Below are 57,671 nucleotides of genomic sequence, written 5' to 3' on the forward strand. Positions count from 1 at the left end.
GGCCTTTAGTGGCATCAGTGTTCAAGCGCAAGTAGCTAGTATATTAGCTCAAACGGATATTCATTTTGCTCCGTTCTTCTTCGCTCGAATCATGCACGGCTGTTTTGCAAGTTTGATTACACTTCTCATTTGGAAACCTGTTTATGAAAGAATCAAAATAAATGAGCATCCATCTAACGCTCTCCCTGTATCTGTATTCGATGGAACGGATTGGTTCAGCCAAATCATTACAACTCTGAGTATATTAGGTCCTTTTATAACAATTCTTTCGCTATTTATCTACATATCCATTTACTTCAAAAGAACCTATAAATAAAAAAACAAAAGCACTTGTCGCTTTAATATAGGCTGTTGTCTACAAGATTGCTATTTTTAATTAGTGAATACAACTAGCATAAAAAGGTCGTTTAGAGCGTAAAAAAGCAAAACTCATGCAGAAAGTGAGCATCACTACTTATTCATAGGCAACAAAGTATGCAAAACAACTTTAATGTTCAGCAATATTGTAAACAATGGATCATTCAAAAGGAATACCATCACAGATACTAGCAATCATTTAAACGTAAAACTTTCAGTGTAAACATATATCCTTTAGACAATACAGTTACAAGCAAACATCAAAAAAAGAGTGTAATTGGAGCGGTCTCTTTGCTCTTATTACACTCTTTTTTATATTTAATTTTGGTTATATTTATCCTTTAAAGCTTGTGCAACAACTGCTGGAACAAGCTCTGATACATCCCCACCATATTTGGCCACTTCTTTGACAATACTTGAGCTTAAAAAAGAATATTGATTATTCGTCATCATAAAGAATGTTTCAATATGATCATCTAAAATGCGATTCATTGAGGTACCTTGCATCTCATATTCAAAATCAGACACAGCACGCAATCCACGAATAATGGCACACGCATTAATTCCTTTTGCATAATCAACTAATAGACCACTATACGAGTCTACAATAACATTAGGAATATGGCTTGTTGCATCTTTAATTAGTTGAACTCTTTCTTCTGTTGAAAATAAAGGACTCTTTGCAGAATTAATTAACACCATAATATGTAACTCATCAAAGATTTTTGCCGCTCTTTGAATAATATCAACATGTCCATTAGTAATTGGATCGAAACTACCTGGACAAACTGCAATCTTTACCATTTATGTTCCTCCTACAGCGTTACTGTTCTTTCAAGATTATCATCAAGTGAATATATGGAGATGGATATTATGCCGTAATTTTCATGTCTCCATCTTGTTAACGTACTTACCCTATCTGGTAACTCAACATCATTACTATGTTCACATACTATAATTCCATTAGTTGCAATTAAATGATTTTTTGCGATTATCTCTAGTAGTTCTTCTAATTTTTGTTTTTTATAAGGGGGATCTAATAATATTAAATCAAACGCTATCTCTCGTTTAATCAATGCCTTAATAGCTCTTTCACTATCATTTTTATACACTTCTGCTTGATCAGTAAAATGACAAGCTTGTAAATTCCCACGAATTGTTGAAATCGCTTTAAATTCTCTATCAACAAAAATGGCTCTGTCCATCCCTCTACTTAAAGCTTCAATGCCTAGTCCACCACTACCTGCAAATAAATCTAATGCGATTCCACCTTCAAAATAAGGTCCTATAATATTAAAAATAGACTCCTTCACTTTATCAGTTGTAGGTCGAGTTGAGGCACCTGGGACAGCCTTTAAAGGTCTCCCTTTACATTGTCCTGATACTACTCTCATTTACAATCACCACTATCTCAATTACATTTATTATCTATACTATCCTAACATATCCACTTTATCACGTATATATATATTGAATAGAGAAATATCCATCAACTTTGAATAACTAACAATAATTTGGTCATACTATTACCAACAGCACCTTTAATCAAGGATGTTGTTGCCAACCGCGGAGAAGACTTACGTTTCCCCATAAGTTCTTCCTCCGGTTTCTCCTCTCCCTTTCCCTTCTATCCTTACACGGAAATAGAAGGACCCTGCAGAAATCTGCAGGGATTTTTTTTAAGAAAATGTTGGAGGATAAATTGACATATCTAATTATTATGAGAAAAATAGAAAGCAAACCACTATACACATAAAAAAACCAGATAAGTGAGAGTACACCCACAATCTGGCTTTTTCTTTACATCCTAAAGGCACGTTGTTTTATATTTCTTCCGAGGTCTTTACAATAATTTCATTATCTTCTTCTAGTACTATTACTCCAAAAATATCCTCTAACCAATAGTTATAAATATACATTTCATTTCCAATATTCACAATCGGCGGTGAAGTAACAGAATAGTCTGTATCATTCAAAATAAATACATTCTTCCCAGGATACAAACGTAAGGAATCACCGTCTTTGGTTAATAGTATATGTCCTTGATTGATTTGGTTATACACAAATCCGTCTGCTGTTAAAATCGATTTTAAAGGTAATAGCTTACTATCGTCTTTATACACCATTTCGGCATGTATTGGCTTTTGATTAAACGTTACCTTTCTTAAATCAAAATATACGATTGGAATAAGAGGTTTATTTTCATTTTTGTTATCACTAAAAAATGTTGTACGCTTATTTTTAATCGTTGATAAAATTTGATCCACTTTTGCAGATGACAAAGGTTTTTCCGTTTTCATAATAGAATCGATAAATTTTTCCAACTTTTCTTCTGTTAAATCATCTCGTAAAACATTCTCCATTACTAGTACTTTTTTTGTTCCTGATTTTTTATTTGAATATAAATTATTTAATATTTTTTGTTGCCATTTCTCTTGTTGATTCTTAAAAGGAAAAATCGAATCAAGATAAATATTCGATAGCTTTACATTTAGATGTTGCAGATTATCAGCATTATTAAGAATAATAAATTGCTCGGTTACTTGCTCTTTTTCTTTTGTAGTAAAAACCACTACAAAGTTTTGCAAAGTCGGATACTCTGAAAAAATGGAAGCTATTTTTTTTACATTTGGCTTCATGCCCTCTTCATAATATATAATAGGACCTGCTTCATTATCGGACAATTTTAAATTACCCATTTGATAGTATATGGCAGGAACTGGACCCTCTTTTTCAAAAACATAGTAATCTATGAATTCTTTGTTAACATATCCTACTTGTGTAGAATCTGAAGCCCAACTTCCTTGATTGCTGTTCGATTCCACTACTTCAATGGTTGATTTAACGGTTTTACTTTGATCCAACTTTAGTACCCAATCCTTTAGTAAAATACTACCATCATTCAAACTTACTGGAATGGTATAATAAAAGGTGATGGTTTGCATATCATCTTTAACAGAAAGAATATTAGTAGCATTTTCCTGGCCATCAATTGTATACTTTACTTTTAACGGATTGGCAATATGGTAAGTTCCTTTTTGTAAATTTGATATTTTTTGAGTTACTTGTAGCAACTGGCTGTTATGTTGAACCTGAACATTTTGCTCAACTTGTGATATAGGCAAATGTGAGGATGATTCCTTTTCTTCAGAATAGACATGCCATTGCCAAAATAAGATTCCACTAGTTGCTAATAATATGATAAAAATGTTTGTTGTAAATATTTTACCCATTGCCTGTTTTCCCCTTATAGAAAGTATTTCCTATTTATAACTTACCAAAAATATAAAGGGGAAAACAGCCTATATTTCAACAACTTTTAGAAAATGTTCAATATTTCAGTATTATTTAGAGCATTTGTATTAACTGAAGAGGAGGAGACATTGTTTTGATACAACGTTTTATAGAACTTGGTGAAGGTTATTCGGACTTATACGAACTTATTGAAATTGGCAAAGCAAACAAAGAACGAATTACCTACTTACTAGCACTTGAAACTACTATTAATGAGAAAGAAGTAGTATCATTAGCTATTATTCTTAAGCCAACAGACCCAGGTAATTTTCAACCAATTTATATTTGCCGTGAAGGAATTCCAAACCCAAAAATAACACCCAATAAGCGATTTGCACTTTTTCAAGAACTTGTTAATCAACTTGATAAAACGATCATTCACTTAAATGTTAAACCATCACATTTTTATAATGAAAAAGAGCTTTATTATCAACATTTAGTTGGCATATTACGTATGAATCGATACCTACCTCCCTTATCATAAGAAATGATAAAAGATTGTGGCCGTTAAAGTTTGGTGAATACATTTAGTGTAAAAAGGTCTAATGGAGCGTAATTCAACTCAGACTATACTCAATACTTGTTCAAAGGCTACAAAGTATGCGAAAACAGCCTAAAAAATGCCCTATTTGTCCATTTAACTCATTTTTATACCCCTATTGTTGAATTTTCAAATCACAAAAAAAGTGTCCTAAAGCTTTACTTTAGGACACTTTTTTATATACCCATCTTATAATCATATTCTTTCGCTTTGTCTGGTTTTGAATTCTCATAATCCGTCTTTAAAAACGGTTTATAAGAAACATCCACTTTTTTTATGAATGAATACGAGTTAAGTTTCTCTACAGTTGCTTCTACATCGTCCATATTGGTATACAAGACAACGTATTTCAACTTCTTTGAAACATAGTGTATATTGCCGAATCTTCTAAGCATCTTTACTTGTTTCAGCGTATGCAAATAAGCAATAATTCCTTGTCTAGCACCCAACATACTGTACGCTCCTAAAAAATATTTACAGTTAGTGTAGCACAATATTCTAATTTTTTTCAATAAGGAATCTCTTAGAAAGAAAAAACATCGTATATAAATACAAAGATTTAGGAACAGCCACAACTACCTCCGCTGCCACATCCACCACTGCTACATCCACTTTCGAAAAAAGGATTTCCTCCAGGTGTTTTCACATGCTTAGACACTGAACCTGCAATAATAACACTTATTTGATCGAGAATATCTTGAAGTGCATTTTCTGCTTGCTTAAAAGCCACGATCGACGGATGCATGTCCATCTCTCTTTTTCTTGTTCTCGTTTCAAGATTTACATATTTATAATCAGGATGATATTTGCCAAAACGTTGTACTTCTTCATACCTGGTTTTCATTATCGTGAAGCTTTTAATTTTTTCTTGCGCTTCTCGATCATTTTGTAGCTTATATAAAGTTATCAAATAATTTTCTCCAATTTCAGATTGAAGAATCATTTGTGCTAATTCATCTGAACAATTTAATATTTCCATTCTTTCCATCGTAGCAAGCATTAAAAGCTCACCTCCTTACCACATATTATCATGATATCTCATATAAAGAAAATATGGGTGATTTTAAATCACTATTCCATATATCCTGTAAGGTCTGAAAACTATCCCCAATCATTAATTGATTGAAGCGTAAGATGCTAGACTCCAGCAGGAGCAGATGAATAACTTAAGCCTCCTGGAACAGCCTTTAGAAAAACGCCATTTTTTCACAGCAACTGAAACATAAATTTAACTAAATCAAAAGATCCTATTTAATTAGTTTTTTACTAACAAAAAAGAGTTGATAGCTAGATGATATAGCCATTAACTCTTCATACCCATTGTTTGTATCATATTTAACATCATTGAAGCAACCTGTACGCCATTTGTTAATTGACTTACCCGTTGTGGAATTGATTTTTCAAAATGATAAACAGACTCTGTTCCCAGCTTTTCAATTTCATGTGGATTTCTCATTAATCGCCTATACCAGATTGGCTGTAATCGCAAATATTTTAATTGGTCTTCATTCCCTTTAATCCATTCATATAAATCTTGCCTCAATCCTCTCCCCTACCTTTACTTAATCTCTCCTTAATGATAAAGGATTTTGTTGCTTAGGTTGCTCACTTTCCGACTGTGGAGTAGTTTTTTGAAATTGTGATATAACACCTGATATCGTTCCTAACGCCTGACTTAAATTAGAAACATGCTTTTGCATAGATTGCACATCAACATTTTTTAAAGAATCAAAAATGGATGATAGCATATCTTTTTCCACTTTTTCCTCTTTGTCTTTCTTTTCAGAATCCGACAAATTCACAGCATCTGAATCACGATATTCATCCCATAATCGGTCTTCCCCTCCTAATATATACCAATCCTCAAACACTTCTTGCCATGTATAAATACCTCTTCTTACATCTTTAACTAAAGCAGGGTGATTTTTCACAAAGTCTTTAAATTCTTCAATAGAATGATCCTCTTTATTTGACATTATTCCTCACCTCAATGAACACCTTTTTCATTTTATTTATCCACAATTCGCCTATTTCAGCTTATGCAAAAAAGAAAAAATGGTTCATATCACTTTTCATATGATACAAACCATTACAGAAAAAGAGTGCCTAAAAGCCCTGCTTACTAGACACTCCCTACATTACATTTCTTTTATAAAATTTTGTGTATAATACTTGTGATATACACCAACGCCTAAATGTGTAAATTCATCATTAAGCATTGTTTCTCGATGCCCCTTACTATTTAACCAACCTTCTACTGCTGCGATTCCATCTACATATTTAGCTGCTATATTTTCTCCAGCTACACTAAAGGGTACCTTCCCCTTTTTCAAGCGATCGCCTAAATCACCATTAGTAGGAGATACGTGTGAAAAATAATTCTTATCAAACATATCTTGACTATGCAATAATGCTACTTCTGCAGTTGCTTCATCCCATTGAACAGGAGATAAATTAAATTTCTTTCTTATTATGTTTGTAATATCAAAAATTTGCTGTTGATCACCAGATTCGACTAATTTCCATTCTTCATCCGTAAGCTCTTTTTCTAAAGGTAGCTCACCACGATATACCAGCTCAAATGGTCTTTGCTTAATTAGTTGTTCTTTCGTTAAAAATCTTACACTTGAAATCCTATTAGTAAATCTATCTATATAAACTTGTGCATAAGCATCGCCCACTTTTATCAGCGGTCTGACACCTAAATCCTCTTCAGATAATTCGAAACGATATGAATTTCCTTGCCAAGAAATATCTATAGTTGTATCAAGATTAAACTGTTTAAATAATTGGTCGACCCCTTGTCCAATTGAAAAAGGTGCGATATTTAAATCTGAACCTAATGCAAAAATAGATACTATTTTATTATTCTCAACGGCAACCTGCATATATTTTTCATCATTTTCATTATAGATCCACCATTCATATCCATATGATGACAAATCTTTTCTTGCAGGTTCTCCAAATTTACTTAGAACTTCTTTACTGCTTTTTCCAATCAACAAAGATAATCCGTCTTTTACCGGCTTACTCTTATTATTCTGTTGTGCTCCTTGATTAACGATTAAGTTTTGATCCGTAAGATTAGCTGATTTTTCTTGATTTAAATTCTCTTCTTCATCTTGATTGAAAAAATAAATGCTTCCTATAAATATAATGACAGCTAAAAATAGAACCTTACCAATTTTCCCCAGAGATTTTCTCTCCTCTCAGAATAAATATATATCTAATTATTCCTATTATATCACCAAGAATTAAAGAATAGATATAAGAAAATACATCATTCATTCTTTCTGAAAAAAACTATTTTCTCTAAAAATTGTCACTTTTGTGAAAAAATAAATACTTACTCTCTTCTCGTTGCATGTTAGATTATTTCATACTATCATAAAATAAAAGGAAACATTAGGAATATTTTCTATCATTTCCTTTTTACTCGCATCATACTAATGAAGGTGGATTTTTAAGGAGGATTACTAATGAGATTTGAAAGCACTGGTTTTGAAAAACTAAAAGCCGATTTGAATCGTTTAGATGAGGTTATGGATGCACATGGCTTAATTCGAGCTGAACAATGGGATTATGAGCGTGTGAGCTATGATCGCAAGTTCGAACTAAAAGAAGGGGTCTATTATTTGAGAGTTCAAGGCTTCGCTGTTGAAGGAGACGTAGGAGCTCATAGAGCAATAATTCAAATTCTAACTCCATGTCTAGGGAAGCATTACTACCCACACGGAATTGAATATGGTGAAAATGAAAACTTTCCACCTACTCTAGTAAAGAAATGTGAACAGATTCTAGTTTCTCTAAAAACGGAGCTTGACACATTTGCAACTGCAATTTAATAAGGCTTTAACGTCCAGATGGATAAATTGAAAATACATATCTAAATCAACACCTTCTGTGATTCCATCATTATTTAGTCTAATTACTGATAAATCTTTTGACCTTATGGACGATTCAGAAGAAATGGGTACTTTTCTGCCAAAATGAAATATGCCCCATTCTTTTAAAGTTACGCTATTTTTGCATACTTTATTGCCTATGAATAAGTATTGAATTTAGTCTGAATTGAATTCCTCTCCAAAATGCTCGCTCCATTCGACTATTTATACTCTATTTATTCAGCGAACTTATTTATCTTTTAGAAAACAGTCAAAATTAAAGAAGAGGCTACTAAACACTGTTTAATTTAGCATGTTTAGTGGTCTCTTCTTATTCGTTCATTTTTTGGATTTCAATCATAGAACTTTTTACAAACTACAAGTAAAACATGGGAAATACAGAGGATATATTGTTTTCATAGTAATTAAAATTTATAATCGAATGGACACTTTCTATAATGAAACTTTTATAACTTTTTTGTGAAAATATTTTGAATATCATTATAATATATTTTCATAGTTTAAAATAAAATCCTAGCCACAAGGAGAGAACATCTTGAAACGCTTTTTCACCAAACAAAGACTCATTCAATTATTGGTTCTTACTATTCTCATTGCTTTATGTTATTTTGTATTACCTGTTTCTTTACCATTAATTATCGCTTTAATAACCTCACTTTTATTAATGCCGTTAGTTAAAATGCTTCAAAGTAAATTCTCCTTATCACAAAAACTTTCCGTTATGATTGTTTTTATAATGTTTATTGCTTTTATTGGATTATCCGCCTATTTTTTAACTACAAAAGTAGTGACAGAAGCTGCTCAAATTATTCAAAACGCACCTGAATATGTTAATGAAATTAGTTCGGCATGGAATAAAATAGAAAAAGATATGATATCCGCTTCAGAACATTTACCAAAAGCTATTACTGATGTTATAAGTAACCAAGTACAAATATCATTGGAATATCTAAATACGAAAGTAGGTAGTTGGATCACCATTGAAAATATTACAAATTTCGTTAAAAGTATTCCTTCTTATTTAGTAAGCTTCATAGTATTTTTAATTGCGTTATTTTTATTTTTAATTGACTTACCTAATATTAAAAAAGGAATATTCAAGCATTTAACAGATACAACAGCTGAAAAAGTTCGATTTATGAGCTCTCGTCTATCTAGTGTAATATTCGGCTTCTTTAAAGCCCAATTTCTAGTAAGTATAATTATTTTCTTAGTATCACTTGTTGGCTTATTACTCATCAAACCTGAAATGGCAATCGTTATGTCCATTGTCATTTGGATTATTGATTTCATACCAATTATTGGATCAATTGTTATACTTGCCCCTTGGTCAGCTTTTGACTTCATAACCGGTGATATAAATTCAGGAACACAATTAGCTATTTTAGCTGCCATTCTATTGATTATTCGTCGAACTGTTGAGCCAAAAGTTATGGGCAATCACATTGGATTATCCCCATTAGCTACATTGATTGCTATGTATATTGGATTAAAATTATTTGGATTCCTAGGTTTTATTATTGGTCCATTGATTCTAATAGCCTTTACAGCAGCGCGAGAGGCTGGTCTAATCAAACTAAACTTCAAATTTTAGTTTTTTATATAGAGGATTCGATCTAACAGATAAAAAATTCAGTTAGATTGAATTCTCTATTTTACGTTTAAACTCCAAAGTAAGTAAGGATGATCTTGCTTTTTAAGTGTAAAGCCCAATTTTTTTAAAATATTCATCCTAAAATTATCAGAAAACATGATCTCCATATGTATTTGTTTAAATCTACCCTTAAAGAAGTCCATCACAAAATCAAGAAATAATATCATACTTTCTTTAAAATATTTCTTTTCGTAAAAAGATGTTAAAAATCTCATTTCTAAGAAAGCAATAGACATTTGATTATTTTTCTTATATAAAAGAATATCACCCATCATTTTCTTTTCTAGCAAATCTGCTAAAATCCACATATCGAATGATGATGATTTATTTTTTTCTAAATTTTCAATTAATAAAGGTAAAAAGGTCTTAAAACGATTTGATGGCCAATCTTTTGGAATTTCTATTGGTGAACGAATGGCTAATTCATCGCGAAATAAAATTATCGACTTTGCCATATCTAAAGAACAATTTAAGATTAATATATTTTCAGTTTTATAATCTTTCATATATTGCCTCCTACTTCACCTTGTAAAAAAAGATGATGCTATATTATATTAAGCATCATCCTTAGTTCATACCTTTTTTTAAATACCTAAAATTGCTTTTATTACGGAAGTTGTTTCTCCTCCATGATAAAACACATATAACAGTAAATATACAGCCAATCCAGTTATACCTGTAAAGAACCAAATAAAACAAGTTATAGGACCAAGTTTTCTATGCTTTCTAAAGTTTCTTTTATACCCTGTCCAAAGCATTGTAATACCCATAACTGCTCCTACGGTCGCAAGACAGATATGGAAGATTAAGAAAATCGTATAATAGATTTTAATATCATCAGGTCCTCCAAAAGCCGTATTGCCAATAAAAATCGTTCTGCTAGCATAAATCACAAAAAAGATTATGGCAAAAATAGCTGCTAGAATCATTGTTTTCTGATGAGCTTCTCTCTTTCCTTGCTTGATTAATCCCCAGCCTATGCCAACAGTTATGGCACTTAAAACAATAAAAGTAGTACTTATTGTAGGTAATATAGGTAAAGACATATTATTAGACGTCCTCTCATTTATGTAGTCGTAATCATTGTAATAGACATCTATCAATATTTCAATAATTGTAACATTAATGACAATTATTAGATAATTATTAAAAAACAGTCTATATCGAGAATTTATTCCATTTGGTATTTATCTGATACAGGATTCATATCAACATCTTCTGTATTCTCTTGACGGTACCAAGCAAAAAAGATTTTTGCTAAAACCACTCCAAAAACAATTTCTTGAATGATTTTCATGATAACTCCACCTGTTTTTTGATCATCTACAATAGGCATGAAGTTAAACAATTCTGGACCAGAAATATTCAAATTAGACAATGTACTTGTGGGTACACATAGTTCCATTGCTTGTAACCAAAACATTGAATTAGAATATGTTTCATAAATAGGATGATTTGCAAAAATAATCAAACCACATGCAGGAGTTAATAATATTCCATTTGCAAAAATATATCCGATTCTTTTTATACCATAAAACCCTTGATATTCTTCTAAACTATTAATAATTGGCCACCACATTAAAATAGCTGTTACAAAAAGAATAATCGTACAAATAGAATGCAGCATCATATTAGTTTTTACGACATCAAAAATGTACGGAATATGATAAAAAGAGAACAATGCGTTAAAAACAAGAAGAGCAATTAAAGGCTTTGTAAAAAAGTGAAAAAGCGGCCGAATCACTTTAATAGATAAAAATCTTCTCCATAACCAATTTGGTATAGCATTAATTAAAATAGGCGGTAATACTAAATATAAACAAGCCATTTGTGTCATATGTACACTAAACATAATATGCCCTAATAAATCAAGAGGAGAGCCTTTTATTGTATATAAAATAAGCAATGAGAGAACAAATAAAATAGCTTGTTTTGGCTTTAAAGGTTCACTATTTTTTGATATGATAGTGCGATATTTTACAGTTATTAAAAAGTAGACTAACCCTATCAAAAGTAATAAAACAAAAAACCACGGACTCCACAGAGCCTCAAATCCGAAAATACTTAATGACATTTCCTCAAACACCTCTCCCCTCTCTTTTTCCATTATTATACTGTAAAATTTTTCATACCAACAACTATCCTGCCTCCGTACAATAGGACAAAGTTAAACCGTATGCTAAGTCTCCGATACTTTATTTAGCTCAGGTAAGTATCATGTAACTAAATAAAGGCAGCACCTCACCTATTCCTCCAAAAATATGGTAGGTATTAGTAAGATCACTGCCTCTAATTTTCTAACTATTAATGATGATAGATTATACTACCGCTTAAAAATATTAAATCCATACAATAGTAACAAAAGCAATTACAGTTACAATCCCAACTGTTAAACCTGAATATAGAAATAAAGCAGGTACACCGTGGCCTTTATGACTCATATGCATGAAATAATATAATTGAAAAATCACTTGAACTACTGCAAGTAGTAAAATGACCGGTATTGTATACCACTCTGAGAAACCATCATATCCCACAGCAATAAAGGCAACGAGTGTTAAAAATATCATTAATGCAAATGAGATGATTTGATACTTCATATCCTCTGCATTTTTTTTACGGCGATATTTTATATCTACTTGCGGAGTAGTTAACTGATCATGATTATGCCCCATCAATTATCCCACCATTCCCATTAAGTAAACTACAGTAAAGATAAATACCCATACAACATCAATAAAATGCCAATACAAACTAGCTACATAAAATTTTGGTGCATTATATAGATTTAAACCACGCTTCGCATTTCTTAACATTAAAGTGGTAATCCATAATAATCCGAACGCCACGTGGGCTCCATGAAAACCAACTAACGTGTAAAATGCAGAACCGAATGCACTGCTCGTAAATGTATGATGATATTCATGAACATAATGTTGGAACTCATAAATCTCTAATAGCAAGAATCCTAATCCTAATAAAACTGTTACCAATAACCATGCTTGCATCGCCTTGAAATTATAATTTTTCATATGATACATCGCATATACGCTTGTTAACGAGCTTGTTAAAAGTAACATAGTTGCAACAAATACTAATTTCATGTCAAAGATGTCTTTCGCTAAAGCATGATCCCCACTAGGAACAGAATCTTTTAGCGCCAAATATGTGGCAAATAACGTAGCAAAAAGAACAGTTTCTCCACCTAGGAATAGCCAAAAACCAATAAATTTATTTTTTCCTTCTAAGGTTGCTTTCTCAGGAGAAGAAGGCCATGTCGCTTCAGTATATTTTTCTTCTGCGTGCATTATGCTTTCCCTCCTTTATCGACATCTTCATCATCCATTAATTCTTCTTTGTGAATATGATAACCTAAATCATCTTTAACTGAACGCACGAACATGGAAAGAAGTGTAATTAACAAACCAATAATAAGAACTGGCAACGCCCAAGGTTCACCATCTTTATGGAACATAGCTCCAAATGCTGCCACAAACAATCCGAATGATATCATGACTGGTGTGAATGATGAATTTGGCATATGTATATCACCAAGTGGCTCTGCAGGAGTCATTTCTTTTCTACCTTCCATTTTTTCTAACCAATAAGCATCCAGACCACGAACAAGTGGAAGCTGCTTAAAATTATAGTATGGTGGCGGTGATGCAACAGCCCATTCTAATGTACGACCGTCACCCCACGGATCATTTCCAACTTTTTCATTCTTAATTGATGTTATTACTATGTTAATTAATAGGATTATAGTAGCAATTGCCATCAAAAAGGCACCTATAGAGCTAATGAGGTTGGCAGTTTCCCATCCTTGACCTGGAAGGAACGTGAATACACGACGTGGCATTCCCCATAAACCCAAGAAATGTTGAATAAAGAATGTTAAATGGAAGCCAATAAGGAATAACCAAAACGTATATTTACCTAATTTTTCACTAAGCATTGTACCGAACATTTTCGGCCAATAAAAATGTGTACCAGCTAATAAAGCTAAAACGACTCCCCCCACTATTACATAATGGAAGTGAGCAACAACAAAGTAACTGTCGTGATATTGATAATCCGCAGCTGCAGCGGCATTCATAATTCCAGTGACACCACCCATAACAAAGGATGGGATAAATGAAACTGCATATAACATAGGTACAGTAAATTTAATACTGCCTCCCCACATTGTAAATAACCAGTTGAAAATTTTAATACCTGTTGGAACAGCAATCGCCATAGTTGCTACTGCGAAAATCGCATTAGCTACTGGACCTAAACCTGTTGTAAACATATGGTGAGCCCAAACCATGAAGCCTAAGAAACCGATTAATACTGTTGCAAATACCATTGAGGAATAACCGAAAAGACGTTTTCTTGAGAAGGTTGCAAATATTTCCGAGAAAATACCGAACGCTGGAAGGATTAAAATGTAAACTTCAGGGTGTCCAAAAATCCAGAAAAGATGCTCCCAGATGATCGTATTACCACCCATATCAATATTAAAAAATTGTGCTCCAAACATTCTATCGAATATCATTAAAAATAAACCAACAGTTAATGGAGGAAATGCGAATAAAATAAGTGCTGATACTACAAATGTAGACCATGTAAATAGAGGCATTCTCATGTATGTCATACCAGGTGCTCGCATATTTATAATGGTAGCTAAGAAGTTAATTCCTCCTATCAGTGTTCCCGCACCAGAGATTTGGAGACCTAGTGCATAAAAATCAATTCCATGTCCAGGTGAGGCTAATGATAGTGACGCATATGACGTCCATCCTGCATTTGGAACCTCTCCTATAAACCAAGATAAATTTAGAAACAATCCACCAAAGAAAAAGAGCCAAAATCCTAAAGAATTTAAAAATGGAAATGCTACGTCACGCGCACCAATTTGAAGTGGCATTACGGCATTCATAAAAGCAAAAACTAACGGCATAGCTGCTAAGAAAATCATCGTTGTTCCATGCATCGTCAATATTTCATTATATAAGCCAGCACTTAAAAAATCATTATCCGGTTTAATAAGCTGTATTCGAATGAACATAGCTTCTAGTCCACCAATAATAAAGAATATACCGCCGGCAATCAAATAAAGAATGGCGATTTTTTTATGGTCCACTGTTGTCAAGTAGTCCCAAATCGTAGCACCAATCCCTTTTTTTTGAGCTAACGTACTCACGTTTTTACCTCCCTTGTTCTACTCTCCCCAATTAATCTTCAACTTTTAACTGCATTAAATATGCCGCCAAAGCATCTAATTCTTGTTCTGACAATTTACCGTAGCTCGGCATTTTGTTAGATGGTTTGACTTTTTGGGTATCAGTTAACCACTCTTTAATGTTTTCTTCGTTATGATCTAAAATTCCAGCTACTTTCTCTCGATCTCCAAAGTTTGCTAAGTTTGGAGCAGTTCGACCTACAGCTGGACGCTTATCATTTCCAGAAATCGCATGACAGGCGATACAGTTATTTTCTTGGAAAACTTTTTCACCTTGTTTAGCTAAAGTGCCTTCAACAACAGGTTTTTCCTTTGTTTTCTGCATTTTACCAATCCATGATTCGAAATCATCCTTTGAAAGCGTTTTAACTTTAAAATCCATTAAAGCATGAGAGTCTCCACATAATTCAGCACATTTTCCATAAAAAAGGTTCGATGCCTCATCAGCTTTTTTACTATTAAACTCTAAATAAAAGCGGTTGTTACTCTCTACATTTGTGTCTAGTTTACCACCAACAGCAGGAACCCAGAATGAGTGCTTTACATCTGAAGCAGACAAATTAAAATACACTTTTTCGTCTGTCGGAACAACTAAATCTTGACTCGTAATAACACCATAGTCTGGATATTCAAACTCCCACCAATATAAATTGGCTCGAACATTTACAACTAAAGCATCTTTTGTTTTTCCATCTTTCGTTTTGTTTTCCATTGGAGAAACATCTGCTAACTTAAATGTTTGAGCTACTGTTGGTACAGCTAAAATTAATAGGAGAACAATAGGGATCGTCGTCCAAATAATTTCTAGCTTATGATTGCCTTCAATTTGCTTAGGAATTTTTTTGTCATTTCCCTTACGTCTAAATCGAAATACAACATATAAGAAAATAAAAGTTACAACTAGAATGACTAGTACCATAATAACAGTACTTAATATCATTAAGTCGTATTGAGTTTGTGCTACTTCACCAGCTGGCTTTAAAGTAGACAAATTTGCTTTTCCACATCCAGCTAATAGGAAGGTTAAAAGCAAAAAGATGCCTAAAAAGCGCCATTTTTGTAGCCTTTTTTTCATACCAATGAAACCCCTCTTTCGTAAAAAATTCTTACTATCCCTTTTGTGTTTCACTTGTTGAAAAATCTTTCTATGCTGAATTTGAAATTGTAGGTAAGGAATAAATTCCTTACCTTTATATCAAGGTTACAATAACCATTGAAACGAATAGAATTGTTAGGTAGTTTAACGAATAAATAAACATTCCTTTAGCCCACTTAATATCGTCTTTCATTTTAAAACCATATAAACCTAGCGCTAACCAACCGACATTTAAAACGACTGTTAAAATGACTAGTGGCATTCCAAGTGGAGTTAACAAGAATGGTATTACCATTAAAGCAGCAACCCAAAGATTAATCGAAATCTTAGTTCGCTTAAATCCTTTCACAACTGGTAACATTGGAATTCCTGCTGCTCTGTACTCTTCACATCTTCTCATGGCTAAAGCATAAAAATGAGGTGGTTGCCAAATGAACATGATGATATATAGTGTCCATGCCATTAGTCCAACATGGGAATCCACTGCTGCCCACCCGATTAACGGAGGCATTGCTCCTGAAAAACATCCAATAATTGTATTAGAAACTAATTTTCTTTTTGAATACGTGTACAAAATGACATATGCAAATACCCCTATTAATCCAAATACTGCAGCTACCCATGTTGTAAAGGCAAGTAAGATTGTTCCCACAGTAACGAGACCAAGACCCAAAAGTAGAACTCTAATTGAATTTACTTTTCCAGTTACTGTTGGTCTTGCTTTTGTACGTTCCATTAAATGATCTATATCTCGATCAATATAGTTATTTAATGTTCCCGCCCCCCCAATAATTAAAGCAGATCCAATTAAGGTTAAAAGCACAATGTCTAAATTATTCAAAAAACTTAACCCAGAAAAATGAAGTGCCAACCACAAACCTGTGAAAGTTGTAATTAAATTTGACTTGATAATTCCTATTTTAATAATGGCTAAAAAGTCATTCCAGGCAGTAGTCTCTGGTATATCATCTTTAAGGCTTGGTTTTTGATCTGTAAGTGCGTTTTGCTCCAAGACCTTTGAGTTTGACATAAAAATTTCCCCCTCTTAAAAAAATCACAAAATATAAAAAAGTCATTCTCTTTTACTATAAATCATTATTCCATACTTTTCTATATTTGTAATGATAGGCGCTCATCCAAAGTATACCAACTAGGGTAATTAACCATCATCCAGGTTTGTTTTATGACCTAAATTTATCTTTAAATGTAAAATATTACTATTCACATTCTATTAAAACATATTTTCTGTGTTTTTTGTGAATTTTTTTTGTATAATTTCTGAATAATTTGTGTCTGCTGGTATTTTTACAATCAATCGTCATTTTTCATTAGAATAACGCACATTCCTTTTTCTCTTTTCAACTTTCCTTTTTTCTGAGCGAGCATAAAAAACAGCTCACATTTCTACTATTTCTACAGTACTAAACCAAAATATCTATTTTTCTAATATCGAAATCTTTAACTCACCAACGATATTATATTAAATATTTTTCCAATAATTCCATAAAATATAAAATTGTATTTGAAACAGCTTCCTATTTTATTTATGATAGTAATGAAGGAATAAGATGGAATTTTTATACTAATAACATTTATTATTCCTTTTTTAGATCATTCATTAATATTTTCTAAAAATTAAGAAGGTGAAATTTCTGTGCATCAAGGATTAAAATGGTTTGCAGTCTTTACTACAATTGGAATGCTATTTATATTAATCGGTGGAGCTTTAGTTACTAAAACAGATTCTGGAATGGGTTGTGGAAACTCCTGGCCTCTTTGTGAAGGAGAAATTATCCCTTCTGAGATAACTCCCGAGTTGATCATCGAATTATCTCACAGAATCGTTTCAGCAACCGTAGGAATAATGGTCTTAGTTTTATCATATTGGAGTTGGAAAAGCATTGGACATATTCGAGAAACGAAATTTCTTTCCATACTCTCTTTTTCATTTTTAGTTATCCAAGGCTTAATAGGTGCTGCGGCTGTTAAATGGGGCCAATCTGATTTTGTTTTAGCCTTACATTTTGGTATCTCTCTAATTTCATTTGCAGCGGTGCTTCTTTTAACACTATTAATTTTCGAAGTTGATAAAAAATTCGAAGCAGAAAAGCTAGTGATTGATCAAAGAATGACCTTTCATACTGTCGGATTAATTTTATATGTATATTTTGTTGTTTACTCTGGGGCCCTTGTAAGGCATACAAAAGCAAGCTTGGTTTGTCCTGATTGGCCACTTTGTAGAAATAATGAATTCTTTTTACCTAATAACCTTTATGAATGGGTGCAAATGGGCCATAGAGCTTTAGCAGGACTCGCATTTATTTGGATTGCCTATACAACATACATAGCTGTAAAGCATTATAGCCATCAGAAAGTTGTTTATTATGGCTGGTTGGTAGCTTTTTTTCTTGTTACACTCCAAGTGATTTCCGGCGGTATGATCATAATAACGAGATTAAATCTTTTCGTAGCATTAGCTCATGCATTATTTGTGTCCTGCTTGTTCGGAGTATTAAGTTACTTATTACTATTAGCTAGTCGAAGTAAACGAAACGCCTTTTATGTTAATACGCCTCCTACAAATACCAAACAGCTTTAAATAAATCATATTGTTTCACGAAAATATTATAAAAAGCGGCCATAAATATGTAAAGATTACATATTTATAGCCGCTTTTCTATTACTCTATGAGCAGAGGATGTCTAAACAGAAAAAATGTGATTGACATCTTTGTTCATGTTTTGCGTTTTCATGCTCTTTCTTATCTCTGGTCAAATAGTAAAATAAAGTGATGCACAGGACAAAGAAGATAACATCAGCTTTTTTAGAAAGTAAGTATCTACTTATACAAAACAAATCCCTAAAAAACGTTGATACTATAAAGTTTAAGGGCCTCTGAAAAGTGATATTAACTCACTCTTCAGATAGCCCCTTAAATTAGTATTCTATTATTTTTCCATTTCAATTAGTAAATCACCAGTTAAGATAGATTCACCATTTGCTACAAAAATATCTTTAATAATTCCAGTATAAGGAGCTTGAACGGTTGTTTCCATTTTCATTGCTTCTGTAATGATCAAATGGTCACCTTTCTTTACTTTTTCCCCTTTTTCAACTAGAACTTTAATGACTGTACCTGGCATAGTCGCACCAATGTGATTAGTATTGGATGTATCTGCTTTTGCTTTTGTAGCAACTGTTGATGTAATGCTTTCATCCTTTATGTTTACTTCACGCTGTTGACCGTTTAGTTCAAAAACAACTGTTCTTGTACCATCAGGATGTGCATGTCCAATCGAAACAAGTTTAACAATTAATGTTTTTCCTCTTTCTATTTCTACTTCAATAGACTCTCCTCTACGCATTCCGTACAAGAAAGTAGGAGTATCAAGTGTACATACATTACCAAATCGTTCAACTGTTTTCACATATTCTAAGAATACTTTAGGATAGAGCGCATATGCAATGACATCTAAACGAGTAACAGGTTGTTTCACTTCATTTACTAATTCTTCTTCTAATTTTTCAAAATCAACAGCAGGTAATAATTCACCTGGTCTAACTGTGATTGCTTCTTTTCCTTTAAGAATAACTTGTTGTAGCTCTTTAGGGAAACCTCCAGGAGTCTGACCAAGCATACCTTCAAATAGCTCTACAACTGAGTCAGGGAAATCTAATGTTTCTCCTTTTGTTAACACTAATTCTTCGTCTAAATTATTTTGAACCATGAATAGAGCCATGTCACCGACAACTTTTGATGATGGTGTTACCTTAACAATATCACCAAACATCAAGTTAACTCTTCTGTACATATCTTTTACTTCATCCCAGCGTTCGCCAAGACCAACAGCTTTTGCTTGTTGTTGAAGATTACTATATTGGCCACCAGGCATCTCATGTTTGTACACTTCTGTATGTGGAGATTTCATCCCAGCTTCAAACTCTTGATAATACTTACGAACATCCTCCCAATAGTAAGAAAGCTGTTCTAAAGCATTTATGTCAAGCTTAGGTTTACGATCTTCACCTTCAAGTGCATAGTATAGAGAGTTCATACTTGGCTGTGAAGTCATTCCAGCTACAGCACTTAAAGCTGTATCAACAATATCAACACCCGCTTCAATTGCTTTACTATACATTAAGATACCATTTCCACTTGTATCATGTGAATGCAAATGAATAGGTATATCAACCGTACTTTTCAGTTCTGAAATTAGTCTATAGGCTGCATTAGGTTTTAGTAATCCCGCCATATCTTTAATAGCTAGAATATGTGCACCTTGATTTTCTAATTCTCTTGCTAAATCTTTATAATAATCCAAAGTAAACTTCGTTCTTGTCGGATCATCAATATCGCCTGTATAACAAATAGCTGCTTCAGCGATTTTACCTGTTTGTCTTACAGCGTCAATTGTTACTTCCATACCTTTAATCCAGTTCAAGCTATCGAAAATTCGGAAGACATCTATTCCCTCTTGAGCAGATAACTCAACAAATTCTCTTAATACGTTATCAGGGTAGTTTTTATATCCTACTGCATTTGAACCACGAATTAACATTTGTAATAAAATATTCGGCATTTTTTCACGTAATTCTTTCAATCTAGCCCAAGGATCTTCTTTTAAGAATCGATACGCAACATCAAATGTAGCTCCGCCCCACATTTCAGAAGAAAATAGGTTTGGAAGCAACTTAGCTGTTGGTTCCGCAATATGAGCCAAATCTGCTGTTCTAACACGAGTAGCCAATAAAGATTGGTGAGCATCTCGGAACGTTGTATCGGTAATTAATACTTCTTTTTGCTCTTTAATCCATTTAACTAGTCCATCAGCACCTTGATTCTCTAATATTTGCTTTGTACCAGATGGGAACTCACTATCTGATGGAAGAATAATGCTACGTGGTTTATCAAATACTGGTTTTTTCATTTTCTCGATTCCAGGGAAGCCATTAACTGTTACATTCCCAATGTAAGACAGCATTTTTGTTCCTCTGTCCTTTTGAGTTGGAAAAATAAACAATTCTGGACTTTGATCAATAAATGAAGTATCTACTTTCCCTGTAACAAATTTCTCATGTTTAATAACATTTTCTAAAAAAGGAATATTTGTCTTAATTCCACGAATACGAAACTCTTTTAAGTTTCGGCTCATTTTATGACAAGCTTGTTCAAAAGTTAGCGCCCAAGTAGATACCTTTACTAATAAAGAATCATAATAAGGAGTAATGACAGAACCTTGGAATGCATTCCCCGCATCAAGTCGAACACCAAAGCCACTCGCAGAGCGATAAGCCATGATTCTACCTGTATCAGGCATAAAATTATTCAAAGGATCTTCTGTTGTAATACGTGATTGAATAGCAAAACCAAATAGAGGTATGTCTTGTTGTTGAGGAATACCAACCTTTTGACTATGTAAGCTATACTCTTCAGCGATTAAAATTTGAGACTGTACAATATCTATTCCTGTAATCATTTCTGTTACAGTGTGTTCAACCTGTACTCGAGGATTTACTTCTATAAAATAAAAACGATCTCCTGCTACAAGAAATTCAACTGTACCTGCATTGACATAGCTCACGTTTTTCATTAATTTAACTGCAGCGTTACAAATTTCATGTCTTAACTCTTCAGTTAAAGAAACAGAAGGTGCAATTTCTACAACTTTTTGATGACGTCTTTGTACTGAGCAATCTCTTTCATATAAATGGACGATATTACCTTGTTTATCTCCAAGAATTTGAACTTCTATATGTTTAGGATTTTGGACGAATTTCTCTACATACACTTCATCATTTCCAAATGCCGCTTTTGCTTCAGACTTCGCACGATCATAAGATTCTTTTACTTCTTCTTTATTATGAACGATACGCATACCACGTCCACCGCCGCCTAAAGAAGCTTTAATAATGATTGGATAACCATGTTCCAATCCAAATGCTTCAACTTCTTCTAGACTTGATACAGGACCATCACTACCTGGAATAACCGGTATGCCAGCTAGCTCAGCTTGCGTACGTGCTTTTACTTTGTCACCAAACATATCTAAATGTTTAGACTCTGGTCCAATAAAGATAATTCCTTCTTCTTCACATCTTCTTGCAAACTGAATATTTTCCGATAGAAAACCATAGCCAGGATGAATAGCGTCTACATCGGCATTTTTTGCAATTTCAATTATGCCTTCAATATCTAAATAAGCATCAATAGGTTTCTTTCCCTCTCCTACTAGATACGCTTCATCAGCTTTAAATCGGTGATAAGAACCGGAATCTTCCTTCGAATAAATAGCGACAGTTCGAATGTCTAATTCTGTACAAGCTCTAAAAATTCGAATCGCAATTTCACCACGATTGGCAGCAAGTACTTTTTTAATACGTTTTTCCAATCTCAACACCCACTTTTTCATAATAAATATTTTTGCTATAGAAGTTCTAAGATAGAATTTCTAATTGTACCTATTTTAAAGAGAAGTATTTTCTCTGAAAACTAGCATTTTCTTGTGGAATAATGGCTTCTTTTTTCAATTTATACGTGTTTTCATATCTTGTGAACATTGAAACATTCACTAAAACACCCATAGAAATAGCTAATAGTAGAATTGAAGACCCACCATAGCTCACAAATGGCAATGGAACACCTGTAATAGGGATAATTCCTGTTAATCCGCCTAGATTTATAAAAGATTGTATACCAATCATACTAGAAATACCAATAACAAGTAAACTTCCAAAAGCATCCCTACATTTGGCAGCAATACGATACCCTTTCAATACTATGAAACTTAATGAAAAGATAACAAAGAGAACTCCTTTAGCCCCTAGCTCTTCCGAAACGATAGCCATAATAAAGTCGGTATGAGGTTCTGGCAAGTATCCATATTTTTGAATACTATTACCTAGACCACTTCCACTTAATCCTCCAGAGCCAATAGCTATATAGGAATTTACTAATTGGTAGCCTTCTTTTTCTTCATATTTAAAAGGATCAATATAACTGTATATTCGTCCCATTCTTTGATCTGTAAAAATCTTGTCTTTTTTAAATAATAGAATAGGAGTAACAATTAATGCAATAACTAATAATATACTTACTAGTTTCATAATACTTTTAAAGCTCATTCCTGAAGAAATAATAATCGTTGCACCAATCATAAAAATAATCAACGCTGTACCAAAGTCAGGTTGAAAAAAGACCAACCCGCAAATAAAAACCAAAAAAATGATTGGTGGTAAAACCCCTGCATTGAAATCATTTATGTAACTTTGCTTTTTTGAATAAATTGCTGAAAGATAAATAATCATGCCTAACTTGATAAATTCAGATGGCTGAAATTTAGCTCCACCAATAACTAACCAACTTTGGGCATTATTCGCTTCATGGCCAACAATATCTATTAGAAATAGAACTGCGATTGATCCAAAAAAGATTGTCATAAGAACATACTTATGTTTATACAGTTTATACGGCAATATCGCGAATATCGCAAATAAAACAAACCCTAATATTAGATGGGTCTTCTGCTTTTCATAAAAAAAATCAGGAGCAACCTCAAACTTTTGAGGTCCTACTACAATACTAGCACTATAAATCATGACTAGACCAAATAGACTCAACAAAATAATGATAGCTATTAAGCTAAAGTCATAAGATTTCACAATTTTTTTAAACATATTTAATCGTCCTTATCTATTAATGATAACAAATAAAGCGAAAAAACTAAATAAAGTATAACACATTAAACTAAATATTATACAACATTTATTTATTCATTTATTTATTACCACCTTAATTGAATTCATAATAGTAACTGATACAACCGAAATAATCGTATCTTTCAAAAAAACTATTAATTATATCTTTCACATTAAAATAAATTCTCTTCTATGTATACATTTAATTCGAGCTGTTTGATAATTTTTCATATGTAAATTTTTATCATCTATCCTAAAACTGTTCAAAAAAACTCAAACAACGTATAAAATTGTTTGAGTTTCTTTGAAATATTATTTTTTCATGGAAGCTTCGTGTAAAGCCGATAACTCCCTCTCAAGTTTCTCAAGAAGTGCCTTACCTGCATGCTCTTCCACTAATCCTAATCGAACAGCAAAATCAATTTCTCGTGAAAGACCATACATTTGGGTATCTAAAACTTCTTCATAAAGTGGACATTGAGGCATTGTAAGATTATCCATCTGTACTTTAATCAACTTCAATATTTTATCTGCATCAGCTTGCAATAAAGCAAATGCTCTTTCGCGATGATCAATAAGTGTTTCTGACGTCATTCAAAAATCCCCCGTTTCAGAGCGATTAACTAACTAATCTATCTATAAATTCTAACCTTTCTATCATAAAAATGCAAGGAAATAAAGATACGCAGGAAAAAATATACTGCATTACATTTCTCATAGCTTTCTTTCTTCTATATACTTAAATTGAACATATAAAAGAAAATGAGGGATAGTCATGGAAAATATCGTACCAATTAAGGGTAATGTAAAATATTCAATCACATTAGATCCAGGTGTATGGATTTTAGATGATCGAAAAATAAAATTAAATGACTTTTTCGAAGGTGATTTATTAGAGAATGACCATATCGAAGAATATACCAAAGCTGTTTCTAAGCATTGGGATAAAGAAATAATCGAAGGTAACGAGGCACCACCCAAAAATCCACCAAAGAAGAAATTTATACGTGAGGAAATGAGAACCGAAACATACGCTATCCACTTTCATCACTTTTTAAAAAATAGTGAACCAAATGAAACAGCAACTGAAGTCATTGTCCAAACTACTAATGAAGAAATAGCTTTTCCAATAAAAGATGCTATGAATTTTGTTTTATGCTTTTCAAATCAAGGAAAAGCTTTAAAAGAAGATGGACCCATTCACGTATATTACGGTAAAAACCAGAAGCAAAAAATCACTCACGTTCAAGCCTTTTTAGTTAAGTAATATGATTAGGGTGTCTAAACAAGGAATGATAAGACACCCTAGTTTTCAATCTACTTTTCCTTCCTATATTTGCTTATCAATAATATAATTCACTACTTCATAATATTCATTCACAAAATATGAGCTGCCAGCTGAGCAAGCATCGATCTTTCTCCCTTGATCAACTTAATATGTCCACTTATACTTTGATCTTTAAATTTTTCCACGACATAAGTAAGTCCGTTATTATACTCATCTAAATAAGGATGATCAATTTGTTCTGGGTCGCCCATTAGAACTATTTTACTTCTTTCTCCCATCCTTGTTAGAATTGTTTTCACTTCATGTTTCGTTAAATTCTGTGCTTCATCAATAATCATAAATTGTTCTGGAATACTTCTACCTCGAATATAGGTTAATGCCTCCACTTCAATTGAATGAATTCCTGAAAGTATCGCGTCTAGTTCCCCCGGTTTCTTCGTATTAAACAAATACTCTAAATTATCATAAATAGGCTGCATCCACGGTCTTAGTTTTTCTTCTTTTTCTCCTGGAAGATATCCAAGGTCTTTCCCTACAGGTACGATTGGTCGTGCTACTAGTAATTTTTGATATCGTCCTAAATCTTCTGTTTGCATTAATGAAGTAGCTAAAGCTAATAGAGTTTTTCCTGTACCAGCCTTTCCAATCATCGTCACTAAAGGTATATCATCACGAAGTAATAATTCCATAGCCATCGTTTGCTGTACATTACGTGCTTTAATTCCCCAAACTCGCTCCTGATCAAAAACAAGTCGTTTTACTTTTTTTCCTTCTTGATCCACAATTCCTAACGCTGATGCACTTCCTCCTAAGGAATCTTTCATAAGTAAAAATTGATTGGGATAACAAGGATGATTCACAATATCTGCTAATAATAACTCTCCTTTTTCATAATATTTGGTTATCGCTTCTTTAGAAATATATATTTCTAAGTAGCCACTATAAATATGATCCATTTCTACTACACGATCATTTAAGAAATCCTCTGCTATTAACCCAAGTGCATCAGCCTTTACTCTTACTAACGTATCCTTACTGACTAGGATTACTTTTTTACCACCAGTTTCTTTTGATTGTTCTTCCAATAATATATTTTTCGCAACAGCTAAAATTCTATTATCATTCGTTTTCTCAACAAATATTTCTTGTAATTGTAAAAAAGATTTATGATTTAATTCAATTCGTAATGTTCCTCCATTGTATAGTTTAATTTTTTCATGTAGTTTTCCGGATTGACGTAAATTGTCAATAATCTTTGATACTTGCCTTGCATTCCTCCCGACTTCATCTAAATTCCGTTTTTTTGAATCCACTTCCTCCAACACCACGGCTGGTATTACCACCTCATTCTCTTCAAACGAAAAAATCGAAAAAGGATCCTGCAATAAGACGTTCGTATCTAACACATATATTTTGTTCAATATAATGCCTCCTGCCGGAAAATAGTCAAATGATACCACTTAAATTACTTACTAATTTTTGTAGTAACATTATATGAATGCCATATAAGTATTGCTAAAAATATATGTCCAAAAGAATAAACTTAGAATGAGTTCAGCAAAATAAGAGTGAGTAAAAAAACTTTTTAAAGGGGTGAGCGATGTATGCCAAAATTTAGATTAATGTTTCTTACGTTGCTTCTGATTGCTGGCGGATGTCAAATGCATGATAAGAACACAGACAATAACACGGATAATAACGCCAATAACCAGAATAATCAGGTTGAAAACAGATCAAATAACAACTTAACGACAGAAGAAGGCAAAAAAGCGGCAACTAGATTAGAACAGCTTGCAAAAGAAGTTCCAAATGTAAAAAATGCTCAAGCTGTTGTTTTAGGAAATTATGCTATCGTTGCAATAGATGTGGATGAAAATCTTGACCGAACTCAGATTGGATCCATCAAATATACAGTATCAGAAAGCTTCCAAAACGAGCCTTACGGTAAAAATGCTTTAATTGTTGCTGATCCAGATGTTAAAGCACGACTAAGAGACGTGGCTAATGATATTCAAGCTGGCAAGCCTATATCTGGAATCTTGAACGAATTATCTGAGATTGCCTCAAGAATTATTCCATCAGTTCCCGATTCCGATAAAACCAATCAAAATCCACCGTCAAATCAAGAAGAAAAGAATATAGAACAAAAACAGCAAAATCAAACAAACAAAAATACACAATAAGAAAACTTCAGGCAGTATACAAACTCCAAAAGCTTTGAGTTTGTATACTGCCTTTTCCACGTTAAGACGATTTTCCGTAGGTATGGCCATTTTACGATAATTTCAGGTTCCAGATGTCCACTTTTTCCCGTAAAAGTTACCGCTTTCAGCAACCAACTGAATATGCAAACGAAATCCTACTATTTGTTTAAAATGACGATCCATGGCCGTGAAATGAATGAGCTTTTCATTATTTAGTAAGATTCGACTTCTAAACATTCTGTTATTTTTAATTATTAACAACAGATAAAAATGACAAAAGGTATGGAAAGGAAATCCTCTCCATACCTTTTGTCAACAATTCAGAAGCTTAGTCGAGAAGACTAAACTTTTCTCATAGCTTCTAACACTTTTTCATCTAATATATCAGCCGCTTGGTTATCATATGTTTTCTCAATTTGAGGTTCAACACTTATCTTGGAACCATAAAACATAACATCCCTCACTTCATTAATACGCATTTCAATTAATGTTAAATCAAGAGAGATATCTTCCAGCTTCTCAGTAATAATATGTGCTTCTCCACTAATTGCATAGGTTGATTCATTGGTAATTAACGTTATAACAACATGGTTAACTTGACGGATATTTTCTACCAATTTTGAACGACTTGTAAGAGAAAATAACAAGGTTGACGGATCTTTTGCGATTGCCCAGGATATTGCATTCACATTCGGTGCGCCTGTATTAGGATCTATGGTCGTTAATAATAAATATCGTTCCTTTTGCAACGCTTCAAACAGAGGTTGTATTAATTTTTTCTCGACAATATTTGCCATTAGACATTATCCTTTCTGAACAATAGATCTTATAATGTAAGTATATGCAAATAAAAGACTACTTTCAAATATTACTTCTACTTTAAACATGGTATACTTAATTTTAGAAAATAAGCTAGAGGTGCATTATGAAAGTTAAATGTGTAATTTGTGAAAGTATAGAAATACTACACGATGATTCTCCAACTGCTAAAAAATTAAGAAATCGTCCTATACATACGTTCATGTGTCAAAAATGCCATGACAGAATTGAAGCTCGTACAAACGAAAGATTAGCGACAGGTAACTTTAAATTTTTAAAACCCGAAAATAAAGAAAAAGATTGGTAATTCAAAACGACAATTAGTAATATAATTTCCTTTCAAACATAAAGAGAGTACCTATTTTTTCACAGGTACTCTCTTTTACCTACAATATTTTAACCACTCTCAAATATGATTAAGCTGAGTTAAATGCTCGCTTTCTGCGTGGCAAATGACCTGCCTCCTCGGCCGCCCATAGACCATGTGAGATCAGCTATCCCTCTGTGCCAGGTCAGGAGTCTCGAACCTTATACTCCAATCGACCTTTCTGTTCTCATTTCTCTCTAAAAAAACAACCTTTAGTTATAATTTTTATATCTTTCTGGATGTTCATTAATGCTATCTAGCATACAGTTAATTAGTTCTTCAGGGTATCGATACGAAGATTCTTGTCCTTCTTTCTCATATGTAACGAGATACAATTCATCTTTTTTCTCAATAGAAGTAATCGTAGCATGATGATCTTTCTCTACAATAGCTCGAAACATTTCTTCCGTTTCCATTGCTGCTGTATCATTTGGCCTTGCTTCACTAACAATTTTGATGGATAACCAATTATAAATTGCATCTTGAAGTGACTTCAAAGCTTAATCCTCCTTAAATAATGGATATGAGAACAACAAATCTTCTTTTATCAACTCGTCGTTTTTTCAGCTTTTCTATGCAAGTGTAGACGAAATCGATAAATCGCTAAAAATAAAGCCGTAATACATAAACCTTCAGCCATAGGAAGAAATGCAGCAAAAAAAGTTAATATTGTACATCCTAAAGCAAGGCAGACATAAATAACAATATTTTTTAGTAACGAGAGCTTCTTTGCAAAGCCTAGCTTATAAACAACAGCCGATAAAACAAAAACAACAAAATACAAATATAGCATACCGGATTCAGGATTCTTATCCACTTCAAATAATGAGGCAAAAAATGACAAACGTTCTGAAACATCTACACCCATCCCCTAATCCCCCTATTTTTCTATAATTAGTAATCTTTTCTAATTATACACTATATTTCTAAAATTAAAATTTAATAAAAAAACTATGCATGTTAACGTACATGCATAGTTCGAAAAATCTATTTAATTTGTTTCAGCGTATTTTTTCTTTTTAGCTACTCTTTCACGTTCGCCTTTATCAAGAATCTTCTTACGAAGACGAATACTTTCCGGAGTTACTTCACAATACTCGTCATCGTTCAAGTATTCTAATGATTCTTCAAGAGACATGATACGAGCCTTCTTCATTGTTGTTGTTTGGTCTTTATTAGCCGAACGCATGTTAGTCATTTGTTTTGCTTTAACTATGTTTACAGTTAGGTCATTTTCACGGTTGTGTTCTCCAACAATCATACCTTCATAAACTTCAGTACCAGGCTCAACAAAAATCACACCACGATCTTCTACACCCATAATACCATATTGTGTGGCTTTACCGTTTTCCATCGATACAAGAACACCTTGACGACGTCCACCTACTTGACCAGAAGCCATTGGTTGATAGCTATCAAACGTGTGGTTCAAGATACCAAATCCACGAGTTAACGTTAAGAATTCAGTTGAATAACCGATTAATCCACGAGCAGGTACTAAGAAGACTAGGCGAACTTGTCCGTTTCCGTTATTCACCATGTCTAACATTTCACCTTTACGTGCTCCAAGGGATTCCATAATCGCACCTGTGTGCTCTTCTGGTACATCGATTTGTACACGCTCTACAGGCTCACAACGTACACCATCAATTTCACGTACAATTACTTCTGGTTTAGAAACTTGAAGTTCAAAGCCTTCACGTCTCATGTTCTCAATTAAAATTGATAAGTGAAGCTCACCACGACCTGAGATAATCCATGCATCCGGAGAATCTGTAGGGTCAACACGAAGACTTACGTCTGTTTGTAATTGTAATTGAAGACGCTCTTCAATTTTACGAGCTGTTACCCATTTACCCTCACGACCTGCAAATGGTGAATTATTTACTAAGAATGTCATTTGTAGTGTTGGCTCATCAATACGAAGTACTGGTAGTGCTTCTTGATGTTCAGCAGGACAAACTGTTTCACCAACGTTGATGTCTTCCATTCCAGATACAGCTACTAAATCACCTGCGTACGCTTCATTGATTTCAACACGTTTTAAACCTGAGAAACCAAAAATTTTCGTTACACGGAATTGTTTAACTGTACCGTCAAGTTTCATCAATGCAACTTGTTGTCCTACTTTCATTGTTCCACGGAATACACGCCCAATTCCGATTCGTCCTACGTAATCATTGTAATCTAGTAAGGCAATTTGGAATTGAAGCGGTTCTTCACGGTTGTCAATTGGTGCAGGAATGTTTTCAACGATTGATTCGAACAATGATTCCATGTTCTCTTCTTGATCAGCTGGATTAGGGCTTAAAGATGCTGTCCCATTAATACCTGAAGCATAAACAACTGGGAATTCTAATTGATCTTCTGAAGCGTCAAGCTCAATGAATAAGTCGATTACTTCATCAACTACTTCTTCTGGTCTTGCTGCATCACGGTCAATTTTATTTACAACTACGATTGGAGTAATTTTTTGTTCTAAAGCTTTTTTTAATACGAAGCGAGTTTGAGGCATACAACCTTCATAAGCATCAACAACTAGTACTACACCATCAACCATTTTCATAATACGTTCTACTTCTCCACCAAAGTCAGCATGGCCAGGTGTATCAAGAATATTGATCTTAGTACCTTTATATTGAACAGCTGTATTTTTAGCTAAAATGGTAATTCCACGTTCTCTTTCGATATCATTTGAATCCATTGCTCTTTCTTCCACGTGCTCATTCTCACGGAAAGTTCCTGACTGTTTTAATAATTGGTCTACTAACGTTGTTTTCCCATGGTCAACGTGGGCTATTATCGCTATATTGCGTATATCATTACGAAGTTCCAAGCAGTTTCACTCCTACTAATTTAAGATTAACTTATATATTATATCACACTGATAGTGGAAAAAAGCAAATATTTTCTGTACAATATGAATGAAAGAGGTGAAATGATGAAACAGAAGCTATTTTTCTTATTACTTTCTTTATTAGCCTCAGCTAGTATGGCAGGAATCGGGATAAGTATAGCTTACCGTAATATTTTCGGTATTATACTTTGCATTCTAGCTTTATGTGGAGTTATGGGGTTTGGCTTTTCAATGAAAAAGAAATTACGTTTAGCAGGTAAATTGTAAGATTATTCAAAAAATCCATGATTCTAAATAAAGAATCATGGATTTTTTACCGAATTGAACATTTTCAAAATTTGATTATGAAGACCAGGTCTAGCCACAAGTAACGAAGACCCAGAAAGCATATCCAACCTATTACCTTGCATATCAGTCACAATTCCTCCTACCTCTTCAATCAGAATAGCTCCCCCTCCATAATCCCAAGGAGCCAATCTTTTCGAAAGGTATGCATCTATCCTACCTGTTGCCACACTTGCTAATTCCAAAGCTGCAGAACCAAATGAACGTGTACCTCGTACTGATTTAATTAAAGAGACAGCTGCCTCACTTTGAATATTATTTTTTGGAAGAAGCCAGGAAGCGTTTATTGCTATTACACTTTCTTCCATACTAACCTCTTCAAGCTTTGGCAATAACACGCCATTCAAATATGCCCCTTCACCCTTTTGAGCATAATACAACTCATTATGTACAACATCGTAAATATAACCTAGTATTCCTTTACCATCCTGATATACACCAATAGAAATCGCAAAATTTCTTTGTTGATGGATAAAATTCATTGTTCCATCTATAGGATCAATAATCCATACAATTCCATCTAATTTTTCCAAATGATGTCCAGTTTCTTCCTCACCTAAAATTTTATGAGTAGGGAACACTTCATTTATTTTATGTTTGAAAAATTTCTCAATTTCTTTATCCATATTCGTAACAAGATCTGTTCTACTCGATTTAGTTTGTATGAATAATTCTGTATGAAATGAAGCTTTTATTCTCTCACCAGCTTCATTTATCCATTTTTTAGCGCAAGTATCTATTTCTCTCCAATTGGTACCCAATTCTAGACACCTCCTTTACAGACCATTTCTTTCATTATATGTAAAACTTTCGAATATACAAAGCATGATTGCTTGCAATAAAAAACGAGCTTTAAAAATAAATTCATCAGCTCGCTCTTTAAAGCGTGGAATATTGGTGTTTTGCCATTAGTATGAACAGAATCCCTTCACATAATTTTCATTATTATAATTCAGATAATTTTATTAACTCTCTTCTTATTTTTTCTATTTTTTTCTTACACATTTCCTTCTTTTCTTCATCTTTCTCATTAATAGCTTCATGAAGTGTTGCTAATTCATAATCCAATTCTAATCTTAAAACATTAATGCGATTTTTCGCAGATTGTTGTTCTATTAACTTAGAATTCACGATTTGTTTCATATATGCACACACCCTTTTTAATTTAAACATTTAATCTAATTTTTATTATTTTATGTTGCTCCTTCTTATGTGTAACCATAATTTTTCCTTATCGCAATTTGTTACCAGAAAACTATACTAATATGTTAAACTAGAGCTATTAATTTGATAGGAGGACCATTATGACCTTTCAAGGATTTACACAAGAAGATTTCAACGTTTTTACAATAGATGGATTAGAACCAAGAATGGAAGCTCTCCAAAAACATATACGTCCTAAATTAGAAAGCCTAGGCCAGTTTTTCTCACAAGATTTATCTGTGCTATCAGGAGAGGAAATATTCCCCCATGTAGCCAAACACGCAAGAAGAACGGTTCATCCTCCCAAAGATACATGGGTGGCTTTCGCTGCGAATAAAAGAGGCTATAAAATGATGCCCCATTTTCAAATTGGGCTTTGGGAAACGCATGTATTCATTTGGTATGCCGTAATTTATGAAGCAGCATCTAAAGTAGAAGTAGGCAAACGACTACAAAAAAACGTCGATTTTATAAAAAAGAATATCCCTTCTGACTTTGTATGGTCAGTTGATCATATGAAACCAGATAGTACCCCTCACAATAATCTCTCTAAAGGAGATTTAGAAAACATGTTTGTTCGTCTACAAACAGTCAAAAAAGCAGAACTTCTATGTGGTATACAAATCCCACAAGAACAAGCCATACAGATGTCTGGTGAAGACTTTTTGAATATATGTCACGAAACTTATGTTAAATTATTACCCCTATACAAAATGGATTAAACATAATTTGGAATTTCAAAAAAAGAGGCTGCCTGAAATGTGATTTCAAGCAACCTCTACTCTTAAAATGGACTATTAGTTTAAATAATAATAAACTTTTTTGTTACAATCTTATTTTTTCTCCAGAAGCAGCTCCTTTTGCTAATTGAACCGCTCTATATAAAGAATAACCACTTACTTCATTGAATTCTTTATCAAGCTTTTTTTCAGAAGCAATACTAGGAACTATTTCCTTAAATCGACGATATTTTGACATAAAGTCGTCTCGATCCACACCCTTTTCATATGTAGCCTCAACTACTTCAAAAAACGCAATTACATCTACTATTTCTTTCGTACTCCAATCAATATCAATTGGGTATTGATAATCCATATTCATCACTCTTTCAGTATTAATCTAGCGTTGCCATTTTTTTCTGATTTCTTCAGCTGTAGAAATCATGGAAGAAAATAATTCATCTACAGTAGGAACATCTTTTATCATCCCTAACACCTGACCTGCCCAAGCAAAACCTTCGTCTGTTTTTCCTTCATGAATGTATTTCATATTTGTTCGACCACTTATGTAGTCTTTTAATCCATTATAACCAACTTGTTCTTTTTCTAGTTCTAAAATTTTTTCTGTCCATGAATTTGAAATAGCTCTTGCAGGGGCACCAATAGATCTTTTTATAACAACTGTATCTCTTTCTGACCCATCAATTAAAGCTTGTTTATATTTATCATTTGCGTGGACACATTCTTTCGTAGCAATAAACCTTGTTCCCATTTCTATACCTTCAGCACCTAGACTTAAAGCTGCCATTAATCCTCTACCATCACCAATACCACCAGAGGCAATAACCGGAATCGAAACTGAATCAACTACTTGAGGAATAAGAACCATCGTTCCAACGTCATCTCTCCCTAAATGACCTCCTCCTTCTTGACCTACAACCATTACCGCATCTGCTCCTAACTCTTCTGCTTTTTCAGCTTGTCTACGAGCAGCAACTAGTACTATTTTTTTTACATTTGTTCCTTCTAATAAATCAAAAATCCCTTGAGGATTACCACCTGTTATCGTAGCAACCTCAATTCCTTCTTCAACTGCCGCTTCAACATACGCCTCGAAAGGACGCCCGTTAGTCCCAATAGCAAAATTGACTCCAAAAGGATTATCAGTCAACGTTTTAACTCTTCGTATCTCTGCTCTTAACTTTTCTGGACTATCTAAACTCATAGCCGTAACCTGTCCTAATCCCCCCGCATTCGAAACAGCTGCAGCAAGATCAGCATATGCTAGATGCGCTAATCCACCTTGAATGATCGGATATTTAATTCCTAATAACTTCGTTACCCTTGTTTCCCAATTCATTCTATTCTCCTCCTTCATTCATATACACCCTCATAAACCATAATATCTAATTCCTAATCTATTTGTCTCCTATTTTAAGAAAAGCATGATATCGTTTCATTATCCTTCTTTTAAAATGTATATTCTAAATTTAGAGACCAAGTATCAAATTCTCAAAAAATGAAAACACAAAACCTTTAATATTCATCACTTACAGCAAAAGTCGAAAAAGCTCTGCCATTGTGATCCCTAAACAGTTCATTATAACTATTTGTTACCACCTAAACGACAAAAGGCATTGAGAGGAAATCCTCACAATACCTTTTAATGACAAGTTAAAATTGTAGTTAATTAAAGATAGTTATCTTCATAAAATTTCTATTTCAAGTATGATTCAATTTTTTAATTACTTATTGTTAGTTTCTGAATTGCAGCCTTTACACTTAGAGTATAGAACAGTTACTTTTTCATCCTCAAAAGAAGCAATCGTATTTTTACATGATTGACAAATAATAGTACCCATTTCCCCGTCTCCCTTAACATTTTAATGTAAACGCTTAACTATTTAAATCTATAATAATATAACACATTTAAAAAATCAAGCCTTAATTGTATGTAACATTTAAACATTTTCATAACTAAACGAGGACTTATTAGTGTATCATATTTCATTTATACATAATATATAACCATTAATGATTATATTATTCTTCTATTTTCTAATACTGATTTTGTTTTCAACTTCGATATTGCTACTATCGATTAGGAACATGAAGTAAATGAGTGGAAATCAGTGGATTTGAACGGAATAGAAAAGATTCCATAGTAAGGTTCATTGGAGAGGAGCTATTATCCATCATTAACTTTAACTAAACTTTGTATTTAATCCGTAATTATTTAAGAAATCAAAAAGGAGGTATCATACATAACTGTAAGAATACCTCCTTTTAATAAAGTTACTTATTCATATTCTGATTGAAATGGCACATCTGGTAATTCTTCTTTTAAAAATTCTGCTAAGTCCATGGCTTCTTCTATTGACGTAATACGAAAAACTGATTTTAAATGATCTAAATCGTTTAAATCACTGGATTCTAGGAGGGTAGAACGACCTGTTTGCACACAAATTACTAACGGTTTTCCAAAGAACATATTCGTATAAATAATCCCAAAATCATAGCGAGTTTCCTTCGTAGTAAAACCAATAAAACGAACTTTAGCGCTTTCATACTCGTCATATAACTTTTCGAATAGTTCCATAATGATACCTCCTTTTAAATAGTTAAATATCATTATAAATATAATTGGAATTATTTGTCAATCGATATCTATTGAAGAATAGACTATTTTATATATTTTACAAATGATAGAATAAAAGTATAAATAAGGAAAACAAAGAGGGTGTATTTATGAACGTTACTGAAAGTGCTTATATTAAACTTGTTCCTTCTTCCACTAAACAAATTATTACTTTAGACGAAATCAAAGACATACTCCACTACTATAAAGAAATTACAAGCAAAACAGGGACACAGCTCGATTGGGATTATGGTGACTATGCTTTCCCATACGAAATCAAAGAAACAGAAGAAGGTAATAGCCAGTGGTTCTATTTATCTTCGACAAAAGATCGTTACAATATTATTATTATGGCAGTTGGACAAGAACTTATAAATGAGGATAATCAAGAAAGAATTCAGAGTTATATTCAAGTTTCATTAGTAAATTCTTCAACATACGGAGATAAATCAAAAGCAAATGAATTTTGTAAATTTATTTCAAAAAAACTTAAAGGTGAGTTACATTTATTTAATGAAAAGATTATTTATCATTACCCAAGAAAATAAAATGTAAATCTATTTTATTTCTTACATAACAACATGTAAGACTAATATAATACCTGATTAAATACTATATGAATACCAACATATGTTAGAAGGCTTATACTGGTTACAACTCCTGTTTTTAAATTAGAATGGAGAATAGATTTTCCAATAAAAATGGAAATCTGTAGAAACACAACAAACATGAACGCTTTAAAAACAAGTCGATCATGGCGCGAAAGCCATTCAGCTATCGAGAATCCACTCCATACAATCCATTGAATTAGAATAACCGTATAGCTTCTCACACTGCTCAACTCCTTCCATTCATCAGACAAGTTATCCCCAAAAAGTATATGCTACTTCTTTGAAAATTATGAAAAGGGTTAAAAGGATTGAGCTATTAATGAGGGTCTGACAAATCATTTTACAGTTGAGACTAAGTAAAACTTATTTTTTCATAGAGGCAGTTTGTGACTATATTTGTTGATGAATTAATATAGATTTTCTTTTTTACTTTAATATTGTCTCATAAAAGTCAAAACCACCCGTGAGAACGGGTGGTTTGTTCTGCGGCTGAAAGCCTTTGTTACTGACCAAACCCTAAAGGGCTTCTGAATAGTTCGCCTTTTGTACTACTTTTACTGGCTTGACCTAAAAGGTCTTCCGCTCATTTTCTATTCTTTTTCTTTACCTCTTCACCAGTGAATGGATCAATATATTCCATCATACTTAGCTGTTCTGCGACTATATCTTCTTGTATTTGATTACGTATATAATTTTGTATTACCTTTTTATTTCTTCCAACTGTATCTACATAAAATCCTGTACACCAAAATTTTCGATTTCCATATTTATATTTCAGATTGGCATGACGATCAAATATCATCAAGCTACTTTTTCCTTTTAAATAACCTACAAATACAGACACACTTAACTTAGGTGGAATGCTTACTAACAAATGCACGTGATCTTTACACGCTGTTGCTTCAATGATTTCTACACCTTTTCTTTCGCATAAAGTGCGTAGTATTTGCCCAATATCCTTCTTTATTCTCCCATAAATAACTTGCCTTCTATACTTTGGTGCAAAGACGATATGATACTTACAATTCCAAATTGTGTGTGCTAAACTATTAGTGTCTTTTGACATAAAAAACTCCTCCGTATGCTTTTATTTTGGTTGGCGAACCAAAAATAGTTTAGCACCTCGGAAGAGTTTTTTTTAATACCACGCTATAAGCTTTTTAGAACCCTAGGCATAGCCCAGGGTTTTCTTTTTCACAACAAAAAAAAAGGTAATTTCAATTTGGATTACCCAAATTGAAATTACCTTAAAATGAACATATTATTTAACGATATGAATTGGGCTTCCTAATACAACTTCAGCAGCTTCCATAGTGATCTCACCTAAAGTTGGATGAGCATGAATGGTCATTGCAATATCTTCAGCAGTCATTCCTGCTTCAATCGCTAAGCCTAGCTCAGAAACCATATCAGAAGCACCAGGACCTGCGATTTGCGCACCAATTACAAGTCCATCTTCTTTTCTTGTAACAATTTTCATAAATCCTTCAGCTTCATTTAATGAAAGGGCACGTCCATTTGCTGCAAATGGGAATTTAGCAGCTACAATTTCTAAACCTTCATCTTTAGCTTGTTTTTCAGAATAACCAACAGATGCTAATTCTGGCTCAGAGAATACTACTGCAGGAATTGCTAAATAATCAATTTCAGCTGCATGACCAGCAATTGCCTCTGCTGCAATTTTTCCTTCATAAGAAGCTTTATGAGCAAGTTGAGGACCAGAAACAATGTCACCAATTGCGTAGATGTTACTAATACTTGTTCTACATTGTTTATCAGTTTCAATTAATCCGCGATCAGTTAGTTTTACTCCGATTTCTTCCAAACCAATTTCACGTGTGTTTGGTTTTCTACCAACAGTAACTAATACATAATCCGCTTCTATTTTTTCTTCTTTACCTTTCGCTTCATACGTAACGATTACTTTATCTTCAGATTCTTCAACGCCTTTAGCTAGAGCATTCGTAACAATTGTAGCGCCTTTTTTAGTCAAGTTACGTTTTACAAGCGTTGTCATCTGTTTTTCAAAACCAGGAATGATTTCAGGGCCACCCTCAAGAATCGTAATTTTAGTACCGAAGTTAGCATAAGCTCCACCTAACTCTGTACCGATAACTCCACCACCGATTACTACAAGTGATTCTGGAATTTCTTGAAGATTTAGTGCCCCTGTTGAATCGATAACACGTTTGCTATATTTAAACGCTGGAATCTCTATAGGTGTTGAACCTGTAGCGATGATAGCATTTTTAAACTTATATGTTTGTGCAGAGTTTTCATCCATAACACGTACAGTGTTTTCATCAACAAAATAAGCTTCTCCATAAACTGTATCGATTTTGTTACCTTTTAATAATGAGCTTACTCCGCCTGTTAATTTTTTTACAACAGAATTTTTAAATTCTTGTACTTTTGAGAAATCAACTTGAACATTTTCAGCTGTAATCCCCATATCCGCTGAATTTTTAGCATGATCATAACGGTGACCTGCTGTGATTAATGCTTTTGAAGGAATACAACCGACATTTAAACAAACCCCTCCAACAGTACCTTTTTCTACAACAGTAACTTTTTGACCTAGTTGAGCTGCTCTTATAGCTGCTACATATCCTCCTGGACCTGCTCCTATGACAAGAGTATCTGTTTCAATCGGGAAATCTCCTACTACCATCTTTTACGCCTCCATTAATAGTAATTCTGGATCGTTCAATAAACGCTTAATGTGGTTTAAAGCATTTTGAGCTGTCGCACCATCAATGATACGGTGATCAAAGCTTAAAGATAAAGCTAATACTGGTGCAGCGACGATCTCACCATCTCGCACAATCGCTTTTTCAGCAATTCTACCGATACCTAAAATCGCAACTTCTGGATGATTGATAACAGGTGTAAACCATTGACCACCAGCACTACCAATATTCGTAATTGTGCAAGAAGCACCTTTCATTTCAGCTGGTGCCAATTTACCATCACGCGCTTTCCCAGCCAGTTCATTAATTTCATTAGAAATCGCAAAAACAGATTTACGATCTGCATTTTTAACTACTGGTACTAACAAGCCCTTCTCTGTATCTGCAGCAATACCGATGTTATAATAATGTTTTTGGATAATTTCACTGTTTGCATCGTCAACAGAAGTATTTAGAATTGGATATTCACGTAATGCACTCGTTAATGCTTTAACAACATACGGTAAGAACGTAAGTTTAATTCCTTTTTCCGCTGCAACATCTTTGAATTTCTTACGATGCGCCACTAATTTGGTAACATCAATTTCATCCATTAAGGTTACATGCGGAGCTGTACTTTTAGAGTTTACCATAGCTTTAGCAATAGCCTTACGTATGGCGCTCATTTTTTCGCGAGTTTCTGGGAATTCACCTTCAAGAACAACAGGTGACGATGCAACTTTTCCTTCATTAGCAACAGTTTTTTCTGTTTCAGTTATGATTTCTTCTTTTGTATCCTCGTTTGCATTTCCACCATTTAAGAAGGCTTCGATATCTTGTTTTAACACTCGTCCGTTATTTCCAGAGCCACTTACAAGAGTGATATCCACACCTTTTTCACGTGCGTATTTTCTAACTGAAGGCATCGCAATGATACGTTTCGTTTTTGTTTCTTGTACAGTAGTCTCTTCTTTTACTTCCTCTTTTACATCTGCAGTTGCTTCAGGCGCTTTTTCTTCCTCATGATGTTCGTCACCTTTAAAAGAAAGATCTTCATAACCTGGAGCATCAAAAGTCACAAGTACATCGCCGACAACTGCAACTGTTCCTTCTTCTACTAATACTTCTTCTACTGTACCAGCAACTGGAGAAGGGATTTCAACGACAGCCTTATCATTTTGCACTTCACACAAAACATCATCTTCTTGTACTTTATCACCTGGTTTAATAAACCACTTTACAATTTCACCTTCATGAATTCCTTCACCTATATCTGGTAATTTGAATTTAAAAGACACCTACATCAACCTCCTATAATTCAGGTAAACCTTCCATAACTCATAGAAGGTTTACCCAATTTTGACCAATTAACAAACCGAGCTAGTTTTATTTTAGAAATTTAATACTTTATTTGCTGTTTCAATAATATCTTTATAGTTTGGTAACCATACTGTTTCAGCTTGCGAGAATGCAAAGACTGTGTCAGCAGCTGTTACTCTTAACACCGGTGCTTCTAAGCTTAAAATCGCTCTTTCATTAATTTCAGCTACTACATTAGCTGCAATTCCAGCAGATTTTTGAGCTTCTTGTACAACTACTACTCGACCAGTTTTTTCAACTGAAGCAATAATCGTATCAATATCTAACGGACTAACCGTACGTAAATCAATCACTTCAGCAGATTTTCCTGCTTTTTCTAATTCATCTGCTGCTTTTAAGCATTCTTGAACCATTGCTCCATAAGCTATCAATGTTACGTCTGTACCTTCACGTTTCACATCAGCTTTCCCAAGCGGAATAGTATATTCCCCTTCTGGAACTTCTTGACGGAATGAACGATATAATTTCATATGTTCTAAGAAAATAACCGGATCATTATCACGGATAGATGAAATCAATAATCCTTTCGCATCATAAGGTGTTGACGGGATAACAACTTTTACACCTGGTGTTTGAGCCATTAAACCTTCTAAACTATCTGCATGCATTTCTGGAGTATGAACACCACCGCCAAAAGGAGAACGAATTGTTACTGGTGAATGGTATCTACCACCTGAGCGATAGCGCATACGAGCCATTTGTCCAGCAATACTATCCATAACTTCAAATAAGAAGCCGAAAAATTGAATTTCTGGAACTGGTCTGAATCCTTGTAATCCTAAACCTATTGCTAGTCCACCAATACCAGACTCTGCTAGTGGTGTATCAAATACTCGATCTTCACCAAATTCAGCCTGCAAACCTTCAGTTGCACGGAAAACCCCACCGTTTTTCCCTACATCTTCACCAAAGACTAGAACTTTCTCATCATTTTTCATTTCGACACGAAGTGCATCTGTAATTGCTTGAATCATAGTCATTTGAGCCATAGTTTATTTCGACTCCTTTTCTTTGTAGATTTCGTACTGTTCTTTTAAATTAACTGGCATTTCTTCAAACATTATATTAATTAAGTCTGTTACTTTTTGTTTTGGAGTTGCATCTGCTAATTTGATTGCATCTTTGATTTCTTCCTTAGCACGTTCTATAACAGCTGTTTCTTTTTCTTCATTCCATAATCCTTTACTTTCTAAGTATTTACGGAATCGAACAAGCGGATCTTTTTTCTCCCATTCATTATCAATATCTGAAGTACGATAACGGGTAGGGTCGTCTCCGGCCATTGTGTGTGGACCATAACGATATGTTAATGTTTCAATAAGTGTTGGTCCTTCACCATTTATCGCACGCTCACGTGCTTCTTTAACTGCAGCATATACAGCTAAGACATCCATACCATCAACTTGAACACCTGGAATACCAGCAGCTACAGCTTTTTGTGCTATTGTTCTAGAAGCTGACTGTTTTTCAACTGGAGTTGAGATCGCATAGCGGTTATTTTGAACAATGAAGATAGCTGGAGCTTTAAAAGCACCTGCAAAGTTAATTCCTTCATAGAAATCCCCTTGTGAAGCACCACCATCACCTGTATAAGTAATTGCTACTGATTTAGCACCATTTTTCTTCATTCCTAGTGCGACACCAGCACATTGAATATATTGAGCCCCGATAATAATCTGAGGTGAAATTACATTAACACCTTCTGGAATTTGGTTACCAACAAAGTGTCCACGTGAGAATAAGAAGGCTTGGTAGAGCGGAAGTCCATGCCAAATAAGTTGAGGAACGTCTCGATAGCCCGGAAGAATGAAATCTTCGCTTTCTAAAGCAAATTGCGAACCAAGCTGTGAAGCTTCTTGACCAGCTGTTGGAGCATAGAAACCTAGACGACCTTGTCTATTTAAAGAAATTGAACGTTGGTCTAACACACGAGTGTATACCATTCTTGTCATCAATTCTTGTAATTGTTCATCAGAGATTTCAGGCATTAAATCAGGATTAACAACTTGGCCCTCTTCATTTAATATTTGAATCGTTTGAAATTGATTATTAATCTCATCTAATTGCTTATTAACATCAATCAATACGTTTGTTTTTTTAACGTCCATTCTTATCACCTTTTCCTTCCTTGTATTAAAAGGTAGTAAACTCAAAAAATTTTTTCTTTTTAAAAAAATCGTTTTAGCTTACGTAATAAATGTCAATAATTATTTTCCACAACATTCTTTGAACCAAACGTATATCGCTTTTTCTCACACAGAAAATTCATCTGTACTATTGTTAAAAAACATTATATTGTAACAACATCGTTTGATTATCTAGAGTGTACACGATGACCGCTCAAGCCGTCAACACTTATGTTTATCTTTTATTTATATTCTAATCAAATATTATATTATAATCACTTTGATATTCTGTTATATAATATTATTATCAACTGTACTATAAAAAGCGAAATTTTATTGAATTTTATTGAACAAACGTTGAAAACACTTACATTTTGTCCTTTTCGACTATAGATAGAAAAACCTCCCCCTTTTCCTATATTGAAAAAAATTCTTATACATTTATTATTTTGAAATAGCACCATAATACCCCACATACAACAACCAGAATTGAAGATACATTACTTGCCAAAATTTGAATAGAATATATAGGGAGATATCCTCTTAAGACTACATTTATTTACAAGGATTCGAAGTTAAGGTAAGATTTTAATTGATAAAACAAACAGTCTTATACGTCCTAGCACGAATAAAAGCGGGATAAAATAATTTTCACATTAAGGTTGAGGTGGATGTAAGTTGATTACAATGAAAGACATAGTTTTAGAAGATCATCCCGTATTACGAAAAGTAGCTGAAGAAGTTACTTTACCGGCATCAGAGGAAGATAAAGAAATCGCGCAAAAACTTCTAGAGTATGTTATTAATAGTCAAGATGAAGAAATTTCACAAAAATATGGTCTTCGTCCTGGAATAGGCATAGCAGCCCCACAAATAAATGTTTCTAAAAGAATTATCGCTGTACATGTATCAGATGATAAAGGAAATTTATATAGCTATGCATTAATAAATCCAAAAATTGTAAGCCATTCAGTTGAAAAATCGTATTTAGCAGGTGGAGAGGGTTGCTTATCAGTAGATCGTTCTGTACCAGGGTTTGTATCAAGATATTCTCGTATTACAGTTAAAGGTTTTACACCTGAAGGGGAAGAGGTAAAACTTCGTTTAAAAGGGCTACCAGCAGTTTGTTTTCAGCATGAAATTGACCATTTAAACGGTATCTTATTCTTTGATCACATTAATTCAAAAGATCCATTCGCAGAAATACCTGGAGCTACTGTAATTAATAGATAAGAAAACGATACTTTTTTCCATTTATCACCCTATTATCTTAAAATTTATTCACTCATTTTCATAATGAAAAATAAACAGAATAGCGAAGCAACCATTTCATCACGATCCATTTTCTTATTATAGTAAAAGGGCTGGCGATAACAGAAATTCAACACTGTTACGTCAGCCCTTTCTCTTTATATCAAACCTAGTGTTACTAGACCTTTATATATACCGTCCTCATCTACTCTCGCTGTTACGAGATCAGCATATTTCAATAACTCTTCTTCTGCATTTCCCATCGCTACACCTGTTCCAACTGTTTGCAGCATTTCAATATCATTTAAACCATCACCAAATGCATATACATCTTTCAACTCAAATCCAGCTCTTTCAATAAACTTTTGGATACCAGCTGCCTTAGATCCTCCTTGCGGTAATACATCGACGCAATTCGGATGCCATCTTACAAATCTAAAATCTGTATATCTTTGATAATCTTTCTCTTCTTGATCATTAACATATAATAACGTTTGATATAAATCAGATTCACTTATGAAAGCTTCATCATTTTTAGGAAGTTCTAAATCAAATGCTTGTAATGTCTCTTCTACATGTTTATTTGATGATACAGTGCCTTTATATGTATGTTCATTCATAAAAACTAGCGGAACTTCCTTCTCTTTCGTTTGAGCAAGCATTTGTTGTAATTGTTCTATTTTTAAAGGATTCTTATAAATGACTTCACCTTCAAAAACGACATACTGTCCATTAAAACTAACATAAGAATCTATATCTAATTCTTTTCTTAATTTTTCAAACATAAAAGGTGCTCTACCAGTTGCAATAGCGACATATATACCATTTTCTTGAAGGCGTTGTATCGCCTCTTTTGTTGATTTCGGTAATTGTTTATTGAAATCCAATAACGTTCCATCTATGTCAAAAAACACAATTTTTTTCATAAATTATACTTCCCTACATTTCTAAGTGGATTTTGAGTCAGTTTTATTAAAAACGCTATAAAAACGAATGTCAAGTTAAGAGGACACCATCCAAAAATAATTTTCTAGCAAAAATGATTATTATGAAAGATATTAATCATTTTCCATATACTAATAAATAGGACAAGCAAAATACTTGATCGGATTTTATTTGAACTTTTTCAATTTATACAAGTAATGTTCCCAAATTGTAAGAAATTCACCTAAAGACTTATTTACTTTCTTGCGCATTAGTTTACAATAATAATAAGGGAGTGATCTGCTATGCTGAAAAAGCTGCGGAAAAAACTGCTAAAACAATGGAAAGATATGCTAAGAAAAAAAACAATCGCATAGTTTTTTTACTAATACAGCCCTTCAAAACTTGCGAAGGGCTTGTTCTTTCATGTAAAGTTTTCTAAAATACTACTTAACGAGAAAAAAAGTGCTTAAAGGAGCATCATGTTGTATTACATGAAATAAATGCTGTTTTTATATATAATGAAATAAGCAATTAAAAGGAATAAGGAGAGATTTTTAATGATTTACAAAGTTTACTATCAAGAAAGCTTAACTGAGGTACCAGTTAGAGAAAAAACAAAAACAGTTTATGTAAAAGCTGAATCTGTACGTGAAGCAAGACAAATATTAAAAGATAGAAAATATAATATTGAATATGTTGGTCTTGTAGACGAAGCTTATTTAGCATACGAGCAACAAAATGAAGACTTTATAGTATTGGAGCAATGATAATATATGAAATTTGTTAAAAATGACCAAACTGCTGTGTTTGCTCTTGGTGGACTTGGCGAGATTGGTAAAAATACTTACGGAGTACAATTTCAAGATGAGATCGTATTAATTGATGCAGGTATTAAATTCCCCGAAGATGAGCTCCTAGGCATTGATTACGTTATACCTGATTACTCCTACTTAGTTAAGAACGAGGACAAAATTAAAGGTTTATTTGTTACGCACGGACACGAAGACCACATTGGTGGTATTCCTTATCTTCTAAAACAAATCAACGTACCGATTTACGGAGGAAAACTAGCTCTTGGTCTCATAAAAAATAAATTAGAAGAGCACGGCTTACTTAGACAGGCTAAACTAATTGAAATCCAAGAAGAGGATATTATTAAATTCAGAAAAACATCCGTTTCGTTTTTCAGAACTACACATAGTATTCCTGATTCATATGGAATTGTAGTAAAGACCCCTCCTGGTCAAATTGTTCATACAGGCGACTTTAAATTTGATTTTACGCCAGTGGGCGAACCAGCTAACTTAACGAAGATGGCGGAAATCGGTAAAGAAGGCGTTCTTTGCTTGTTATCGGATAGCACAAACAGTGAAGTACCGCACTTTACAATGAGTGAACGACTTGTTGGAGAAAGTATTCATGATATTTTTAGAAAAGTAGAAGGTCGTGTTATTTTCGCAACATTTGCATCAAATATTCATCGTCTTCAACAAGTGGTAGAAGCTGCTGTTGAAAACGGAAGAAAAATCGCTGTATTTGGACGAAGCATGGAAGCAGCGATTGAAATTGGTCAAGAACTTGGCTATATTCATTGTCCAAAAGATACGTTTATTGATTCTCAACAAATCAACCGTCTTCCTGCCAACAAAGTAACGATTCTTTGTACAGGAAGCCAAGGCGAGCCAATGGCTGCTTTATCTAGAATTGCAAGCGGTACTCACCGTCAAATCCAAATTATCCCTGGTGATACAGTTGTATTTTCTTCTTCTCCAATTCCAGGGAACACAATTAGCGTATCTAGAACAATTAATATGCTATTCAAAGCAGGTGCAGATGTTATTCATGGCAAATTAAGCAATATTCATACTTCTGGACACGGTGGGCAAGAAGAACAAAAATTAATGATTCGCTTGATGAAACCAAAATTCTTTATGCCAATTCACGGGGAATATCGTATGCAAAAAATGCATGCTCAACATGCCATTGATTGTGGAGTAGCACCAGAAAATTGCTTTATTATGGATAATGGTGAAGTTCTTTCTTTGAGTAGCACAACAGCACAAGTTGCTGGTAAAATTCAATCTGGTTCAGTCTATGTAGACGGAAATGGAATTGGAGATATCGGTAACATCGTTTTACGAGATCGTAGAATTCTTTCTGAGGAGGGTCTTGTTGTTGTAGTGGTTAGCATTAATATGAAAGAGTTTAAGATATCTGCTGGCCCTGACATAATCTCTAGAGGCTTTGTATATATGCGTGAATCTGGGGATTTAATCAATGATGCCCAAACGATTTTGAAAAAGCATTTAAACAAAGTAATGGAAAGAAAAACAAGCCAATGGTCGGAAATTAAAAACGAAATTACAGACACACTTTCTCCTTTCCTATACGAAAAGACTAAGCGTCGACCAATGATACTTCCAATTATCATGGAAGTAGATAAATAATCATGTATAATCTTTCGAGCAGCTATGTATATTCCATTCTTCTCCTAGTCATAAGAAATTAACTCAAAGGAGTAAGAAGTTCTTTACATAATAGAAATGAGAAGCGCTTCAACATAAGCCTTTTATTATGCTCGTACAAACAAAAAAGAAAGAACGAGAACATTCTACTTAAGCATTACTTAAACGAATGTTCTCGTTCTTTTTATATTAGTTCTTTTTTATTCGACTGTTATAAGTCGTTCAGATGATACTATAAAGCGATCTTTTCACTATTAGAAATAGCGAACAACTTTAGTGAATTCGTTTTTATTATGAATTATTACTAAATAAAGGCTTGTATTATTCCAATACTTTCTTCTCAAATCGGTTGATATCCTCATCTGCACCAATTACAATCAAAATATCTCCTAATTGAATAGTTTCATTTGCTAATGGAGACACAATGATTTCTTTTCCTCTTTTAAAAGCAACAATATTAATTCCATATCGCGCGCGAATGTCAAGATCTATTAATGATTTACCCTCTAACTTGTGACTAGCAACAATCTCAACAATTGAGTGCTCATCAGAAAGTTCTAGATAATCAAGAACGTTATTCGAAGCAATTTTATAAGCAATTCGTCTTCCCATATCTCTTTCTGGATGCACAACGCGATCGGCACCAATTTTTGTTAATACTTTTTCATGATAATCATTTTGGGCTTTAACTGTAATATCTTTAACTCCAAGTTCTTTCAACATTAAAGTTGTCAATATACTAGCTTGAATATCATCACCAATCGCAACAATTACATGATCAAAATTACGAATACCTAAGCTCTTCAAAACAGATTCATCTGTAGTATCCCCAATAACTGCATGAGAAGCAATCGACGCAAATTCATTCACTCGGTCTTCATCATGATCAATAGCGAGTACTTCCATCCCTTGATCAACAAGTTCGCGGCAAATACTTCCACCAAAACGTCCTAACCCTATTATGGCAAACTCTTTTTTCACGGTCATTCCTCCATGATTATATTACTACTTACATAATCTTTTCATATTCTACCACAATGAATCAAAAGGAACCAATCTCTCCTTCACTTCACCATATAAGAAAAAGCGCTCTATCCTCAATTTATTCACATACTGTCATTTTTTATACAGCCTTTAAACTTGAATAACAAAGCATTCTAGCGTTTTTTTATAAATCTAAATAGTGGAGAGGTTAATTGTAATAAAGAGCCGCAGAAATGAATTATGGCATATTTTTAACTGCATATTAAATGGATTCAAAAAGACTACATTTCATGACAAAATGTAGTCTTTATTAAAGCTGTTTTCGCATATTACTTTGCTACCTATAAAAAAGTTTAATTAATATAGAATCATATCTCAGGAATGGTCTATTCTTCTTTTGCTGATTCATCTAATACGCGATTTACACGTTTTTCAAGCATTTTCATACCACTACCACCAGCTTGGAAGTGACGAAGTACCCCTGTTTTATCAAACACATAATATGCTGGAACATATTGATTTTCAAAAGCATCGTTTAATTTCAGTTCACTATCAACAAAAATCGGTTGTACGATATCGTGCTCTGCAGCCACTTTTTTAATTTCTTCTAAATCTAAATCATTTTCCGAACGAGGCATATGAACAGCTACTACGTTTAAACGATCTTTGTATCGATCACGAAAATCATTCACTTGAGGCATAGCTTCTTTACATAAATGACATGAAATAGACCAAAAGTGGATAAGGGTTGGCTTCTCTCCTACTAATTGTTCTTTCGAAACTTCACCATTTAACCAGGCTGTAGCTCCTGTTAATTCAGGCATTTCGGCACGTAATTTCATTATTATTGACCTCCATATTATCCATGTGTTTTTTTAAAGCTATATAATTCATTGCTGATATCGACTCCAATTCGTCCTTTTTTACAGTACCACCAAAGTGAGTATATAGCTTAAAAAAGGGTGTCAAAGAAAAGCAAAGCTTTTTAGACACCCTTTTAACAATCAAATTTGGTTAGCAAAAAGCTACGCTTCTGCATGACCATTATTATAGAACCTATTTATCTCTACTTATTAGAGTGTTTTTTGACCTGGTCTCCAGTTTGCTGGGCAAAGACCACCAGTTTGTAGCGCTTGAAGAACTCGAAGTGTTTCATCAACGTCACGCCCAATATTATTATGATTTGTTACCGAGTATTGAAGCTCACCTTCTGGATTAATGATGAATAACCCACGAAGTGCAATACCTTCTTCCTCAATTAACACACCATATTCTCTAGAGATAACATGATTTGTATCTGCCGCTAATGGATAGTTTAGATTCCCTAAACCATTTTCCTTACGATCTGTTTTAATCCAAGCTAAATGTGTGTGAATTGTATCTGTAGATACTCCAATCACTTCTGCATCCAAATCTTCAAATTCATCATAACGATCAGAAAGGGCTGTTATTTCAGTTGGACAAACAAAAGTGAAATCCATTGGATAGAAAAATAATACAGTCCATTTATCGTTCTTCATATTTTCTTCAAGACTAACTTTACCAAATTCTTTATTAGGTAACACTGCTTCCATTTCAAATCTTGGTGCTTGTTTTCCTACCATACGTTCAGGCATTTGTATATCCCTCCAAAAGTTATTTTGATATGTAAATTGAGATTATTAAACAGTCTCAATTATTCAAATACTCACAAAATTAATTATATCATTCGACAAATCAAAGTCAAATTATAGCTAATAATGGAAATTATTATCCATTTTCGCCAAACTATTTATGTAGGTAACACTGTTTTATGGACAAAACAAAAAAGACAGTATTTAACTGCTTTTTTGTGATTTTATTTATTCCCTATCCATTCAATGTATGAACAAAGTAAATCAATCGCTTTTGGTATAGCTTCCTCCTTAGGGTTTAGTTGAGCATGATGTAACCCTTGATTTGAATCAACGCCTAGCCAAAACATAAAGCCTGGGATTTCCTTAAGCATGTATCCAAAATCCTCACCAGTCATCGCTTCTGTACATTCAACTAATTTCATTTCACTTTCTTCATCAACAAAACGCATAAATTCTCGTGTCAACTTTTCTTCATTAAACACTTGATAGTACATCGCTCCATAATCAATAGCTGCTTCACATTCAAAACCAAGCTTCAAGCCATTCACCAAAGCTTCAATTCTTGATTTAACCTTCTTCATACTTTCTGGGGAAAGAGTGCGAATGGTCCCCTCTAAGCGTGCGTTTTCAGCTATAACATTTTGGACGGCTCCACCTGTTACTTTACCAATTGTGATAACAGCAGAGTCTAAAGGATCGACATTTCTTGATATAATAGTTTGTAATTGTCCAACTAATTGACAAGCTGATACTACCATATCATTTGTTTTATGAGGGTAAGCAGCATGTCCACCCTTACCCACTAAATCGATATACAATTCTGAAGTATTGGCGAATAATAAGCCTTCTTTAGTAGCAATTGTACCAACAGGGTACTCAGGAGCAATATGTAATCCTATTATCATATCAGGTTTCCATTTTTTCATCTGCTCTGATGACATCATTGGTAACGCACCACCTGGCCCTTCTTCAGCAGGTTGAAAGATAAATAGCATATCATCTTTTATAGGATGTTCAACTATATATGTTAGTACACCTAGCGCAATACTCATATGAAAATCATGCCCACACGCATGCATTTTACCTTCGTGTTCTGAAGCAAAAGGTAATTTTGTCTGTTCAACAATAGGCAAACCATCAATATCCGCACGATAACCTATTGTTTTCGATGGATTTATCCCTTTAACTTTTACGAATATTCCTGTTTTCCATGTCTCAAATATTAAACGTTCTTGAGATAACCTACTTATATAGTCCAACAAAAAGGCTTGTGTTTTATATTCCTCAAACCCTAATTCTGGAATTTTATGTAACTTTCTTCGAATATCGACAAAAGCTGATTTTGTACTCAAAAAAATTCCCCCATATTAAAATGTCTTTATCGTATTATAGTGTAGATTAACAAAAAATTCTATGCCATGCTGGCTCTATAAAGCATATTTATAAAGATAAATCCTCTCTTTTGATGCATTTTAAATGACTGTAAATAGAAAAATACCGTATCAATGCCTCTTCTACATTAATACGGTATTTTTTAATTCTTTATAGTTGACGTAATTCTTGCATGATTTCTGTTTTAGATTTTGTTTTATCATCAATTTGCTTAATGACTCTTGCAGGTACACCTGCAGCTACGGAGTAAGGAGGAATATCTGCAGTTACGACAGCACCCGCTGCAACGACAGAACCTTTTCCAACTCTAACTCCTTCTAACACAACAGCATTTGCACCAATTAAAACGTCATCCTCAATGATAACTGGTTGAGCAGAAGGTGGTTCGATCACACCAGCTAATACTGAGCCCGCTCCAATGTGACAATTGTTTCCGACAGTAGCACGACCACCCATTACAACGTTCATATCAATCATTGTACCAGAACCGATAACAGCACCGATATTTATGGAAGCTCCCATCATAATGACAGCATTCTCGCCAATTTCAACTTGGTCACGAATAATTGCACCTGGCTCGATTCGCGCTTTAATATTTTTCATATCAAGTAAAGGAATCGCTGAATTTCTACGATCGTTTTCAACAACGTAATCTTCTACTTTAGAAGCATTTGCTTGAAGTGCTTGATTAATGTCATCCCATTCTCCAAATAACACACCTGTATTTCCATTAATAAAAGCTTGAGTAGACTCACCAAAATTAATTCCCTCTAAATCCCCTTTGATGTATACCTTAACTGGTGTTGATTTTTTAGCATTTGCTATGTATGAAATAATTTCTTTTGCATCTAACATTTTCATATATTATTCCTCCCATATTTCAAAAATTACTATTGTTACTTTAACAAACTGTAGCAAGATAGACAAGCTAAAGGTCAATTTTTCTGAAAATTCGATTGTTTTATAAATTCTTGTACTACCTCAACAAAGGCTTGCACTTGTTGTAGTTGGAATGACTTTTCATATCCTAAAAGCCATGTATCACGTTCAAGATGTTCGTTATGATCATCAAATAACGGAATTTTATAAATGTTATGATCATCGTTTTGGATCGTTATACCCGGTAAAATAGCATAACCAATTCCATTTAGCGCCATTTGTTTGCACGTTTCTATTTGATCTACAACAATTGTCCGTTTTGGAACACTTTTAAAATGTCGTAACCACCAATCTTGAATTTCTTGATAATAATTTGAATCACTTTTAAATTGAATATACGGCCGATCTGTCTCAAGCACCTGTTCTAATTTGTTCATTTCAGTATCTACTAGAAACATTTGATCTTTAAATAAATGATGTCTGACACCTTTCCAGTCCGGCATCCCCCTAATTATTCCAATATGAACCGTATCTTCATATAACGACTTCAGAATGTCACTACTCCATCCAGTCACTAAAGATATTTTGGCATGGGGGTACTTACTTACATAGCTCTTTAGAACTTTTGGTAACCAATTTTGCCCTACTATGGTCGCACACGCAATTTTTAGTGTTCCATATACCCGATTATCCATAGCTTTGATTTCTTCACGAACTCTTTCTTCTTTTTCTAAAATCATATTGGCTAGTTTAATGACTTCTTCTCCAGCAGGTGTTAAAGTAAGACCTTTTTGTGATCGAATAAAAATCTTTGTTTCCCAATCCTTTTCAATAGACTGTAATCGTTGTGATAAGGCAGGCTGCGAAACAAATAATCGATCTGCTGCTTTACGCATATTCATTTCTTGAGCTAAAACAGATAAAAGTTGATATTCTGAGAAACTCATCAGCATTCCCTCTTCATAATAAATTCTTATTAAAATACAAAATTACATTTGTATTTTATTATAGATAAATTCAAACGCGATAGCAATTTCTAAATATTAAAAAACTAGGATTCATCTTTTTATGTCTCCAAATAAAAAAAGTACGAGATATAAGATTCCCTTATATGCCGTACTCTTTTTATCATTATGTTTTTTAGACTCTATAAGCCTGTTTTCGTTAAGAGATTTCTTTACATTAAAGCTATACATATCCTACAAGTAATCAGTATAACTCCTATTGTAGTTGATCTTGAAATTCCTTTAATAAAGCTCTTCTTGTTAATATGCCTTCGAAGATACCTTCCTCATTTTCAACACATATGAAAGGATGATCAATTAATAAAGCTAAGCCTTTTTCTACATTATCTTCTAATTTTAATCTTGGAAGTTCATCATTCATTACATCGCTTACTTTTAATTCTTCAAGCTTCTCAAATTCAATTCTTTCTAAACCTAATATTGCATCTAATATCATTGGAGAACTAATCAAACCGTATAATTTAAAGTGAGGATCCAACACTGGTATTGCAGTATATCCGCTTTTAGTTAGGACTAATAATCCGTGCTCAAGGTTATTGGCAATTTGAACGTGGGCTACTCTTTCCGCTGGAATGACAAAACGTTCGATTGAAGAATAAAGTAGCTCAGTATTATTACTTGTAAGCATAATTTTTACCCCTACTCTATTACAAATATTTTTACCTTCTTTTGATTAACATATGATGAAATGATATCGAGGTTCTCATAACCCAAAAAAGATGTGGTAAGAAAACACTTAAAATCGACATACATTCATATAAGGAATAGCATCAGCTTTAAAGCACCATCCTTTTATTGTCAATGCAATAATAGTATATCATAAATTTTACAATCATTGTGAAGTTGACACCTTAAGAAAAAGCGACAAATCTCTCTAATTCTAAGAAATTTGTCACTTTTAAGGTCATAATTATTAGCTTTTAGATCTAAAAAAGAGCCCAAATGGACTCTTAGCCGTGTAGCAAATCAAAAATTTCAATCGTAATCATATCGATGTTATCGAATTGATATTTAGATGATTTACCTTTTTCATCATAAACCTCTAATTCAAACATTGCTGTTTTATTAAAGAACGTAACTTGACATTTTTTCACACCATCTATTTCAAAAAAACGCTGTGCTGTTTCTGTTTCCTTCGCTTGTTCTTGTAAGCTTAACAATCTTGTAATAATCCCTTGTAATTGACTCATGTTGTCTCTCCTTTCAATATGTATCATAATACTTACCGGTAGGTTTCACTATACCATAAGATATTATCCATATGCTATGCTAAAGTATATTCAGAATTTTCTTGGTATGTTTACTTTGCAAATCTTTCCTTTTACAATAAAGATATTCTAATGAAAGAGTGGTGGAAAAAGTTTGACTAAAGTAGAACAAATTAATAGTACAATTTTTTGCATCGATTGTCACGATTTACAACGCAAAAATCGAACAGGAAGTTATATTTTAAAAGGAAAGAAGTCTACACTTATTGAAACCTCAGCAAGTCCGTCCATTCCATACATATTATCTGGATTGGAACAACTGGAAGTTAACTTAGAAACAATTGAACATATTATCGTCACTCACATTCACCTTGATCATGCTGGTGGAGCTGGACTATTATTAGAAAAATGCCCTAATGCGGATTTAATTGTTCACCCTAAGGGAGCAAGACATTTAGTAGATCCAAGTCGCTTAATTGCAGGAGCACGCGCTGTGTATGGTGACGACTTTGATTCATTATTTAATCCAATCCTAGCTATTCCAAAAGAAAGAATTAAAATTGTTGAACACGGAGAAGAACTTATTCTAGAGGATCGTAAATTAACCTTCTACCATACACCTGGACATGCTAACCACCATATTTCTATTCACGACTCCTTATCAAACGGTATATTCACAGGAGATACTACAGGGATCCATTATCAAGAATTAGATCAAAATCAAATATCATTGATTTTACCGTCAACATCTCCAAGTCAATTCAACCCTGAAGCAATGTTACAATCAGTTAGTCTAATTGAACAAATTGACCCATCCATCATTTACTTTGGACATTATGGACATAGTAGTAAACCAAATGAGATGTATAAACAAATTCGATATTGGCTACCGATCTTTATAGAATGTGGAGAAAAAGCAATGATTTCTTGTGAAGATACAAACGAAAGAGTGCAACTGACTAGTGAATTACTTTTGAATGAAATTAAAAAGTATTTACCTGATGGGGAAGTTGAAAATAACACAGCACTAAAAGAAATTTTAGATTTAGATCTTCAAGTGTCATCTATGGGAATAATTGATACATTAATAAAGAATTCTTCAAGAAATCGTTAATACATACAAAAAATAGCTCTTTATATTATACTAGGTATTAGCAAAAACTTAATGGAGGATTTTTATGAACAAAGTTGTATTATTTACTCAACCAAATTGCCCACCTTGTCAATTTGCAAAATTATATTTTACAAATCATAACATTGATTTTGAAGAAAAAAATATAGCTAAAGATGGTAGAGCAAAAAAAGAATTAATGAATAAATATAATGCATTTTCAACTCCTACAATCGTAATTAATGAAACCGTAATAATTGGTTTTGATCAAGAAAAGATTGAACAACTACTTTCTATTCATTAATAAAAATTCATTTCTTACCTATAGTAAAGAATGGTTGAAATACTACTAAAAGAGGGTGCCCTCAAAGCTTTGCTTTTATTGGACACCCTCTTTTCTATTAACAATCCCTTATGGTTCTTCATAATGATCAAAATCATTATGAAGAACTTTCAAAAAATATCATGCTCATATAAATAGTCATACGAAATATCAACGAACAAATAGTCATTCTCATTTAATGGTATAGAAAATGTTCGTATCGTTTCACCCGTTTCAATATCGCTATAGGAATCTGATAGTTCACCTTTTTGATCATTTCTCATTTTAATAATTGTTTTTAAGAAATAAGGTCTCCAGCTCCAATTCTTAGACTTATATTCATTCTGGACAAGCCAATTTCCCTCTTTTTTAAAGATATTAGGAGACTTTTGAAAACCATCTTCATCACAAATATATAATCGAAATGCATAATGTTCTAACATAACTGCCAAGTCATGAAGCTCTGAATAATCTGAACTCGTTATCTTTATTTTTTGGATAATGTTTTGAACATCTTCTTGGAGCTTTTTTTTCGTGTTGAATTTCTGTTCAAGGTTTTTTTTCTCAGAGGTTATAAAGCTATGACATTCCTGTCTAAAACGATCTTTTAATAATTCCTTTTCTATCAGGCTAGCATTAGGTTCAGCTAAGTAAAATCCTTGATAATAACGTCCACCATTCCTCCATGCAAACTGTAGCTGATAGACTGTTTCAATACTTTCATACAATAAAGTCGCACCATTTTTTCTAGCAATAATCCCTAGTGAAGATATAATATCTTTTTGAGAATTCCACCCTTGGCTTTTCAATTGCTCAAGGTTTACTTTTAAAATATGTGGCGAAAGTAAACTAATTCGATCTAAATGATTATCTCCACCTAGATGATCAATCGCTATTTTTATCCCGTACGTTTTATAATACGATAATAAATGATGAAGACTTTCCAAATCACCTGCAAATTTCTTCTCAGATAGTTCAATAACAATTCTTGACATCTCATTTTCACTTACATATTTCTTAACTATTTCAAGGAAATCCTCACCATAGTCAAGCATTAAGAGATTTGGATCTCGATTGATGAATATGAGGAAATCCCCGTCTTCATTCATTAGCTTTTCTAATGCCAATTCTAAAATACGATTATCTACATCAATTCTATACTCTTCTGGTATCGTTTCATCATGAAAAAACGTTCCTAAACTCACTACATCTGAATCATATACATACCTTCCTAAGATTTCGTACCCAATTACAACGTGCTCATCAGCACTAAAGATTGGTTGGAAATATGGTTGCAGAGATTCAAGATTTGTCAACACTTCCATTGCGTCCATGCTGTAACCCCCGAACATATTCTTGATAGCTAAATTATACCATTGGTTGTCAATAGATGTAGACAAATTAATACGATGCGTTAGAATGGAAATTGATTTAACCAACTTCCGCCATCTAGAGTGATGCATTCACCATTTAAATATTGTGCCTTATCTGATAGCATA

General features: G+C 33.4%; 63 protein-coding genes (2 of these 63 cut by a window edge). 16 read left to right on the forward strand and 47 right to left on the reverse strand.

All coding sequences use genetic code 11. The annotated features are described in order from the left end of the window. On the forward strand, window positions 1–316 hold the 3' end of the coding sequence (gene ylbJ / locus BN349_RS11295; protein WP_019242423.1) for a sporulation integral membrane protein YlbJ. Its footprint begins 890 nt before the window's first position; 316 of the gene's 1,206 nt are visible here — the last part of the coding sequence; its start codon lies beyond the left edge, outside the window; its stop codon occupies window positions 314–316. 359 nt (window positions 317–675) lie between these two features. On the opposite strand, the gene coaD is transcribed toward ylbJ, so the two are convergent. The 3 genes from coaD to BN349_RS11315 form a co-directional block, all read right to left on the reverse strand. Next, a complete protein-coding gene (coaD, locus tag BN349_RS11300; RefSeq protein ID WP_019242424.1) occupies window positions 676–1,161 on the reverse strand; it encodes a pantetheine-phosphate adenylyltransferase in 486 nt (161 codons plus the stop codon). Window positions 1,162–1,172: 11 nt separating this feature from the next. After that, window positions 1,173–1,751 carry a 16S rRNA (guanine(966)-N(2))-methyltransferase RsmD gene (rsmD, locus tag BN349_RS11305; RefSeq protein WP_019242425.1) on the reverse strand — a complete coding sequence of 193 codons (579 nt, stop codon included), beginning with the start codon at window positions 1,749–1,751 and terminating at the stop codon, window positions 1,173–1,175. A 429-nt stretch (window positions 1,752–2,180) separates the two neighbouring features. Continuing rightward, the gene (locus BN349_RS11315) at window positions 2,181–3,590 is read right to left on the reverse strand and encodes a stalk domain-containing protein (protein ID WP_019242427.1); all 1,410 of its coding nucleotides are present in this window, start codon (window positions 3,588–3,590) and stop codon (window positions 2,181–2,183) included. A gap of 155 nt (window positions 3,591–3,745) precedes the next feature. On the opposite strand from BN349_RS11315, the gene BN349_RS11320 reads away from it, so the two are divergent. Next, window positions 3,746–4,135 (forward strand): DUF7147 family protein, encoded by a 390-nt coding sequence (locus BN349_RS11320; RefSeq protein WP_019242428.1) that lies wholly within the window; start codon window positions 3,746–3,748, stop codon window positions 4,133–4,135. A 233-nt stretch (window positions 4,136–4,368) separates the two neighbouring features. Here BN349_RS11320 and BN349_RS11325 read toward each other — a convergent pair whose 3' ends face one another. The 5 genes from BN349_RS11325 to BN349_RS11345 all read right to left on the reverse strand — a co-directional run bounded on the left by BN349_RS11325 (window position 4,369) and on the right by BN349_RS11345 (window position 7,194). After that, complete coding sequence (locus BN349_RS11325; RefSeq protein ID WP_019242429.1) at window positions 4,369–4,644, reverse strand: YlbG family protein; 276 nt, start codon at window positions 4,642–4,644, stop codon at window positions 4,369–4,371. A 107-nt stretch (window positions 4,645–4,751) separates the two neighbouring features. Next, a complete protein-coding gene (locus tag BN349_RS11330; RefSeq protein WP_019242430.1) occupies window positions 4,752–5,192 on the reverse strand; it encodes a YlbF family regulator in 441 nt (146 codons plus the stop codon). Window positions 5,193–5,495: 303 nt separating this feature from the next. Beyond that, on the reverse strand, window positions 5,496–5,735 hold the full coding sequence (locus BN349_RS11335; RefSeq protein ID WP_019242431.1) for a YlbE-like family protein: 240 nt from the start codon (window positions 5,733–5,735) through the stop codon (window positions 5,496–5,498). A 19-nt stretch (window positions 5,736–5,754) separates the two neighbouring features. Beyond that, complete coding sequence (gene ylbD / locus BN349_RS11340; RefSeq protein ID WP_019242432.1) at window positions 5,755–6,168, reverse strand: spore coat protein YlbD; 414 nt, start codon at window positions 6,166–6,168, stop codon at window positions 5,755–5,757. Window positions 6,169–6,330: 162 nt separating this feature from the next. Continuing rightward, window positions 6,331–7,194, reverse strand: a complete 864-nt coding sequence (locus BN349_RS11345) for a CAP domain-containing protein (RefSeq protein ID WP_232423548.1) — start codon at window positions 7,192–7,194, stop codon at window positions 6,331–6,333. Window positions 7,195–7,671: 477 nt separating this feature from the next. Between BN349_RS11345 and BN349_RS11350 the strand changes: the two genes are divergently transcribed. Together BN349_RS11350 and ytvI are read left to right on the forward strand one after the other, a co-directional pair. Further along, on the forward strand, window positions 7,672–8,037 hold the full coding sequence (locus BN349_RS11350; protein ID WP_019242434.1) for a YugN family protein: 366 nt from the start codon (window positions 7,672–7,674) through the stop codon (window positions 8,035–8,037). A gap of 595 nt (window positions 8,038–8,632) precedes the next feature. Beyond that, entirely contained in the window at window positions 8,633–9,691 is a 1,059-nt protein-coding gene (gene ytvI / locus BN349_RS11355) for a sporulation integral membrane protein YtvI (RefSeq protein WP_019242435.1), read from the forward strand. A 56-nt stretch (window positions 9,692–9,747) separates the two neighbouring features. On the opposite strand, the gene BN349_RS11360 is transcribed toward ytvI, so the two are convergent. The 8 genes from BN349_RS11360 to cyoE all read right to left on the reverse strand — a co-directional run bounded on the left by BN349_RS11360 (window position 9,748) and on the right by cyoE (window position 17,101). Further along, entirely contained in the window at window positions 9,748–10,257 is a 510-nt protein-coding gene (locus tag BN349_RS11360) for a hypothetical protein (protein ID WP_019242436.1), read from the reverse strand. Window positions 10,258–10,335: 78 nt separating this feature from the next. Further along, the gene (locus BN349_RS11365; RefSeq protein WP_019242437.1) at window positions 10,336–10,797 is read right to left on the reverse strand and encodes a DUF420 domain-containing protein; all 462 of its coding nucleotides are present in this window, start codon (window positions 10,795–10,797) and stop codon (window positions 10,336–10,338) included. Window positions 10,798–10,922: 125 nt separating this feature from the next. Continuing rightward, complete coding sequence (ctaG, locus tag BN349_RS11370) at window positions 10,923–11,825, reverse strand: cytochrome c oxidase assembly factor CtaG (RefSeq protein WP_026089282.1); 903 nt, start codon at window positions 11,823–11,825, stop codon at window positions 10,923–10,925. 265 nt (window positions 11,826–12,090) lie between these two features. Further along, window positions 12,091–12,426 (reverse strand): cytochrome c oxidase subunit IVB, encoded by a 336-nt coding sequence (gene ctaF / locus BN349_RS11375; protein ID WP_019242439.1) that lies wholly within the window; start codon window positions 12,424–12,426, stop codon window positions 12,091–12,093. A 3-nt stretch (window positions 12,427–12,429) separates the two neighbouring features. After that, a complete protein-coding gene (locus BN349_RS11380; RefSeq protein ID WP_019242440.1) occupies window positions 12,430–13,059 on the reverse strand; it encodes a cytochrome c oxidase subunit 3 in 630 nt (209 codons plus the stop codon). Next, a complete protein-coding gene (gene ctaD / locus BN349_RS11385) occupies window positions 13,059–14,936 on the reverse strand; it encodes a cytochrome c oxidase subunit I (protein ID WP_019242441.1) in 1,878 nt (625 codons plus the stop codon). The genes BN349_RS11380 and ctaD overlap by 1 nt, the downstream gene beginning before the upstream one ends. Before the next feature lie 31 nt (window positions 14,937–14,967). Next, window positions 14,968–16,050 carry a cytochrome c oxidase subunit II gene (gene coxB, locus BN349_RS11390; protein ID WP_019242442.1) on the reverse strand — a complete coding sequence of 361 codons (1,083 nt, stop codon included), beginning with the start codon at window positions 16,048–16,050 and terminating at the stop codon, window positions 14,968–14,970. Window positions 16,051–16,165: 115 nt separating this feature from the next. Continuing rightward, window positions 16,166–17,101 carry a heme o synthase gene (gene cyoE / locus BN349_RS11395; protein ID WP_019242443.1) on the reverse strand — a complete coding sequence of 312 codons (936 nt, stop codon included), beginning with the start codon at window positions 17,099–17,101 and terminating at the stop codon, window positions 16,166–16,168. A 624-nt stretch (window positions 17,102–17,725) separates the two neighbouring features. Between cyoE and BN349_RS11400 the strand changes: the two genes are divergently transcribed. Then, window positions 17,726–18,670 (forward strand): COX15/CtaA family protein, encoded by a 945-nt coding sequence (locus BN349_RS11400; RefSeq protein ID WP_019242444.1) that lies wholly within the window; start codon window positions 17,726–17,728, stop codon window positions 18,668–18,670. A gap of 349 nt (window positions 18,671–19,019) precedes the next feature. Here the strand turns inward: BN349_RS11400 and pyc are convergent, their stop codons facing one another. The 3 genes from pyc to BN349_RS11415 form a co-directional block, all read right to left on the reverse strand. After that, entirely contained in the window at window positions 19,020–22,481 is a 3,462-nt protein-coding gene (gene pyc, locus BN349_RS11405) for a pyruvate carboxylase (RefSeq protein WP_034294143.1), read from the reverse strand. A gap of 49 nt (window positions 22,482–22,530) precedes the next feature. Next, window positions 22,531–23,745, reverse strand: coding sequence for an FtsW/RodA/SpoVE family cell cycle protein (locus tag BN349_RS11410; RefSeq protein ID WP_019242446.1), 1,215 nt, complete (start codon window positions 23,743–23,745; stop codon window positions 22,531–22,533). A 333-nt stretch (window positions 23,746–24,078) separates the two neighbouring features. Continuing rightward, window positions 24,079–24,360: a YlaN family protein gene (locus tag BN349_RS11415; protein WP_019242447.1), complete on the reverse strand. Its 282-nt coding sequence runs from the start codon at window positions 24,358–24,360 to the stop codon at window positions 24,079–24,081. 181 nt (window positions 24,361–24,541) lie between these two features. Here BN349_RS11415 and BN349_RS11420 point away from each other — a divergent pair, with 181 nt between their 5' ends. Beyond that, window positions 24,542–25,033 carry a hypothetical protein gene (locus tag BN349_RS11420; protein ID WP_019242448.1) on the forward strand — a complete coding sequence of 164 codons (492 nt, stop codon included), beginning with the start codon at window positions 24,542–24,544 and terminating at the stop codon, window positions 25,031–25,033. A gap of 110 nt (window positions 25,034–25,143) precedes the next feature. Here BN349_RS11420 and BN349_RS11425 read toward each other — a convergent pair whose 3' ends face one another. Further along, window positions 25,144–26,475, reverse strand: a complete 1,332-nt coding sequence (locus tag BN349_RS11425) for a PhoH family protein (protein WP_019242449.1) — start codon at window positions 26,473–26,475, stop codon at window positions 25,144–25,146. Window positions 26,476–26,658: 183 nt separating this feature from the next. Here BN349_RS11425 and BN349_RS11430 point away from each other — a divergent pair, with 183 nt between their 5' ends. Then, window positions 26,659–27,237, forward strand: coding sequence for a YhcN/YlaJ family sporulation lipoprotein (locus BN349_RS11430; RefSeq protein WP_019242450.1), 579 nt, complete (start codon window positions 26,659–26,661; stop codon window positions 27,235–27,237). Window positions 27,238–27,599: 362 nt separating this feature from the next. Here the strand turns inward: BN349_RS11430 and BN349_RS11435 are convergent, their stop codons facing one another. Beyond that, the gene (locus BN349_RS11435; protein ID WP_019242451.1) at window positions 27,600–28,055 is read right to left on the reverse strand and encodes a pyridoxamine 5'-phosphate oxidase family protein; all 456 of its coding nucleotides are present in this window, start codon (window positions 28,053–28,055) and stop codon (window positions 27,600–27,602) included. Window positions 28,056–28,183: 128 nt separating this feature from the next. Between BN349_RS11435 and BN349_RS11440 the strand changes: the two genes are divergently transcribed. After that, window positions 28,184–28,384, forward strand: a complete 201-nt coding sequence (locus BN349_RS11440) for a YlaI family protein (RefSeq protein ID WP_019242452.1) — start codon at window positions 28,184–28,186, stop codon at window positions 28,382–28,384. A 272-nt stretch (window positions 28,385–28,656) separates the two neighbouring features. Here BN349_RS11440 and BN349_RS11445 read toward each other — a convergent pair whose 3' ends face one another. From BN349_RS11445 to typA, 3 genes are all read right to left on the reverse strand, one after another. Next, the gene (locus tag BN349_RS11445; protein ID WP_019242453.1) at window positions 28,657–28,941 is read right to left on the reverse strand and encodes a hypothetical protein; all 285 of its coding nucleotides are present in this window, start codon (window positions 28,939–28,941) and stop codon (window positions 28,657–28,659) included. Window positions 28,942–28,991: 50 nt separating this feature from the next. Then, window positions 28,992–29,312, reverse strand: a complete 321-nt coding sequence (locus tag BN349_RS11450; protein ID WP_019242454.1) for a YlaH-like family protein — start codon at window positions 29,310–29,312, stop codon at window positions 28,992–28,994. Between the two features lie 123 nt (window positions 29,313–29,435). Further along, complete coding sequence (gene typA / locus BN349_RS11455; protein ID WP_019242455.1) at window positions 29,436–31,280, reverse strand: translational GTPase TypA; 1,845 nt, start codon at window positions 31,278–31,280, stop codon at window positions 29,436–29,438. 102 nt (window positions 31,281–31,382) lie between these two features. Here typA and BN349_RS11460 point away from each other — a divergent pair, with 102 nt between their 5' ends. Further along, the gene (locus BN349_RS11460; protein ID WP_026089283.1) at window positions 31,383–31,568 is read left to right on the forward strand and encodes a DUF5325 family protein; all 186 of its coding nucleotides are present in this window, start codon (window positions 31,383–31,385) and stop codon (window positions 31,566–31,568) included. Window positions 31,569–31,603: 35 nt separating this feature from the next. Here BN349_RS11460 and BN349_RS11465 read toward each other — a convergent pair whose 3' ends face one another. Both BN349_RS11465 and BN349_RS11470 read right to left on the reverse strand, forming a co-directional pair. Then, window positions 31,604–32,407, reverse strand: a complete 804-nt coding sequence (locus BN349_RS11465; RefSeq protein WP_019242457.1) for an inositol monophosphatase family protein — start codon at window positions 32,405–32,407, stop codon at window positions 31,604–31,606. A 184-nt stretch (window positions 32,408–32,591) separates the two neighbouring features. Continuing rightward, window positions 32,592–32,789, reverse strand: a complete 198-nt coding sequence (locus tag BN349_RS11470; RefSeq protein WP_019242458.1) for a hypothetical protein — start codon at window positions 32,787–32,789, stop codon at window positions 32,592–32,594. 161 nt (window positions 32,790–32,950) lie between these two features. Between BN349_RS11470 and BN349_RS11475 the strand changes: the two genes are divergently transcribed. Continuing rightward, window positions 32,951–33,571 carry a YktB family protein gene (locus BN349_RS11475; RefSeq protein ID WP_019242459.1) on the forward strand — a complete coding sequence of 207 codons (621 nt, stop codon included), beginning with the start codon at window positions 32,951–32,953 and terminating at the stop codon, window positions 33,569–33,571. Between the two features lie 103 nt (window positions 33,572–33,674). On the opposite strand, the gene BN349_RS11480 is transcribed toward BN349_RS11475, so the two are convergent. From BN349_RS11480 to BN349_RS11490, 4 genes are all read right to left on the reverse strand, one after another. Beyond that, window positions 33,675–33,944 (reverse strand): UPF0223 family protein, encoded by a 270-nt coding sequence (locus BN349_RS11480; RefSeq protein WP_019242460.1) that lies wholly within the window; start codon window positions 33,942–33,944, stop codon window positions 33,675–33,677. Between the two features lie 24 nt (window positions 33,945–33,968). Then, window positions 33,969–34,928, reverse strand: coding sequence for an NAD(P)H-dependent flavin oxidoreductase (locus BN349_RS11485; RefSeq protein ID WP_019242461.1), 960 nt, complete (start codon window positions 34,926–34,928; stop codon window positions 33,969–33,971). Window positions 34,929–35,313: 385 nt separating this feature from the next. Then, the gene (locus BN349_RS25370; protein ID WP_019242462.1) at window positions 35,314–35,430 is read right to left on the reverse strand and encodes a GapA-binding peptide SR1P; all 117 of its coding nucleotides are present in this window, start codon (window positions 35,428–35,430) and stop codon (window positions 35,314–35,316) included. 437 nt (window positions 35,431–35,867) lie between these two features. After that, entirely contained in the window at window positions 35,868–36,167 is a 300-nt protein-coding gene (locus BN349_RS11490) for a DUF3055 domain-containing protein (protein WP_019242463.1), read from the reverse strand. 149 nt (window positions 36,168–36,316) lie between these two features. On the opposite strand from BN349_RS11490, the gene BN349_RS11495 reads away from it, so the two are divergent. Further along, complete coding sequence (locus BN349_RS11495; RefSeq protein ID WP_019242464.1) at window positions 36,317–36,754, forward strand: DUF1885 family protein; 438 nt, start codon at window positions 36,317–36,319, stop codon at window positions 36,752–36,754. A 41-nt stretch (window positions 36,755–36,795) separates the two neighbouring features. Here the strand turns inward: BN349_RS11495 and BN349_RS11500 are convergent, their stop codons facing one another. The 6 genes from BN349_RS11500 to pdhA all read right to left on the reverse strand — a co-directional run bounded on the left by BN349_RS11500 (window position 36,796) and on the right by pdhA (window position 42,974). Then, a complete protein-coding gene (locus BN349_RS11500; RefSeq protein WP_019242465.1) occupies window positions 36,796–37,038 on the reverse strand; it encodes a hypothetical protein in 243 nt (80 codons plus the stop codon). A 362-nt stretch (window positions 37,039–37,400) separates the two neighbouring features. Then, on the reverse strand, window positions 37,401–37,883 hold the full coding sequence (tnpA, locus tag BN349_RS11505) for an IS200/IS605 family transposase (protein ID WP_019242466.1): 483 nt from the start codon (window positions 37,881–37,883) through the stop codon (window positions 37,401–37,403). 195 nt (window positions 37,884–38,078) lie between these two features. Continuing rightward, entirely contained in the window at window positions 38,079–39,488 is a 1,410-nt protein-coding gene (gene lpdA / locus BN349_RS11510; RefSeq protein ID WP_019242467.1) for a dihydrolipoyl dehydrogenase, read from the reverse strand. 3 nt (window positions 39,489–39,491) lie between these two features. Next, window positions 39,492–40,784 (reverse strand): dihydrolipoamide acetyltransferase family protein, encoded by a 1,293-nt coding sequence (locus BN349_RS11515; protein ID WP_019242468.1) that lies wholly within the window; start codon window positions 40,782–40,784, stop codon window positions 39,492–39,494. Window positions 40,785–40,877: 93 nt separating this feature from the next. Then, entirely contained in the window at window positions 40,878–41,855 is a 978-nt protein-coding gene (locus BN349_RS11520) for an alpha-ketoacid dehydrogenase subunit beta (protein WP_019242469.1), read from the reverse strand. Window positions 41,856–41,858: 3 nt separating this feature from the next. Next, window positions 41,859–42,974, reverse strand: coding sequence for a pyruvate dehydrogenase (acetyl-transferring) E1 component subunit alpha (gene pdhA / locus BN349_RS11525; RefSeq protein ID WP_019242470.1), 1,116 nt, complete (start codon window positions 42,972–42,974; stop codon window positions 41,859–41,861). Between the two features lie 696 nt (window positions 42,975–43,670). Between pdhA and def the strand changes: the two genes are divergently transcribed. Beyond that, the gene (gene def / locus BN349_RS11530; protein WP_019242471.1) at window positions 43,671–44,225 is read left to right on the forward strand and encodes a peptide deformylase; all 555 of its coding nucleotides are present in this window, start codon (window positions 43,671–43,673) and stop codon (window positions 44,223–44,225) included. 176 nt (window positions 44,226–44,401) lie between these two features. On the opposite strand, the gene BN349_RS11535 is transcribed toward def, so the two are convergent. Beyond that, a complete protein-coding gene (locus tag BN349_RS11535; RefSeq protein ID WP_019242472.1) occupies window positions 44,402–45,169 on the reverse strand; it encodes a Cof-type HAD-IIB family hydrolase in 768 nt (255 codons plus the stop codon). A 558-nt stretch (window positions 45,170–45,727) separates the two neighbouring features. Here BN349_RS11535 and BN349_RS11540 point away from each other — a divergent pair. Both BN349_RS11540 and rnjA read left to right on the forward strand, forming a co-directional pair. Beyond that, complete coding sequence (locus BN349_RS11540; RefSeq protein ID WP_019242473.1) at window positions 45,728–45,937, forward strand: DNA-dependent RNA polymerase subunit epsilon; 210 nt, start codon at window positions 45,728–45,730, stop codon at window positions 45,935–45,937. 6 nt (window positions 45,938–45,943) lie between these two features. Continuing rightward, the gene (gene rnjA / locus BN349_RS11545) at window positions 45,944–47,617 is read left to right on the forward strand and encodes a ribonuclease J1 (protein WP_019242474.1); all 1,674 of its coding nucleotides are present in this window, start codon (window positions 45,944–45,946) and stop codon (window positions 47,615–47,617) included. A 339-nt stretch (window positions 47,618–47,956) separates the two neighbouring features. Here the strand turns inward: rnjA and BN349_RS11550 are convergent, their stop codons facing one another. The 8 genes from BN349_RS11550 to BN349_RS11585 all read right to left on the reverse strand — a co-directional run bounded on the left by BN349_RS11550 (window position 47,957) and on the right by BN349_RS11585 (window position 54,721). After that, window positions 47,957–48,616 carry a potassium channel family protein gene (locus BN349_RS11550; RefSeq protein WP_019242475.1) on the reverse strand — a complete coding sequence of 220 codons (660 nt, stop codon included), beginning with the start codon at window positions 48,614–48,616 and terminating at the stop codon, window positions 47,957–47,959. 389 nt (window positions 48,617–49,005) lie between these two features. Continuing rightward, window positions 49,006–49,461 carry a redoxin domain-containing protein gene (locus tag BN349_RS11555; RefSeq protein WP_019242476.1) on the reverse strand — a complete coding sequence of 152 codons (456 nt, stop codon included), beginning with the start codon at window positions 49,459–49,461 and terminating at the stop codon, window positions 49,006–49,008. A gap of 231 nt (window positions 49,462–49,692) precedes the next feature. Further along, window positions 49,693–50,235 (reverse strand): peroxiredoxin, encoded by a 543-nt coding sequence (locus tag BN349_RS11560; protein WP_019242477.1) that lies wholly within the window; start codon window positions 50,233–50,235, stop codon window positions 49,693–49,695. A 221-nt stretch (window positions 50,236–50,456) separates the two neighbouring features. After that, window positions 50,457–51,587 (reverse strand): N-acetyldiaminopimelate deacetylase, encoded by a 1,131-nt coding sequence (locus tag BN349_RS11565; RefSeq protein WP_019242478.1) that lies wholly within the window; start codon window positions 51,585–51,587, stop codon window positions 50,457–50,459. A gap of 190 nt (window positions 51,588–51,777) precedes the next feature. Beyond that, window positions 51,778–52,488, reverse strand: coding sequence for a 2,3,4,5-tetrahydropyridine-2,6-dicarboxylate N-acetyltransferase (gene dapD, locus BN349_RS11570; RefSeq protein ID WP_019242479.1), 711 nt, complete (start codon window positions 52,486–52,488; stop codon window positions 51,778–51,780). A 74-nt stretch (window positions 52,489–52,562) separates the two neighbouring features. Then, entirely contained in the window at window positions 52,563–53,453 is an 891-nt protein-coding gene (locus BN349_RS11575; RefSeq protein ID WP_019242480.1) for a LysR family transcriptional regulator, read from the reverse strand. A gap of 274 nt (window positions 53,454–53,727) precedes the next feature. Continuing rightward, complete coding sequence (gene cbpB / locus BN349_RS11580) at window positions 53,728–54,159, reverse strand: cyclic-di-AMP-binding protein CbpB (RefSeq protein WP_019242481.1); 432 nt, start codon at window positions 54,157–54,159, stop codon at window positions 53,728–53,730. A gap of 322 nt (window positions 54,160–54,481) precedes the next feature. Continuing rightward, window positions 54,482–54,721 (reverse strand): YkuJ family protein, encoded by a 240-nt coding sequence (locus tag BN349_RS11585; RefSeq protein ID WP_019242482.1) that lies wholly within the window; start codon window positions 54,719–54,721, stop codon window positions 54,482–54,484. Window positions 54,722–54,893: 172 nt separating this feature from the next. Between BN349_RS11585 and BN349_RS11590 the strand changes: the two genes are divergently transcribed. Then, window positions 54,894–55,853, forward strand: coding sequence for an MBL fold metallo-hydrolase (locus tag BN349_RS11590; protein ID WP_019242483.1), 960 nt, complete (start codon window positions 54,894–54,896; stop codon window positions 55,851–55,853). Window positions 55,854–55,917: 64 nt separating this feature from the next. Further along, window positions 55,918–56,154: a glutaredoxin domain-containing protein gene (locus tag BN349_RS11595; protein WP_019242484.1), complete on the forward strand. Its 237-nt coding sequence runs from the start codon at window positions 55,918–55,920 to the stop codon at window positions 56,152–56,154. A 149-nt stretch (window positions 56,155–56,303) separates the two neighbouring features. Here the strand turns inward: BN349_RS11595 and BN349_RS11600 are convergent, their stop codons facing one another. Then, entirely contained in the window at window positions 56,304–57,506 is a 1,203-nt protein-coding gene (locus BN349_RS11600) for an EAL domain-containing protein (RefSeq protein WP_019242485.1), read from the reverse strand. Window positions 57,507–57,586: 80 nt separating this feature from the next. Then, window positions 57,587–57,671 carry the end of a 2,4-dienoyl-CoA reductase gene (gene fadH, locus BN349_RS11605; protein ID WP_026089284.1) on the reverse strand. 686 nt of this gene lie beyond the right edge of the window, so only the last 85 of its 771 coding nucleotides appear in the window; the start codon falls outside the window, past its right edge; its stop codon occupies window positions 57,587–57,589.

Origin of the sequence: Bacillus sp. AP8 (assembly GCF_000321185.1) — a bacterium.
Taxonomy (GTDB): Bacteria; Bacillota; Bacilli; order Bacillales; family DSM-1321; genus Bacillus_AD; species Bacillus_AD massilioanorexius.

Coding starts and splice junctions, on each gene's coding strand:
- coaD (WP_019242424.1), bottom strand. CDS start 1,161: ATGGTAAAGATTGCAGTTTGTCCAGGTAGTTTCGATCCAATTACTAAT.
- rsmD (WP_019242425.1), bottom strand. CDS start 1,751: ATGAGAGTAGTATCAGGACAATGTAAAGGGAGACCTTTAAAGGCTGTC.
- BN349_RS11315 (WP_019242427.1), bottom strand. CDS start 3,590: ATGGGTAAAATATTTACAACAAACATTTTTATCATATTATTAGCAACT.
- BN349_RS11325 (WP_019242429.1), bottom strand. CDS start 4,644: ATGTTGGGTGCTAGACAAGGAATTATTGCTTATTTGCATACGCTGAAA.
- BN349_RS11330 (WP_019242430.1), bottom strand. CDS start 5,192: ATGCTTGCTACGATGGAAAGAATGGAAATATTAAATTGTTCAGATGAA.
- ylbD (WP_019242432.1), bottom strand. CDS start 6,168: ATGTCAAATAAAGAGGATCATTCTATTGAAGAATTTAAAGACTTTGTG.
- BN349_RS11350 (WP_019242434.1), top strand. CDS start 7,672: ATGAGATTTGAAAGCACTGGTTTTGAAAAACTAAAAGCCGATTTGAAT.
- BN349_RS11360 (WP_019242436.1), bottom strand. CDS start 10,257: ATGAAAGATTATAAAACTGAAAATATATTAATCTTAAATTGTTCTTTA.
- BN349_RS11365 (WP_019242437.1), bottom strand. CDS start 10,797: ATGTCTTTACCTATATTACCTACAATAAGTACTACTTTTATTGTTTTA.
- ctaG (WP_026089282.1), bottom strand. CDS start 11,825: ATGTCATTAAGTATTTTCGGATTTGAGGCTCTGTGGAGTCCGTGGTTT.
- ctaF (WP_019242439.1), bottom strand. CDS start 12,426: ATGGGGCATAATCATGATCAGTTAACTACTCCGCAAGTAGATATAAAA.
- BN349_RS11380 (WP_019242440.1), bottom strand. CDS start 13,059: ATGCACGCAGAAGAAAAATATACTGAAGCGACATGGCCTTCTTCTCCT.
- coxB (WP_019242442.1), bottom strand. CDS start 16,050: ATGAAAAAAAGGCTACAAAAATGGCGCTTTTTAGGCATCTTTTTGCTT.
- cyoE (WP_019242443.1), bottom strand. CDS start 17,101: ATGTCAAACTCAAAGGTCTTGGAGCAAAACGCACTTACAGATCAAAAA.
- pyc (WP_034294143.1), bottom strand. CDS start 22,481: ATGAAAAAGTGGGTGTTGAGATTGGAAAAACGTATTAAAAAAGTACTT.
- BN349_RS11410 (WP_019242446.1), bottom strand. CDS start 23,745: ATGTTTAAAAAAATTGTGAAATCTTATGACTTTAGCTTAATAGCTATC.
- BN349_RS11415 (WP_019242447.1), bottom strand. CDS start 24,360: ATGACGTCAGAAACACTTATTGATCATCGCGAAAGAGCATTTGCTTTA.
- BN349_RS11420 (WP_019242448.1), top strand. CDS start 24,542: ATGGAAAATATCGTACCAATTAAGGGTAATGTAAAATATTCAATCACA.
- BN349_RS11430 (WP_019242450.1), top strand. CDS start 26,659: ATGCCAAAATTTAGATTAATGTTTCTTACGTTGCTTCTGATTGCTGGC.
- BN349_RS11435 (WP_019242451.1), bottom strand. CDS start 28,055: ATGGCAAATATTGTCGAGAAAAAATTAATACAACCTCTGTTTGAAGCG.
- BN349_RS11440 (WP_019242452.1), top strand. CDS start 28,184: ATGAAAGTTAAATGTGTAATTTGTGAAAGTATAGAAATACTACACGAT.
- BN349_RS11450 (WP_019242454.1), bottom strand. CDS start 29,312: ATGGGTGTAGATGTTTCAGAACGTTTGTCATTTTTTGCCTCATTATTT.
- BN349_RS11460 (WP_026089283.1), top strand. CDS start 31,383: ATGATGAAACAGAAGCTATTTTTCTTATTACTTTCTTTATTAGCCTCA.
- BN349_RS11470 (WP_019242458.1), bottom strand. CDS start 32,789: ATGAAACAAATCGTGAATTCTAAGTTAATAGAACAACAATCTGCGAAA.
- BN349_RS11475 (WP_019242459.1), top strand. CDS start 32,951: ATGACCTTTCAAGGATTTACACAAGAAGATTTCAACGTTTTTACAATA.
- BN349_RS11480 (WP_019242460.1), bottom strand. CDS start 33,944: ATGGATTATCAATACCCAATTGATATTGATTGGAGTACGAAAGAAATA.
- BN349_RS11485 (WP_019242461.1), bottom strand. CDS start 34,928: ATGAATTGGGAAACAAGGGTAACGAAGTTATTAGGAATTAAATATCCG.
- BN349_RS25370 (WP_019242462.1), bottom strand. CDS start 35,430: ATGGGTACTATTATTTGTCAATCATGTAAAAATACGATTGCTTCTTTT.
- BN349_RS11490 (WP_019242463.1), bottom strand. CDS start 36,167: ATGGAACTATTCGAAAAGTTATATGACGAGTATGAAAGCGCTAAAGTT.
- BN349_RS11495 (WP_019242464.1), top strand. CDS start 36,317: ATGAACGTTACTGAAAGTGCTTATATTAAACTTGTTCCTTCTTCCACT.
- tnpA (WP_019242466.1), bottom strand. CDS start 37,883: ATGTCAAAAGACACTAATAGTTTAGCACACACAATTTGGAATTGTAAG.
- lpdA (WP_019242467.1), bottom strand. CDS start 39,488: ATGGTAGTAGGAGATTTCCCGATTGAAACAGATACTCTTGTCATAGGA.
- BN349_RS11520 (WP_019242469.1), bottom strand. CDS start 41,855: ATGGCTCAAATGACTATGATTCAAGCAATTACAGATGCACTTCGTGTC.
- pdhA (WP_019242470.1), bottom strand. CDS start 42,974: ATGGACGTTAAAAAAACAAACGTATTGATTGATGTTAATAAGCAATTA.
- BN349_RS11535 (WP_019242472.1), bottom strand. CDS start 45,169: ATGAAAAAAATTGTGTTTTTTGACATAGATGGAACGTTATTGGATTTC.
- BN349_RS11540 (WP_019242473.1), top strand. CDS start 45,728: ATGATTTACAAAGTTTACTATCAAGAAAGCTTAACTGAGGTACCAGTT.
- rnjA (WP_019242474.1), top strand. CDS start 45,944: ATGAAATTTGTTAAAAATGACCAAACTGCTGTGTTTGCTCTTGGTGGA.
- BN349_RS11555 (WP_019242476.1), bottom strand. CDS start 49,461: ATGAAATTACGTGCCGAAATGCCTGAATTAACAGGAGCTACAGCCTGG.
- BN349_RS11560 (WP_019242477.1), bottom strand. CDS start 50,235: ATGCCTGAACGTATGGTAGGAAAACAAGCACCAAGATTTGAAATGGAA.
- dapD (WP_019242479.1), bottom strand. CDS start 52,488: ATGAAAATGTTAGATGCAAAAGAAATTATTTCATACATAGCAAATGCT.
- BN349_RS11575 (WP_019242480.1), bottom strand. CDS start 53,453: ATGAGTTTCTCAGAATATCAACTTTTATCTGTTTTAGCTCAAGAAATG.
- cbpB (WP_019242481.1), bottom strand. CDS start 54,159: ATGCTTACAAGTAATAATACTGAGCTACTTTATTCTTCAATCGAACGT.
- BN349_RS11585 (WP_019242482.1), bottom strand. CDS start 54,721: ATGAGTCAATTACAAGGGATTATTACAAGATTGTTAAGCTTACAAGAA.
- BN349_RS11595 (WP_019242484.1), top strand. CDS start 55,918: ATGAACAAAGTTGTATTATTTACTCAACCAAATTGCCCACCTTGTCAA.
- BN349_RS11600 (WP_019242485.1), bottom strand. CDS start 57,506: ATGGACGCAATGGAAGTGTTGACAAATCTTGAATCTCTGCAACCATAT.